This is a genomic window from Anabaena sp. UHCC 0451 (genome assembly GCF_034931405.1).
Lineage (GTDB): Bacteria > Cyanobacteriota > Cyanobacteriia > Cyanobacteriales > Nostocaceae > RDYJ01.
Map to the genome: position 1 here is coordinate 74,013 of NZ_JAYGHA010000007.1, position 57,671 is coordinate 131,683.

General features: G+C 37.6%; 44 protein-coding genes, 1 tRNA gene and 2 pseudogenes (1 of these 47 only partly in view). 21 read left to right on the plus strand and 26 right to left on the minus strand.

What is annotated here, in order from left to right:
- Positions 1 to 91: 91 nt before the first annotated feature.
- Together VB694_RS06770 and rnhA are read left to right on the plus strand one after the other, a co-directional pair.
- Entirely contained in the window at positions 92 to 1,075 is a 984-nt protein-coding gene (locus tag VB694_RS06770; RefSeq protein ID WP_323359547.1) for an alpha/beta hydrolase, read from the plus strand.
- Between the two features lie 92 nt (positions 1,076 to 1,167).
- Entirely contained in the window at positions 1,168 to 2,076 is a 909-nt protein-coding gene (rnhA, locus tag VB694_RS06775) for a ribonuclease HI (protein WP_323359548.1), read from the plus strand.
- 26 nt (positions 2,077 to 2,102) lie between these two features.
- Here rnhA and VB694_RS06780 read toward each other — a convergent pair whose 3' ends face one another.
- From VB694_RS06780 to VB694_RS06795, 4 genes are all read right to left on the minus strand, one after another.
- Positions 2,103 to 3,941 (minus strand): EAL domain-containing protein, encoded by a 1,839-nt coding sequence (locus VB694_RS06780; protein WP_323359549.1) that lies wholly within the window; start codon positions 3,939 to 3,941, stop codon positions 2,103 to 2,105.
- Positions 3,925 to 6,792 (minus strand): ATP-binding protein, encoded by a 2,868-nt coding sequence (locus tag VB694_RS06785; RefSeq protein ID WP_323359550.1) that lies wholly within the window; start codon positions 6,790 to 6,792, stop codon positions 3,925 to 3,927. The genes VB694_RS06780 and VB694_RS06785 overlap by 17 nt, the downstream gene beginning before the upstream one ends.
- 76 nt (positions 6,793 to 6,868) lie before the next feature.
- Positions 6,869 to 8,044: a 2'-O-glycosyltransferase CruG gene (cruG, locus tag VB694_RS06790; protein ID WP_323359551.1), complete on the minus strand. Its 1,176-nt coding sequence runs from the start codon at positions 8,042 to 8,044 to the stop codon at positions 6,869 to 6,871.
- Positions 8,045 to 8,126: 82 nt separating this feature from the next.
- A complete protein-coding gene (locus VB694_RS06795) occupies positions 8,127 to 8,873 on the minus strand; it encodes a creatininase family protein (RefSeq protein ID WP_323359552.1) in 747 nt (248 codons plus the stop codon).
- A gap of 211 nt (positions 8,874 to 9,084) precedes the next feature.
- Between VB694_RS06795 and VB694_RS06800 the strand changes: the two genes are divergently transcribed.
- Complete coding sequence (locus VB694_RS06800; protein WP_323359553.1) at positions 9,085 to 9,789, plus strand: hypothetical protein; 705 nt, start codon at positions 9,085 to 9,087, stop codon at positions 9,787 to 9,789.
- 206 nt (positions 9,790 to 9,995) lie between these two features.
- Here VB694_RS06800 and VB694_RS06805 read toward each other — a convergent pair whose 3' ends face one another.
- From VB694_RS06805 to VB694_RS06815, 3 genes are all read right to left on the minus strand, one after another.
- Complete coding sequence (locus VB694_RS06805; protein ID WP_323359554.1) at positions 9,996 to 10,268, minus strand: cupin domain-containing protein; 273 nt, start codon at positions 10,266 to 10,268, stop codon at positions 9,996 to 9,998.
- Between the two features lie 22 nt (positions 10,269 to 10,290).
- Complete coding sequence (locus VB694_RS06810; RefSeq protein ID WP_323359555.1) at positions 10,291 to 10,629, minus strand: Mo-dependent nitrogenase C-terminal domain-containing protein; 339 nt, start codon at positions 10,627 to 10,629, stop codon at positions 10,291 to 10,293.
- Between the two features lie 674 nt (positions 10,630 to 11,303).
- On the minus strand, positions 11,304 to 12,077 hold the full coding sequence (locus tag VB694_RS06815; protein ID WP_323359556.1) for an HAD family hydrolase: 774 nt from the start codon (positions 12,075 to 12,077) through the stop codon (positions 11,304 to 11,306).
- A 114-nt stretch (positions 12,078 to 12,191) separates the two neighbouring features.
- Between VB694_RS06815 and VB694_RS06820 the strand changes: the two genes are divergently transcribed.
- Entirely contained in the window at positions 12,192 to 13,001 is an 810-nt protein-coding gene (locus VB694_RS06820) for a hypothetical protein (protein ID WP_323359557.1), read from the plus strand.
- 309 nt (positions 13,002 to 13,310) lie between these two features.
- On the opposite strand, the gene VB694_RS06825 is transcribed toward VB694_RS06820, so the two are convergent.
- The 4 genes from VB694_RS06825 to VB694_RS06840 form a co-directional block, all read right to left on the minus strand.
- The gene (locus VB694_RS06825) at positions 13,311 to 14,051 is read right to left on the minus strand and encodes a DevA family ABC transporter ATP-binding protein (protein WP_323359558.1); all 741 of its coding nucleotides are present in this window, start codon (positions 14,049 to 14,051) and stop codon (positions 13,311 to 13,313) included.
- A gap of 33 nt (positions 14,052 to 14,084) precedes the next feature.
- Positions 14,085 to 15,239, minus strand: coding sequence for an ABC transporter permease DevC (gene devC / locus VB694_RS06830; protein WP_323359559.1), 1,155 nt, complete (start codon positions 15,237 to 15,239; stop codon positions 14,085 to 14,087).
- Between the two features lie 72 nt (positions 15,240 to 15,311).
- Positions 15,312 to 16,751, minus strand: a complete 1,440-nt coding sequence (locus tag VB694_RS06835; protein ID WP_323359560.1) for an HlyD family efflux transporter periplasmic adaptor subunit — start codon at positions 16,749 to 16,751, stop codon at positions 15,312 to 15,314.
- 705 nt (positions 16,752 to 17,456) lie between these two features.
- Complete coding sequence (locus tag VB694_RS06840; protein WP_323359561.1) at positions 17,457 to 18,194, minus strand: phycocyanobilin:ferredoxin oxidoreductase; 738 nt, start codon at positions 18,192 to 18,194, stop codon at positions 17,457 to 17,459.
- 93 nt (positions 18,195 to 18,287) lie between these two features.
- Here VB694_RS06840 and VB694_RS06845 point away from each other — a divergent pair, with 93 nt between their 5' ends.
- Positions 18,288 to 18,533, plus strand: coding sequence for a DUF4351 domain-containing protein (locus tag VB694_RS06845; RefSeq protein ID WP_323359562.1), 246 nt, complete (start codon positions 18,288 to 18,290; stop codon positions 18,531 to 18,533).
- A 71-nt stretch (positions 18,534 to 18,604) separates the two neighbouring features.
- Here VB694_RS06845 and VB694_RS06850 read toward each other — a convergent pair whose 3' ends face one another.
- From VB694_RS06850 to VB694_RS06860, 3 genes are all read right to left on the minus strand, one after another.
- Positions 18,605 to 19,198, minus strand: a complete 594-nt coding sequence (locus tag VB694_RS06850; RefSeq protein WP_323359563.1) for a nucleoside triphosphate pyrophosphatase — start codon at positions 19,196 to 19,198, stop codon at positions 18,605 to 18,607.
- A 154-nt stretch (positions 19,199 to 19,352) separates the two neighbouring features.
- Positions 19,353 to 19,898 carry a photosystem II reaction center PsbP gene (psbP, locus tag VB694_RS06855; protein WP_323359564.1) on the minus strand — a complete coding sequence of 182 codons (546 nt, stop codon included), beginning with the start codon at positions 19,896 to 19,898 and terminating at the stop codon, positions 19,353 to 19,355.
- 312 nt (positions 19,899 to 20,210) lie between these two features.
- Positions 20,211 to 21,449 (minus strand): VCBS repeat-containing protein, encoded by a 1,239-nt coding sequence (locus VB694_RS06860; RefSeq protein WP_323359565.1) that lies wholly within the window; start codon positions 21,447 to 21,449, stop codon positions 20,211 to 20,213.
- A 410-nt stretch (positions 21,450 to 21,859) separates the two neighbouring features.
- Between VB694_RS06860 and VB694_RS06865 the strand changes: the two genes are divergently transcribed.
- On the plus strand, positions 21,860 to 23,167 hold the full coding sequence (locus VB694_RS06865; protein WP_323359566.1) for an aminopeptidase P N-terminal domain-containing protein: 1,308 nt from the start codon (positions 21,860 to 21,862) through the stop codon (positions 23,165 to 23,167).
- Positions 23,168 to 23,323: 156 nt separating this feature from the next.
- Here the strand turns inward: VB694_RS06865 and VB694_RS06870 are convergent, their stop codons facing one another.
- The 3 genes from VB694_RS06870 to ftsH2 all read right to left on the minus strand — a co-directional run bounded on the left by VB694_RS06870 (position 23,324) and on the right by ftsH2 (position 29,241).
- Positions 23,324 to 26,563 carry a type ISP restriction/modification enzyme gene (locus tag VB694_RS06870; RefSeq protein ID WP_323359567.1) on the minus strand — a complete coding sequence of 1,080 codons (3,240 nt, stop codon included), beginning with the start codon at positions 26,561 to 26,563 and terminating at the stop codon, positions 23,324 to 23,326.
- 218 nt (positions 26,564 to 26,781) lie between these two features.
- Positions 26,782 to 27,147 (minus strand): hypothetical protein, encoded by a 366-nt coding sequence (locus tag VB694_RS06875; RefSeq protein WP_323359568.1) that lies wholly within the window; start codon positions 27,145 to 27,147, stop codon positions 26,782 to 26,784.
- Positions 27,148 to 27,354: 207 nt separating this feature from the next.
- Positions 27,355 to 29,241 carry an ATP-dependent zinc metalloprotease FtsH2 gene (ftsH2, locus tag VB694_RS06880; RefSeq protein WP_323359569.1) on the minus strand — a complete coding sequence of 629 codons (1,887 nt, stop codon included), beginning with the start codon at positions 29,239 to 29,241 and terminating at the stop codon, positions 27,355 to 27,357.
- Positions 29,242 to 29,757: 516 nt separating this feature from the next.
- On the opposite strand from ftsH2, the gene VB694_RS06885 reads away from it, so the two are divergent.
- From VB694_RS06885 to VB694_RS06900, 4 genes and pseudogenes are all read left to right on the plus strand, one after another.
- A complete protein-coding gene (locus VB694_RS06885) occupies positions 29,758 to 29,976 on the plus strand; it encodes a type II toxin-antitoxin system HicB family antitoxin (protein ID WP_323359570.1) in 219 nt (72 codons plus the stop codon).
- A complete protein-coding gene (locus VB694_RS06890) occupies positions 29,973 to 30,152 on the plus strand; it encodes a type II toxin-antitoxin system HicA family toxin (RefSeq protein ID WP_323359571.1) in 180 nt (59 codons plus the stop codon). Before VB694_RS06885 ends, VB694_RS06890 begins: the two co-directional genes overlap by 4 nt.
- Positions 30,153 to 30,218: 66 nt before the next feature.
- On the plus strand, positions 30,219 to 30,473 hold the full coding sequence (locus VB694_RS06895; protein ID WP_323359572.1) for a type II toxin-antitoxin system prevent-host-death family antitoxin: 255 nt from the start codon (positions 30,219 to 30,221) through the stop codon (positions 30,471 to 30,473).
- Positions 30,470 to 30,646: pseudogene (locus VB694_RS06900) on the plus strand (Txe/YoeB family addiction module toxin); the annotation flags it as partial. The gene VB694_RS06895 and the pseudogene VB694_RS06900, both read left to right, overlap by 4 nt.
- Before the next feature lie 125 nt (positions 30,647 to 30,771).
- On the opposite strand, the gene VB694_RS06905 reads toward VB694_RS06900, so the two are convergent.
- From VB694_RS06905 to glsA, 4 genes and pseudogenes are all read right to left on the minus strand, one after another.
- Positions 30,772 to 31,266: a hypothetical protein gene (locus VB694_RS06905; protein WP_323359574.1), complete on the minus strand. Its 495-nt coding sequence runs from the start codon at positions 31,264 to 31,266 to the stop codon at positions 30,772 to 30,774.
- A 206-nt stretch (positions 31,267 to 31,472) separates the two neighbouring features.
- Positions 31,473 to 32,906 (minus strand): glutamate--tRNA ligase, encoded by a 1,434-nt coding sequence (gene gltX, locus VB694_RS06910; protein ID WP_323359575.1) that lies wholly within the window; start codon positions 32,904 to 32,906, stop codon positions 31,473 to 31,475.
- Positions 32,907 to 33,050: 144 nt separating this feature from the next.
- Positions 33,051 to 33,124 (minus strand) — tRNA-Asp (locus VB694_RS06915).
- 211 nt (positions 33,125 to 33,335) lie between these two features.
- Positions 33,336 to 34,305: pseudogene (gene glsA / locus VB694_RS06920) on the minus strand (glutaminase A).
- Positions 34,306 to 35,083: 778 nt separating this feature from the next.
- On the opposite strand from glsA, the gene VB694_RS06925 reads away from it, so the two are divergent.
- The 7 genes from VB694_RS06925 to hpnH all read left to right on the plus strand — a co-directional run bounded on the left by VB694_RS06925 (position 35,084) and on the right by hpnH (position 49,002).
- Positions 35,084 to 36,187 (plus strand): septal ring lytic transglycosylase RlpA family protein, encoded by a 1,104-nt coding sequence (locus VB694_RS06925; RefSeq protein WP_323359576.1) that lies wholly within the window; start codon positions 35,084 to 35,086, stop codon positions 36,185 to 36,187.
- Between the two features lie 151 nt (positions 36,188 to 36,338).
- Complete coding sequence (locus VB694_RS06930) at positions 36,339 to 37,958, plus strand: bifunctional pantoate--beta-alanine ligase/(d)CMP kinase (RefSeq protein WP_323359577.1); 1,620 nt, start codon at positions 36,339 to 36,341, stop codon at positions 37,956 to 37,958.
- Positions 37,959 to 38,399: 441 nt separating this feature from the next.
- On the plus strand, positions 38,400 to 38,999 hold the full coding sequence (locus VB694_RS06935) for a superoxide dismutase (protein WP_323359578.1): 600 nt from the start codon (positions 38,400 to 38,402) through the stop codon (positions 38,997 to 38,999).
- Between the two features lie 725 nt (positions 39,000 to 39,724).
- On the plus strand, positions 39,725 to 42,424 hold the full coding sequence (locus VB694_RS06940) for an efflux RND transporter permease subunit (RefSeq protein WP_323359579.1): 2,700 nt from the start codon (positions 39,725 to 39,727) through the stop codon (positions 42,422 to 42,424).
- Positions 42,425 to 42,978: 554 nt separating this feature from the next.
- Complete coding sequence (locus tag VB694_RS06945; protein WP_323359580.1) at positions 42,979 to 46,470, plus strand: class I SAM-dependent DNA methyltransferase; 3,492 nt, start codon at positions 42,979 to 42,981, stop codon at positions 46,468 to 46,470.
- A 406-nt stretch (positions 46,471 to 46,876) separates the two neighbouring features.
- Entirely contained in the window at positions 46,877 to 47,863 is a 987-nt protein-coding gene (gene hpnA / locus VB694_RS06950; RefSeq protein ID WP_323359581.1) for a hopanoid-associated sugar epimerase, read from the plus strand.
- 119 nt (positions 47,864 to 47,982) lie between these two features.
- Positions 47,983 to 49,002, plus strand: coding sequence for an adenosyl-hopene transferase HpnH (hpnH, locus tag VB694_RS06955; RefSeq protein ID WP_323359582.1), 1,020 nt, complete (start codon positions 47,983 to 47,985; stop codon positions 49,000 to 49,002).
- Positions 49,003 to 49,148: 146 nt separating this feature from the next.
- Here hpnH and VB694_RS06960 read toward each other — a convergent pair whose 3' ends face one another.
- From VB694_RS06960 to VB694_RS06970, 3 genes are all read right to left on the minus strand, one after another.
- Entirely contained in the window at positions 49,149 to 50,174 is a 1,026-nt protein-coding gene (locus VB694_RS06960) for a hypothetical protein (RefSeq protein WP_323359583.1), read from the minus strand.
- A 4-nt stretch (positions 50,175 to 50,178) separates the two neighbouring features.
- A complete protein-coding gene (locus VB694_RS06965; RefSeq protein WP_323359584.1) occupies positions 50,179 to 51,270 on the minus strand; it encodes a hypothetical protein in 1,092 nt (363 codons plus the stop codon).
- 69 nt (positions 51,271 to 51,339) lie between these two features.
- On the minus strand, positions 51,340 to 51,831 hold the full coding sequence (locus VB694_RS06970) for a GNAT family N-acetyltransferase (protein WP_323359585.1): 492 nt from the start codon (positions 51,829 to 51,831) through the stop codon (positions 51,340 to 51,342).
- 97 nt (positions 51,832 to 51,928) lie between these two features.
- Between VB694_RS06970 and VB694_RS06975 the strand changes: the two genes are divergently transcribed.
- The 4 genes from VB694_RS06975 (at position 51,929) to VB694_RS06990 (ending at position 53,967) form a co-directional block, all read left to right on the plus strand.
- The gene (locus VB694_RS06975) at positions 51,929 to 52,183 is read left to right on the plus strand and encodes a YlcI/YnfO family protein (RefSeq protein WP_323359586.1); all 255 of its coding nucleotides are present in this window, start codon (positions 51,929 to 51,931) and stop codon (positions 52,181 to 52,183) included.
- Positions 52,176 to 52,610, plus strand: coding sequence for a type II toxin-antitoxin system VapC family toxin (locus tag VB694_RS06980; RefSeq protein ID WP_323359587.1), 435 nt, complete (start codon positions 52,176 to 52,178; stop codon positions 52,608 to 52,610). Before VB694_RS06975 ends, VB694_RS06980 begins: the two co-directional genes overlap by 8 nt.
- Positions 52,611 to 52,680: 70 nt before the next feature.
- Positions 52,681 to 53,052, plus strand: a complete 372-nt coding sequence (locus tag VB694_RS06985) for a DUF2237 domain-containing protein (RefSeq protein ID WP_323359588.1) — start codon at positions 52,681 to 52,683, stop codon at positions 53,050 to 53,052.
- 183 nt (positions 53,053 to 53,235) lie between these two features.
- Complete coding sequence (locus VB694_RS06990) at positions 53,236 to 53,967, plus strand: DUF1995 family protein (RefSeq protein ID WP_323359641.1); 732 nt, start codon at positions 53,236 to 53,238, stop codon at positions 53,965 to 53,967.
- Between the two features lie 167 nt (positions 53,968 to 54,134).
- Here VB694_RS06990 and lnt read toward each other — a convergent pair whose 3' ends face one another.
- Entirely contained in the window at positions 54,135 to 55,730 is a 1,596-nt protein-coding gene (lnt, locus tag VB694_RS06995) for an apolipoprotein N-acyltransferase (RefSeq protein ID WP_323359589.1), read from the minus strand.
- On the minus strand, positions 55,711 to 57,671 hold the 3' portion of the coding sequence (gyrA, locus tag VB694_RS07000) for a DNA gyrase subunit A (RefSeq protein ID WP_323359590.1). The gene runs 670 nt beyond the window's last position; 1,961 of the gene's 2,631 nt are visible here — the last part of the coding sequence; the start codon falls outside the window, past its right edge; it ends in the stop codon at positions 55,711 to 55,713. Before gyrA ends, lnt begins: the two co-directional genes overlap by 20 nt.

A 57,671-nucleotide genomic window follows, 5' to 3' on the forward strand; every position in this document is an offset into this window, starting at 1 on the left:
GGATATGAACGATCGCTATAGCTGAATACTTACCTTTATAGGAAATTTAAACTCAAATATCAATCATCAAAAAATCAGGAAAATTAAAACTTTGCTATCAAATTTATTCAACTGGCAATCATTGATTTTATTAGGGATTACTACATATCATCAAATTACCAGCTTTCAAGAAAATTCAAAAATACCACCCATAGGAAAATTGATTGATGTCGGTGGACATAAATTACATTTTTATGTTGCTGGTGAAGGAGAAATTACAATAATTGTAGATCATAGTTTGGGGGGAATAGATGGATATTTTTTAGTAGAAGAACTAGCGAAAATATCACGAGTTTGTATTTATGATCGTGCTGGTTATGGTTCGAGTCAATCAAGTAATAAACCGCGTACCAGTGAACAGATAGTTAAAGAATTACACATTTTGTTGCAGAAAGCAGAAATTGAACCGCCATACATCTTAGTTGGTGATTCTTTTGGTAGTTACAATATGCGTCTTTATGCTCATCTTTTCCCAGCAGAAGTTGTGGGGATGATTTTAACAGATGGTTTGCATGAAAAACAGATGTTGTCTATGTCATTTAGTCTGCAATTATTGAAGTTATTTTTTACAATTTCTTTTTTTATTGCTTCCTTGGGTGCAGCATTAGGAATTGTGAGGTTTTTAGGAATAATAGGTATATTTGAAATTCTTAAAAAAGAATTGCGTCAGTTTCCAAAAACTACATTAAAAATTGTGAAAAGCTCTTTTTATTCGTCACGACATTGGTTGACAATGTTTCGAGAAATGTGGAGTTTAAATACTAGTGGACATCAAGTTAAGAAAGCTAATGATTTTGGCAATTTACCAATTATTAATATCAAAGCTGCGAATTTTCTTAAACCTAGATGGGGAAGGTTTTATTTTTCAATTACACCAGCGGATAAATTGCGAGATGCTATCCAATCTAATTTGCTTTTACTTTCGACTAACTGTGAACAATTATTAGCTACAAAAAGTGGTCATTTTGTGTGGATAGATGAGCCGGAAGTTATTTTGGCAGCAGTGAGGAGAGTTTTAGAAAAAGTTGAAAATTAGTATTAATTAACTATAATATCCTGGATATTAGTGACAAAAATTTATCACTAATTTTTTTTGTTATTGTTCTCTGCGATTCCATGACTATTACCATGTCTACTCAACGCGTAATTGAAAGTATATATACTGATGGTGCTTGCACCGGCAACCCTGGACCTGGTGGTTGGGGTGTTGTTGTTTACTTCAATGATGGTTCAATTCACGAAATGGGGGACGCATCAAAGCATACCACCAATAATAAAATGGAAATGCAAGCGGCGATCGCAGCCCTAGAATTCTTGGACAAATCTGGACAAACTCAACCTATCACCCTCTACACCGATAGCGAATATCTAATTAACAGTGTTACCAAATGGATGCCAGGTTGGAAAAAGAAAGGCTGGAAAAAAGCAGATGGCAACCCAGTCCAAAACCAAGACCTGTTAGAAACCCTGGATAGACTGAACAGCAGACTTGTAAAATGGCAGCACGTGCGCGGCCATTCTGGTAACATAGGTAACGAACGTTGTGATGTGATTGCTCGCTCCTTTTCCAGCGGACAAATTCCATCTCTTCAACAAGAATCGTCTGTAAATCCTTGTCCAAACTTAACAAATCCTCACGAAATCAATGTAACAAAAGTATTGGATTCGCCAATACACTCTACAAAAATTAACGAAAACATCTCGGAAAGCAGTGCTTTTTCATCAGACATAACTAATATGGAAATATCTACAGCGTCAGCTGCGAACACAAACGACGAAAAACCTCCTGAGATGAGGATTTTGCAACTCCGCAACTTAGTTGAAACTTTGCGAGTTGCTGATGAAATTGCAGAAAAAGGCTATTTAATCACTAGTTCCGAACTAGCAGATTTAATGGATGTCCACGCTAGTGCTGTCACCAGTCGCGGAGATCAGTGGCGTTGGCGAAATTGGATAGTTTCACGGGTACGACGTGAAGGCAATCAAATTCTTTGGGAACTAGAAAGAGGTGATCAAATAGAAACTAATGCTGACTGACTCCTAACTCCTGGATTCTGCTGTAATTACCAATGAGGAGAAGACGCAAGTAAATCTACAATTGATTTGGCTGCTAAAGGTTTAGAAAATAGATAACCCTGACCAAAATCGCAGCCTAAATCCCTTAATTGAGCCAATTTTTCTGGTGTTTCTATACCTTCAGCGATCGCTTTCATATCACTTGTATGTGCAAGGTTAATGATAGTAGCAATTAAACCTGTATTTCTGGGATTTGATTCTAAAGTATTGATGAAACATTGATCAATTTTGAGGATATTTACTGGAAATCTCTGCAAGTAGCTTAAAGAAGAGTATCCCGTCCCAAAATCATCAATAGATAATTGAATTTGGCATTTTCTCAGTTGTTGTAGAATTACTGCTGCGGCTTCACCATTTTCCATAATCGCACTTTCAGTAATTTCTAGTTTTAGGTTTTGTGGATTTAATTGAATTTCTCGCCAAGCTTGATCAATTATTTCTAATAAATTCGGCTGAGAAAATAATCTAACTGAAAGATTAACGCTAATAGAAACATCTTCATCAACTAATTTTTGTTTTTGCCAGTTGCGTAGTTGAATACAAGCTGTTTTTAATACCCAGGTATCTATAGCTGCAATTAAACCAGTTTCTTCCGCAATGGGAATAAATTCTACCGGAGAAATCATTCCCTGTGTTGGATGTTGCCAGCGTACCAGGGCTTCAAACCCACTAATTCTACCTGTAGATAAGGAAACTATTGGCTGATAATAAACAATAAATTCTTGGCGTTCAATTGCCCTTTTTAAATCATTTTCTAATTGTAAAAGCTTGATGGCTTGTTGATACATATCATCAGTAAAAACACAATATCTAGACTTACCTTGTGTTTTAGCTCGATACATTGCTGTGTCCGCATCTCGCAGTAATTCTTGGGGATTATTGTAGTTTCTATTTCCTAAAACAATCCCAATACTAGCACTAATAAATACCTCTGCTCTAGATAATTTAAAAGGGGCAGAAAGCTCTTTTAAAATTGTGTCAGCAAAGATTTTTGCATAATTGATATCTGTGATTTTTTCTAAACAAATAGCAAATTCATCACCACCTAATCTAGCAAGAATGTCACTATCTCTCATTAAAATTTGCAATCTTTTACCAATAGCAATTAACAATTCATCTCCTACTAAATGTCCCAGAGAATCATTAATAACTTTAAAGCGATCGCAATCTAAAAATAAAACAGCAAACTGATAATCAGATTCGACTTGAGTTAGCTTAATTGCATCATCTAACCGTTCCATGAACAAAGTACGATTAGATAAATTAGTCAATGGATCATGGAAAGCTCTATATAACAGTTGACCTTGTAATTGTTGACGTTCGTATAACTCCCGTTTCAATTCTTGATTAGTTAATTCCAGTTGTAAAGTTCGCTCTTGAACTCTATTTTCCAATTCTATATTTAAATTTAAAATTTTCTGTTCTGCGGCTCGCAGTGATATGTGATTTTTCACGCGAATCAAAACTTCTTCCGCATGAAATGGTTTGGTAATGTAGTCAACACCACCAACTTCAAAAGCTTTGACTTTATCTAAAATATCATCTATCGCACTTAAAAATATGACGGGAATTTTTTGAGTTTGTTCATTAGCTTTTAAGAATTCACAAACTGCATATCCATCCATTTCTGGCATCAGGATATCCAATAAAATTAAATCTGGCAAGAGATTTTGACACGCTGTTATAGCCATTTGTCCATCTAAAGCTTTGCGAACAGAATAACCTTGTTGGTTTAAAATTGTGGCTAAAAACCGTAAATTATCTGGTGTATCATCAACTATGAGAATATCTTTTTTACCCATGTTAAAATTAGATGTTTTGCTCATTGTTATCCTGGGTCAACTGCATGATTTTTTTGAATTGAAAATTTTCTGTTAATTCCCTCAGTGTATTCGCTAAAATATGATTATCTGAAGTTATTTGTACAATTAATTCTAAAATAATTTCATCGCTACATTGAGCAGCAGCAGTATTTAACTGCTTTCGCCATTCAGATGACATTGTTAATAACAGCGAACCTAGTTCTGATTCGGAAATTTTTTGTTGATTTAGTTGAGGAGATTTTAGATGACTATCATTTTCATAGATATATTGTAATCCTAGATGTTGACTAATTTTTTCTAATAAAATTGCTTGTTGAAAAGGTTTAGAAATAAAATCATCACAACCAGAGGCTAAAATAGTTTGACGATCTTCATCGAAAGCACTAGCAGTTAAAGCCACAATTTTAGTAGCTTGACCTTGGGGTGTGGCTTTAATCTTTTGTGTAGCGATAAAACCATCCATCACAGGCATCCGCATATCCATAAAGATTAGGTGAGGATGCCAATTTTGCCAACATTTAACAGCTTCTTCTCCATTTGTAGATTCACGAATACTAAAACCAATCTCTGACAGCAATTTTACTAAAAAAAGACGACTATCTTTGGCATCATCAACAATTAAAATCCGATATTCTGGTTGATTAGGTACTAAAGCAATGACTGTACAATTTAAATATTGGATTGGAATTTCTTGAGCATTAGCTTCCTGAATGGGAATATTAAAAGTAAATAAACTACCATTACCTAGACGACTGCTAACTCTAATATCACCTCCCATTAGTTGTATATATTTGCGGCTAATAGCTAAACCCAAGCCTGTGCCTTGTTTATATTGACTAACCTTATTTGTTTGTTTGAAAGGTTCAAATATTAAGTTAATTTCTTTTTTATCAATGCCATAGCCAGTATCTTCGACTTCAAAAATAAGTTGGTAGTCATTACTGGTTAAGATTTTCGCCTTTTCTTCTTGAGTAAATTTAACAGCTTTTACTCTTAAATCTACACTACCTTTTTCTGTAAATTTAAGGGCATTTCCTAATAAATTTAGTAAAATTTGTCGTAACTTACCTTCATCAGAACGTATATATTGAGGCAAATATTTATCATAATCAAATATCAATTGCAAGCCTTTAGATTCGGCTCTTAATTGCAACATTTTATATAAAGAATCTAAAAAAACGATTAAATCAAAGCTGTTTTCATTAATTGTGGTTCTACCTGCCTCAATTTTAGACATTTCTAGAATGTCATTAATTAGTATTAGCAAATGTTCACCAGCACGATTAATAATTCCTATTCCCTCCTGGTGTTTTGTAGATAAGGATTGATCACGACTCATTATTTGTGTAAAACCCAGGATAGCATTGAGTGGTGTTCTCAATTCATGACTCATATTCGCCAAAAATTCTGATTTAGCACGGTTAGCTGCATCGGCGGCTAATAATGCTTGTTGTAGTTCTATTGATTGTTTTTGAGTCCGTTCCAGTAATTCAGCTTGTTGCAAAGCTACTCCCAACTGATTACCAATCTGCACAACTATTTTAATTTCAGCTTCCTTCCATTGTCGCGGTGCAGAATTTTGATAGATTGCCAACAATCCCCAAAGTTTATTGTTAGAAAAAATCGGCACAATAATATAGGATCTGGCCTGAAATTGCTGCAATAGTTGAGTATAACAATCGTCAAATCCAGCCTGATAAATATCTTCTACACTGCGGTAACTTGTACCTTGGTTGTAAAGGCCGCCTTCAGTTTGCTGGAGATAAGTATCTTCTAGTAATAACGGATTTTGACTAAAATTATCATTTTCATTTGTACTATCGAAATTTTTAACAGTGCATCGCTCATTTGATAATGCATTCTCCTGCAATTTGGAATTATTATTTTGTTCATCCCACAAAGATATCCAGCCGCTACCTACAGACTCGGCCACAAATTCTCCACTCCAGTCAGAATTGAAACTATAAACTACAACGCGATCGCAACGGATAACTTGTCTTAATTCTGAAGTAGTTGCTGCAAATATAGTTTTCATATCTAATGTTTGCCGCATTCGACGAATTGCTGTAGCCAATGCTTTTTCCCGTTCTGCACTCTCTCGCAATGCAGCTTGTGCTTCTTTCTCTAAAGTAATATTGGTAAAAGTGCAAACTAATCTTTCTAATTTTTGATCATTAGATAATTGCGGATCAATGTTTAATAATAGCCACAATCTATCTAGTGCATAATTGCGAAATAGACCAATTACATAGTTACGTACTGGCTGACTATTGGCGATCGCTTCTCTGATAGGTAAAGTTTTAGCAGTTAATGGTTTTCCCTCTTCATCTAACATCTGCCAATTGAGAGCAAAAACACTTTTATTGTGTAAATCTTCTTCTGTCAATAACAGCAGTTCCCTAGCAACGTGGTTACTCAAAATTATTTTGCCTTCAGCATTCAACAGCAAGACACCAACAGGCATTTCTCGAATTAAGAACCGAAAAAGTTTTTCACTTTCTTGTAATGCTTCTTGTCGAACTAATTGATCTGCATATCGCCGACCTAAAATTGATGTTACTAAGGTAACGACTAATATAAATACAGTCGCCATACTGATTTTAATTCCCAACCAAGAAGTTGGCGTAGTCGTCAATACAAAGAAGTGCATCGACCAAATTCCAGTACCCATGATTACAGAACCGCCTAATATCCACAGTAATTGGGCTGAGGACAAGGCCAAAGGTGAACTTAGGGATGATTTGGCTGTAACTCGCCCTGCCAAGTCTACCGCCATATAAGAGGCAATAACAGCGATAATAAATGATACAGCTACCAAAAGTGGTTCATAGCTGCCAGAAATTATGTCATACATAATAAAATCAAGCACTAACCAAGAAAGTGCAAATTATAAAAATAATAGAAATTATCTCAAGTATAGCTAATAGTTATTAATCAATATTATACTTCCTTCCTCGCCATTCTCGCGGGGTGCGGAGCGCAGATAAAAAGATTCTTAGTACCGCTAGAGGATCAGCTAAGGGAGAAAGCCAGAATAACCAACCACCCATGGCATTTTTACGGTCATAAGATGGTGCGATCGCTAACAATAAAGCAAAGCGAATGATCACTAAAAATATATTCAGTCCTAATACTAAAGAGATAGGAAGATAGGGCGACGGGGCTATGAAGAGATAAGCTAAAACAATTATCAGAGGTAAACCTTGTACAGATGAAAGTAACCATAAATCACCCCAAATTTGAGCGCGGTTAGACGCATCCTTTAAATCAAGACTTCGCCCCCACTCCTTCCACGTTTCCATTGCGCCCTCATACATCCGCACCTTCAGCACTTTTGCCCCATCCAAAAACCCCACCTTAAAACCAGCAGCGGCAATATTTCGTGCCAAAGTCACATCATCACAAAAAGAACTCTTCGCACTGCTATAACCATTGACAGCCGCTAAAACCGAGCGCCGACATAAAAAACACTGTCCATTAGCCATCACCCTTTCCGGTTGTTCAGTATCAATACCCGCAGGATCAAATCTATACAAAAGTGTCATCAACAAAGCCGGCTGTAACCAGCATTCTCCCGGATACTTAAGTATAAACTGAGGAGAAAGGGAAACCAAATCATAACCTTCAGCTTGGGCTGTTTTTACCAAACTAGCCACCAAACCAGGATGGGGTTGAATATCTGCATCCATACCCAAAAACCATTCACTTCCTTCGGAAGTAAACAAAAAGCCGTTATGTAACGCCCAAGGACGACCTACCCAATTATCAGGTAAAGGGTCATCTGTCATCACTCGAAACCTGGGGTCTTGTTGCTGTGCTGCTTTGACCAATTCGGGAGTACCATCTTGGGATCTGCTATCAACCACAATAACTTCTCTAACTTCGTAACTTTGCCGACTTAACCCAGCTAATAGCGGACTAATACGCAATGCTTCATTTAATGTCGGTACAATCACGCTGACACTACCTAAGATATCAGGTGTTGGTTGTTGTGGAGTCAGGGGTGGATGTCGTCTTGGACCCTTGAGTAACCGTGACAGTAAAATTGCGGTTGCTGGTACTTGGATAAGTAGGAGGAGGAGGGAAATAGTGCTTTCTATGATCAAGATATTTAGTAGATGCAATGGATACTATAGATGATATAAATTATTTGATTTTTTTACAATTGGTATTGTAAAAATTGTTACTTCATTCCTGACTAACAAACTCCAAATACCCCTTACTCAACTCCTCAACAGCCAAATCATAAAACTGCTTACCATGTTCAGGAGTTGCTAAATCTGGATTTGAACCCATGCGGCCATCTGGATAACGTTCTCGAAAATCAGCAGCACCATAAATTCTATGTCCAGAAGCAACTTCTGGAGACAAGTAGGCTTTTTTTATTGCTTCTGGATAAACGTATTGAGTCACAGCTACTTCACTAGGGGTAGCATGAGAACCTTCTTGATCACCATATGATTCTTTAGCTAATTTGTATACAGAACCGCACATAAACCAATTAGCAATTTGACATTGCACTTTTTGGTAATTAGCAATTTGTAAATCTTCTAGATGTGCGTAGGTTTCGGAAAAAGCAGCTTTCAGAGTAGCAATATTCCCACCATGTCCGTTAATAAAATAAAACTTCGTAAAACCAGCTTTGGTTAAACAAGTTAGATAATCTCGTACTACCAAAATTAAAGTGCTAGGACGCAAACTAATTGTACCGGGAAAGCCTGTATGATGTAATGCCATACCGACGTTAATTGTGGGTGCAACCATCGCTTGAGTTGCTTCCCCCACACCACGGGATATAGCTTCAGCACAAATCGCATCAGTTCCAATTAAACCCGTGGGTCCATGTTGTTCTGTAGAACCAATAGGAATGATCATTCCTTGAGATTGTTCTAAATAGGTTTCGACATCTGTCCAGGTACTGAGATGTAAGAGCATTTTAGTCTATGTAAATATATTCTTTCATATATTATGAATGATTTTTGATTTTCCGGTAAAAACACAGAAATAAAAGTTTTAATTTTTTAGATCAGTAAATACACAATAGTGAATTTACTTATATCAGTAAAATCCTCAGAAATCAAATAATATCTTGCATAAAAATGCAAATCTTGATATACTTAGTCATGTAACTTATGTATTAACTATCATGATTAAGAGTTTTTTATCACGCACTTCTTTTGTGTTGATTTCCGCTCTTACCTTGAGTTTCTCTATTGCTGCTCCTGATGACGTTCAAGCTCTTACCTTTGTTGACTCCTGGAACTTCAACAGCAGTAACTTCAATTCTAGTCAAAGTAATGGTATACTAACAAGTGATTTTTTACCTGCAAACATTGTCTATGGTACAGGTACAACAATCAATGCTGTAGGTAGTGATCCTGCCGGTCGAGCTCTTACTCTGCAAGGTGGTACATCCAATAGTAATAATGGTAAAAATATTACACTTCAGTTTAATCTCTCACAATATTCAGACCCGATTCTAACATTTGCAACCCTGAGATCAGTAACCGGGTTTAATAATAATCTGGTTGCATGGTCTACTGATGGAACTACATTCTCCTCCGCAGGAATTAGCGGTACAAATCCTTATAACCCAGCAACAGCTTTTGCCATACAAACTTTCGACTTTAGTAATGTCAATAACCTTGATAGTGCTACTACAGCCTTTTTTCGCATTACTTTTAATGGCGTTACTGTTGCCACTGGTAGTAATCGCATCGACAATATACAACTCAATGCTACTCTGAATCCCACTCCTGTTCCTTTTGAATTTAATTCCACTTCCAGTTTAGTGATTCTAGGAGGAATTTTTGGTTTACGTTACTGGCGTAAACGCCGCTATTTTATGTAAAAAAATTCTTTTTTCAAGGAAAGAATTGCAACAAGTTTTGAAAAAATGATCCCAAAAATTTACTGAATACTGCAATTTTATTTGTAGATACTCGTTGCGAATCTCCAGGGCAAGATTAACTTCAAGTGAATAATGAGATGTTTGTTTTCTGAATTGTCAACTATACCAGGAGAGAAAAATCATGAATTTTGACTTTTGGTACTTCATTAATCAAAGCAATAATGTTTTTTTACATCTTTGATAATTTCCCATGTACAAGACATTCCAGCAGGAAATATGACTAAATCTCCTTTACCCATTTGCACTGGTTGTCCGTCATCAGGAGTAACAACTACATCGCCTTCCAAAAAGTAACAAGTTTCTTGAGAATCGTAAGTCCAAGGAAATTTGGAACTTTCCTTTTGCCAAATTGCCCATTTGTATATACCTAACTGATTAAGGCTCTCTTGACTAGGTTGATGTTCGATCTTAATTTGCATACAGTATTTTATCAGGTTGTATTTAGCAGTAGGATTGGATATCCTCTCCACATTCATCTACTAAATAACACAATGCCCGAAAACGCAAGCCTACCAATTCGTCATAGAGTGGATTGAGTTTGCACATCGGCGGAATGTGAGCGATTTTACGACCGAAAAGCACTATATCACGTTCAAAAGGACATTGAGGCGGAATCAGTTTAGCAATAAATTTGGCCAGTTGAGTGTTATGAATTTCAATTTCATCTAACCATTGACGTATTGGTTGTAGTAAATTAGATTTATTGACGGTTTGATGAGTGTCTTCGATCTGGCTGATCAAAGTAGGGAGAATGATAGATTGAGTATTTGTGGTGATCATAGTTCTAAATCCTGTTGTCTTCAGATAGATCAAGTTTTGCTAATTTGGCTTATGTCCATTTTATTTGCAGATAATATCTGCGTTGTCTTAGTAATTTTTAGGTAAGATAATTGCCACGGGAGTATCTTACATGGAATAAGCAGAGAAATTCTTTAACTAATTGCCATTTAAACTCACGATGATTTGAATAACTGTCCCGCTAAATACAAAATAACAAAGAAATTGTAAAAATGGTATTTCTTTAACTTATTAATTACTAATGTCAAATATTGCGATCCCATATATCAATCCCAAATGCTTGGTAGGTAAACTGCACAGTGCTAAAAATTGTCACGGTACTAATCAAAATATGGGTGAGATTTGACTATATCTAGGGTTGGCTAATATTTAGCAATCACCTGACTCCATCCTCCAGCAGAGTATAGATATAAAAATGTTAGATCCATTACATAAGCCAACCTAAATATTATCTAATTACTAGGAAGAAATCCTTTGATAAGTACAAACTAATTGAGGTTTAAAAATGGTTTATAAAACACAAAATATGCTATAATAGATATACCTTAAAAATAAATAATAATAATTAAACCGAGGAAGTAAACTTAAGAAATGTAGCAATCCTCTCCGGTAAGGGCTTTAGAGGATGTTTGAAAACTTTTACACTCAGATGCTACTTAACTTTTTGGTTTTGACTGCAAAATATAATTAGACAACTCAAAAAATCCTTCCCCTTCAGCGGACGTAGTTACATAAGTAGGTAGATACTGTAACTCATTGGCATATTTCATCACATTAGCTACACCCACAGAAACAGGAAAATAACGACTATCAAATAGACTTTCATCATTGGGACTATCGCCTACGGTGACAACTTGATCTAGTGAATATTCTGGGAAGTATTTGTGCAATACTTGTAACAATCCCCCAGATTTATCTTGTCCTTGAGGTTTAATGTGACATTGAACATTGCTGTAAGTAAATCCCCAGCCCTCATTTTGACAAAGGCTACTGAGATATTGCAGTTCATCTAATGTCAAAGCAGCAACATCAAATGTCCAATCAGTGACGCGAAAACGATTATCATCAGATTCCTGGATTTGGGGAAATTGGCGTTGTAATTTGGCAAAAGTTGTAGCTAAGTGCCGACGATGGTTAGTTACATCAGGAATCGGTGTTAAAGCTACTGATTCTAAATTACCGGATGAATAAAACAAACCACCATTTTCTGCCAATGCACCGGCAACTGGCATCAAGCTGCTGATTCCACTCACCCAACCAGCGGAACGTCCGGTGACAATTAGTACCTTAATTCCCGCTGCGGCTAAATTCTCCAAAGCTGTTAACAGTGACGAAGTAAATTTTCCCTCCTGAGTTAAAGTACCATCCATATCTGTGGCTACAAGACCAATATTTTTCAAGTCATGAGAATTACTAATGTGTCTGGGCATATAAAAACCGGAATAGGGGAATATGATGTAAAAAAATATTAACAATACAGTAAAGTCATACCAAATATTTGGGCATCCTAAACATTACGAGTAAAATATTTTAATTTACTAATCATGCTTAATACAATATTTCTAGCCCAGTCTTCAAGTGCCAAGACTCAGAAAAAAATCTCACAAGTACCAGAGAGCGAGTTTCAGGCATCCTCCTTATTTATGTTTGCTAGTGGAGGGCTGCTAGTAGGACTAATCGCTGTCATTATTTATGGGAAAATTTTAGTCAATAAATATGAAAAAAAAGTTAAGTTTGAAAAATTCCGCACGCGAGAACTAGAAAAAAAGTTGAAGTTGGCGCTGGAAACCATTCGCAAAATGGAGACTAACCCCGATTTAGTCCACTCACGGGACTTTAACCTCGATTATTTGCGAATGAGGATGTCAGAGGAGGTATTTCGGTTTGGGATTGTTAATCAAATTAAACTCAAAATTAAAGATAAAATTTCTTTATCACTCCGCCCTGGCCAATCTCAACAGGGACAGGTTGGGGTTGCCAGCAGCACTGGTAGACAGGTAGATGAAATTTTTGATGTTGAGTATGAAACTGGTGTTGCGCCCAACATTGTCAAGCGAGTGCTATTTCGGATTCAAATTCGGTTGATGAAGTTACCTACACAAGCAACTTCTACAACTATTAGCCAGATTATGGACTGTATAGAAACTTACCTTAGCCCTAGAGAAGATGATGATTCATGGCAGCCGACAATTCAAGGTCGGATTGTCTATATGCATTGGGATCAAAAGGCTAAACCTACTCCCTTGCTCGTCTTGGAACAATCAAATGAAGGAGTAAATGTGACTTTCCGTACTACTCGCCAACCTGGTGTGGCTGCACCACCAAACACGCCAACTGGAAAAACTAAGGCTTAACTCAGGAGAAAGTTTAGTTAAATAGGTAGGCGTTAAAATTTATCGTTATGGCAAGGCAAAAGGTAAGAGGCAAGAGGCAAGAAACTTTCAGGGATTTTACATTTTGTTACAAAAGAAGGGAACAGGGAACAGGGAACCGGGAACAGGTAAAAAATAAAAAACTTTAGTTCTGAGTTTAAAGCTCAGTCAAAAAAAGGATGTTTTTACAAGATGCGTAGCACGAAAAAAACAGTGTCAAAATTTGCAATCTCATGTTTTTAAACATGAGTTTTTTCTGTTCCCTGTTGCCCGTTCCCTGTTCCCTCTGAATTAATGAGAATCGGAAACTTGCTGCCCTATCTTGTTGGTGATAGGTAGATTTTGAGCATCACGAGTTAATAGACCATCTTCCATTTCGACGATGCGATCTGCTATATCTAAAATACGGTTATCATGGGTGACTAATAAAATAGCAGTTCCTTGTTCTTTGGCTAAACGTTGCATGATTTCTACCACATCACGTCCTGATTGTTTATCTAATGCGGCGGTAGGTTCATCTGCTAGGACTAATGGCGGGTGATTGACTAGTGCGCGAGCGATCGCTATTCTTTGTTTTTGCCCACCAGATAAGTTGTCTGGATAGTAGTTTATGCGTTCTGTTAGTCCTACTGAACCCAGCATGGCTTCTGATTTTTTAATAGCTTCTGATTGAGAAATTCTTTGATTTAATTCCACTGCCATTTGCACATTCTGTCTAGCAGTTAAGAAACCTAATAAATTGTGAGCTTGAAAAATATAACCTATATTGCGTCGGCTTTGCACAAGTTGACTTTGACTAGCGCCAAAGAGTTCCTTACCTAAAAATTTCAAACTGCCTTCTTGTGCAGACCTTAACCCACCAATTAGACTAAGTAATGTAGTTTTTCCTGAACCTGATGGTCCAGTCATAATCACAATTTCTCCGGCATATATTTCTAGGCTGATATCAAATAAAATCTGTTTTCTCAGCGCACCTCTACCATAATAATGGTTAATATTTTTAATGGCAATTACAGGTTCTTTACTGTTCATAATTAAGATGATGGTGTGACGATTTTTGAATAATTAAAAAATATCAGCAGGGTCAGCTGAACGTAATTTTCTCATGGCGATCGCCCCAGATATGAAACACATTAATATAGTTAATATTAGCACCATGATAGCTCGATAAGAACTCATAAAAACGGGTAAAAGTGTAGCCTCTCTAGCAACTTGGTACATGAACAAAGCACAAGCGAATCCAGGAATATATCCTAAAACAGCTAACATAAAAGCTTCTTGAAGAATGACTGTTAATAAATAGTTTTGTGTATATCCTATGGCTTTGAGTGTAGCATATTCAGATAAATGATCTGTCACTTCTGTATACAAAATCTGATAAACAATTACAGTTCCGACAATAAAACCCATAATTGTCCCTAAAGTAAAAATAAACCCAATTGCCGTACTAGTTGCCCAATAATTTCTTTCAAAGGCTACAAATTCTTCTTTAGTTAAAATATTCACATCTGTAGGCAGATAAGTCCGTAAATATGTGGCAATTTGGTTGGCATCTACTCCTGGTTTTAATCTAATTAAACCAATATCAATTAATCCACTTTGGCGGTTAGCAAATATCCGCAAAAAGTTAACATCACTAGTAATTAAATTACCATCTGCTCCAAAGGATGCACCTAAAGTAAATAATCCTGCTACTTTAATGCGTCTTCTTCTTACTTCTGCTGTGACAATTTTTCCCTGATCAAAATCAGCAGCAATTGGACCATATTCTACTCTAGAAGAACGGTCAAATAATACTACATCAGGAAGTTTTAGTTTATCTAAATTTTCTTCAACACCGGGCAAATCAAATACATTAAATTCTGGATTAACTCCAAAAGTAAGAATACTGCGAGGACGGCCTGTAATCGGATTTTTCCAGCTTGTATAGTCTAAATAGATAGGATGAACTGACTCTACTTCTGGTAAATCCAAAGCTTTATATAATCGCCTCTGAGAAAAAGGTTTCATTGCTAATACAGCATTAGATTGATTGTTAATTAAAACAATGTCACCTTTTAAACTGCTGTGCATTCTGACGTTACTGTAATAGAGTGCATCTCGGAAACCAAGCTGCATAAACATCAAAATATCAGCGAAGGCAATACCTGATAAAGCCACAGCTAGGCGAGTTTTTTCTCTGGTCAGTTGTAACCAAGATAGGGGTATTCTCTGAGTCATTCGATTTTGGATTTTAAATTTTAGATTTTGGATTTATTAAATGAATAAATCTCAGGGATTGTTACCATGAAGTTACTTTTTCTGACTCATTTCATCCATGTTAATTTCTACCAGAACTTTGGCATTAGTTAAACCAGAAACTCGCTGACTATCTTGTGGAGAAAGAGCAATTTTCACTTCTACAACTCTGGCATCAATATCTGCGGCTGGATCTGTATTCAGCACATCTTTCTTACCTATTTTTCTGCCAATTTCCGTAATATTTCCTTTGAATTGTCCATTAAATGCACCATTATCACTGGTGATAGTCGCACTTTGACCAAGACGAACTTTACCAATACTATCTTCAGGAATTTCGGCAATCACAAACATTTGATCTGTTTGTCCAATTTCAGCAATACCATTTGCACTCATGACTTCCCCAGATTTGGTGTGAACTTTTAAAATTTCACCTGGGGTTGGTGCTTTGACATAACTTAATTGCAGTTCTGCTTGGGTTTTTCTGACAAAAGCGATCGCATTAGAAATCTGAGCTTGTGCTATTCGTACATCAGTAGGACGAACATCAATCAACCTGCTCAATCTAGCTCTTTCTTCATCTATCTGCCTTTGCAATATGGATACAGTTTTATCGCGGGTAGCGGTGGCTTCAATCAGTTGCTGCTGTAATGTAGCAATAGTTTTGATTTGAGTAGCTCTAGCTTCGGCAATTTGTTGTTGCAATGTTCCTAGTGCTTGTCTCAAATTCGCTTGAGTTTCGCGCACTTGTTGATTAGCAGTAGCCGCACGCAAACGCCTTTTATCTCTTTCTTGCTGAGAAATAGCACCTTCGCCGTATAAAAACTCATAGCGTCCAGCATCAACTTGAGCATCACGCTGTTCGGCTCGTATTCGGTCAATGGTAGCTCTTAAACTGTCTTTTTGCCCACTAAGTTCGGCTTCTAGGCGTTTAATTGTGGCTGTTTGGGCGATTTTTTCCCCACTTAACTCGGCCGCAATGCGGGCAATAGTCGCTTGTTGAGCTTCCCTTTCTCCGTTCAATTGTGCTTGTAAACGAGAAATGACGGCTGTTTGAGCTTGGATATCCCTGGGGGAAGCAGCTGTGACTTGGGCTAAACTAGCACGAGATTCTTGCAGTCTGGCTTTTGCTTCTTCAACTGCGGCCATGTTGCTATCGCGGCTATCTAAAATCGCTATGACTTGACCTTGCTGCACTCGTTGTCCTTCTTTTACCAACAGTTGCTGCACTCGTGAACCTGCTGATAGTCCTGAGTTGGGAGCAGCAATTCTAATCACTTCTCCTCTCGGTTCTAATCTTCCCACTGCACTAATACTTTTGGGGCTTGGTACTATGGATACAGAGGAAGTTAGTTTTTTGAGTTGTTCAATTTTGGCTGTAGCTAGGAAACCAGCTGCGATCGCCACTGGTAAGGCTATAGCAACTTTTAACCAAACTTTAGATTTTTCTAGTGCCTGTGCTGTTAACTTTGGCTTCTCACTCACCCTTGACATGGTATATTACCTATCTGATTTTTGCTGATGGAAGTAAAAAAGCAAATTAGCCTCGGTTGAAAAAAGTCAAATATTGCAAATAAGTTAAGGAAATTCAAACGTAAGTATTCAGTCATCAGCTATCAACATTCATCAAAATTGATGAACTTTCTCATTGCTGATGTCTCAACAGTATTGACTCGGTATAAATTTGGTAGATATAATAATGCAGAGATATGCTAGGCAGTAGGCTATCTATCTATTGCCAATATCAGTTATTAGTTTGAAAAGCGACTGGAAGTCGCGGCTTTTCAAACATCCTCTGAGCAGAATTAAATTGTTGACATCTAATACAATTTCTTGGTGAGGCTGCACCGAATTTTTTGATCTGCTATTTTTCTCTTTGCTTGTGTCTTTTGTGTTAGCCTGTGGTCTAAGTTGATCTTTCTTTAACTTTAGTCCTAAAATGGTTTGGCGCATCTATGGCTACGCCATACAAGCTATCATCCAAATTTGGTATCACAAGAGAACAAATATCTTTGATTATCTACTAAAAAAATGTGTTTTGCTACTTTTAAGAGTGACTGTTTTAAGACTCCATGAAACTTTGGTTAAATGAATTCTACATTTATCAGTTACAGGAAAACGTAACGTAACTTACAGATGGAGAGATGAAGAGGTAGGAAATGTGAGGAAATGAGAATAAACGAATAAATAAGCAGATCATTATTCTGGTAAATCAAATAATACAGTGGTCATATAATTTTCTGCCCAATCTGTACCAAAAGCTTTTTCCAGAACTCGACGGGTTTTATCATTTTGTTGCTGCTTGGTACAATAATTTTTTTGTCCGGCGATAATTTTCTCTACTTTTTCTGATGCTACGGGACTAGAAGAAGTTGCTTGATTACAATGAATCTCTAAAAATTCTTTGACACGCTGGAGAAACATTGATTCTTCTTCCACAGATGCAGGACGAATGAACAAACAAAAATCAGAAAAGATATTTCCCCATTCTGGTAATTCACGGACTTGGGAAAAGTTAATCTTTGTTAAATTACTCAATCGGGAATTGTAAGCATCTGGTAGACTTCTTTCTAAGTTGACAGGAGAAAGGTCAGCGATAGCTGCACTAATTTGACCTCTACCCCCAACTAAATCGCAACCAAACATGGGTATATCATATTCTGGACGGGGAAACATCACACAATGCAAAATATCTAACATATTTCCCACTCTCGCTAGTTCCAAGTGCATTTTACGGAACTGTGGACTTTGATAACAGCGATTTTCTATAATCAGTTTCTCGCCTTCTAGTCTACCTTCTACATATCCCAATTCTGCTGGTAAATGATAGGGTGATAAATCTAGATGTTGATGCCAAACTTCTTCGATTGTATCAGCTAGTTGACAAATCAAGGGATGTTGTTGTTGACGGAGGGAAGGATTAGACGGTGAGGACATATTTTTTATTTAAACGTTGTAATTTATAATCTAGTTTACAATTAGTCAGGTTATTTCTTTGTATTAAGAATTATAAACTTACAATTACACTCTATGTTAACTATGCAAGAATCTGTGGTGTATCAAAAAATCATTCGAGAAGGTTTAGAACAGGGAAGACGTTATGAAGTGAAGTTAATTGTGCGTCAACTTCAGCGTCATTTAGGAAAAGTAAGTACGGAAATTCAAAATCAAATTGTAGATTTATCTTTTACACAGTTGGAAGATTTGGGAGAAGCTTTATTAGATTTGAAAACTGAGGCTGATTTAAGGACTTGGTTGAGTGAAAATTGTGATTAAGATTAAGGGTTTAGCATTGCTAAACCCCTACAGTGATCAGAATGTGTAAATTAGGAAGAATAATTACTCAACTATTGCCAAAAATCTGTTACTTCATAACTTAATTCTGCTAACATCTGCCGCAATAAAGGTAAACTTAAGCCAATTACGTTACTGTGACAACCCTCAATTTTTTCGACAAATAAACTTCCAAATCCTTCTAAAGCAAAAGCGCCGGCACATTGAAGGGGTTCACCTGTAGCTACATAAGCTTTAATTGCCCGATCGCTCATTTTGCCAAAATAAACTCTAGTTATTTGACAATTGACAATGGTTCTATTTTGTGTGTTATCAATTAAAACATGACCAGTATACAAGTCACCAAAATTACCCTGCATTAAATTCCAACGAGCGATCGCCACTTCTGCATTTTCGGGTTTACCATATATCTCACCATCAATAGCCAAAACTGAATCACAACCCATCACTAAAGCCGATGAAAACTGAGGTGCGACAGTTTCTGCTTTACACTGAGCCAAAGTTTGTACTAATTGTCCTGGTTCACTGATTTGAATTTGCGACTCATCAAAATCACTCGCTCTAACTATAGGTTCTATTCCCACAGTTTGTAGCAAGCGACGACGCGCAGGAGAAGCAGAAGCAAGTATAAATTGAGGGATTGTCATAATCAATAATAAAAGTAATTGGTAATTGAGAAAAGGCAATAGGCAATAGGCAAAAAAAAGTCATATTTATCCTCCGCTCCTCCGCTCCTCCGCTCCCCTGCTCCCCTGCTCCCCTGCTCCTCTGCTCCCAGTCCCCAGTCCCCAATCACCTAAATTAATACACAGTAAAAGAATTTACCAGTTCATCAATAGTACGTTGCAGTTTTTTCCACCGCTTTTCTGGGACTGAAGCATTAAAGGTAAAAAGCTTACCACGACTCACTGCCACACTAGATATATTGTGTCGTTTTTGCTGATTAGGGAGTTTTACCTCATACTCTAGAAGATAGTATGTTTTACCGTCAACTTCTTTCTGAGCCACGTTGGTTAATTCAGCTGAACGTCCTGAGTCTACAGGAGCGAGAGCCGCTTTACCTAATTTATAGCCAACTTCTGTAGGTGTTCCCAGTTCTGTTAAAGTTTTTCCATTAGGAACGGGACTAATCACCACAGAGACGTTTTCTGATACTTCAATTAAATCATGAAACACCACATCAGGACCGTCGGCAACTTTCACTTGTAACCAACCATTGGGATATAAAAACTGATAACCGTCAGCACTATCTACAAAGCTTTTGAGTCCAGCCGCAGCAGCTACACTAGGGTTACTCAGGCTGATACTGAACACTAATAATAAAATTAACGCAATTCGTTTCCACATTGATCAAAATTCCTTTAGGCTGGCGGCAATACAAGGCAATATTTACTGCACGTCCCCATTTTCCCATACAAGGTTACGCTTTTGCCTACTGATTAGCAATTTCAATATTTAATTCTGTAACTTTAGCAAGTTTATGGAAAGATAGAAATTACAAATAAAAAGCGATCGCCCTCTATTAAATCACAAGAGCGATCGCTGAAAATAAGTTCAAAAAATATTGTGTTGGATTTGGTTCAATTGGTAAATAGATCATCAGTGATTTTTCCCAATCACCAATCACCAATTACCGATTACCAATTACCAATTACTAATTTAAGCTGTATACCATTCTGGAGTCAGCTTATCTGCATCAGCAACAAGAGTCTCAGTTGCCAAAGTTCCATTCATAGTCCAGATTTTATCTACACCTGTTTGTTGATCTCTCCAATAAATATCTGTTTTACCATCGCCATTGAAATCACCAAGAGATGCTGTCAAACCAGGGCTATTGCTAGGTAAGAAGGCTTCAGAACTAACCTTTGAACCATCCATTAACCAAGCACTAGTTTGGCCAGTTGCAGCATTTTGCCAGAAAATATCTGTCTTACCATCACCGTTAAAATCACCAATGCTTGCAGTCCAATCTAAGGGTACTGAGAAGAAGGCATCTTCAGTAACAAAAACGCCATTCATGGTCCAAATTTTGTTTTCACCAGTGGCATTATTACGCCATAAAACATCTGTTCTGAGATCACCGTTAAAGTCTGCCAAGGTAAAGCCCCAAGAAGCATCTTGTGATTGTAAATCATATTCAGTGGCGTTACTACCATCCATGAACCAAACGCTATTTTCGCCGGTTTGATTGTTACGCCAGAAAATATCACTTTTACCATTACCATCAAAATCAACAATGGTTGCATTCCAGGATAGATCTTTACTTTCTATTAAAGTTGCATTGGTTACGGTTGTACCGTCCATTTCCCAAATTGCATTTTGGCCTGTTTGATTATTGTGCCAGAAAATATCGGTTTTGCGATCGCCATTAAAATCAGCAATATTCGCAGTCCAACCTGCATCTACTCTATCTAAAGCTACAAAATTAGCAACTCTTGTCCCATCCATTAACACAACCAAATTCTCGCCTGTTTGTTGGTTGCGTAATAAGAAATCAGTCTTATTATCGCTGTTGAAATCAGCAGTTTCATAACTCCAGGTTGTTAAGTCATATTGACCTAAAGAAGCCTGTTCTATAACTCTTGTACCATCCATCAGGCGAACTAAAATTTCACCTGTTTGTACATTCACCCACATTTTATCTGTTTTGCCATCACCATTGAAATCGGGAACAAGGGCGGCGCTAGTTAAGTAAGGGTTAGGATTAGGGTTAACGCTACCTACTGGTGGTAATTGTAGTGGAATATCTGGAAATAGTGGATTTGGTGATGTTCCAGGTGCAGAACTGTTAGGAAGTGATATATCAAGAGGGTTATCCATCAAAGTATTTGATTTTTCGAGAGATATTAATCCTGCTGATTTCAGTTCTTGTTGATATAATCCTGATTGATTAGTCATGGTGTGTTTTTATGAGTAATTAATATAAAGTTTTAGTTTATCTAAAATCAAGATTCTGTAAATAACAAACATTTAGCAAATTTATTTTGTGGAATGTCAGTATTTAGAGATATTTAGATCATGTTTTTCAAGATATTTCTGATCTATTTAAAGTATTTTATAAATAAACAAAAAATAGTTCATATTTTGTTTATCAATGTCATTATTTAAGAATAAAATCCTGCTTTTATGACAAATTCACTGGGTTGTCAGTTATCAAACATATTAGATTCCCCACACCCCCTTAAACAGGAGTGCTAAGAGAAAAGATATAAGCATGATAAATTAGCTAGAATAACTGAGGTTAGTAACTACTAGTCCAAGTTACTTAAGTTAAAAACAATACTATAATTTTCAAGGTTAAATCAGCTATGCAATCAGAATATCGGCAGCGTCGTGAGCAGTTAATGGCGAAAATTGGCAGTGGGACAGGGATTTTTCGTAGCGCACCTTCAGCGGTGATGCACAACGATGTCGAGTATGTTTATCGTCAAGATAGTGATTTTTATTACTTAACAGGATTTAACGAAGCCCAAGCGGTAGCGGTGTTAGCACCCCATCACCAAGAACATCGGTTTATTTTGTTTGTGCAACCCAAAGATAGAGAAAAGGAAGTTTGGAGTGGTTATCGTTGTGGAATAGATGCAGCGAAGGAAATTTATGGTGCAGATGCAGCTTACCCCATCGCAGAGTTAGATGAGAAGTTACCGCAATATTTGGAAAAGAGCGATCGCATTTATTATCATATCGGACGCGATCGCAATTTTAATGATAGAATTCTCAAACATTATCAAAGTTTACTGCGTACCTATCCCAAACGGGGAACAGGACCAACAGCGATAGAAGATACCAGCACTATTTTACATAGCTTAAGATTACATAAAAGTAAAACCGAAATCGACTTAATGCGTCAAGCGGCGGATATTGCAGTAGAAGCACACAACCACGCTTTAAATATTACCGCACCGGGACGTTATGAATATGAAATTCAAGCAGAAATAGAACATCTTTTCCGTCTGCGGGGTGGAATGGGTCCAGCTTATCCTTCCATTGTTGCTGCGGGAAGAAATGCTTGCGTTCTGCATTATATAGAAAATAATTGTCAGATGCAAGAAAATGACTTGCTATTAATTGATGCTGGTTGTGCTTACGGTTATTACAATTCAGATATTACCAGAACATTTCCCGTAGGTGGGAAATTTACAGGGGAACAAAAAGCGTTATATGAAATAGTATTAGAAGCACAAAAACAAGCAATACAAGAAGTTAAACCTGGTAATGCTTTTGATGCACCCCATAAAAAAGCAGTGCGGATTTTAACAGAAGGTTTAGTAGAATTGGGTTTATTGAAAGGGGAAATTGACAAATTAATAGAAGAGGAAAAATATAAACCATTTTATATGCACCGCACCAGTCATTGGTTAGGTTTGGATGTTCATGATGTTGGTGTTTATCAACATGGAGAAAACCCGCAACTTTTACAACCAGGACAAGTTTTGACAATAGAACCGGGACTTTATATTGTACCTGATACCCAACCAGCAGAAGATCAACCAGAAATTGATCCGCGTTGGGTGGGTATTGGGATTAGAATTGAAGATGATGTTTTAGTTACCGCAGATGGAAATGAGGTTTTAACTGCGGGAGTTGCGAAGGAAATTAAGGATGTAGAAAGATGATCTAGATCCCCGACTTCTGATAACAATTTTCAAATTTATTGACAAGATGACAAAGAAGTCGGGGATCTGGTTTATAGATATATAGACAGATATATAGCCAGGGAATAAATTCCCTTATGTCAACCCAACCTACAATTTTGATATATGGTGAAATCTTTACTCTATCGGGAAACCAGGAATTAAACTATCAATTTCCTGCATTAACCGCAATGTTTCTGTTAAAGCAACCACAATTTTTTGATAATGAATAATTTCATTTTCAGATAATACACGATTAGCGTTTTTTCTATCTTTTAACCATTTATCTAATACTTGATATCCACCTATTTTAAATTCCCAGATGTGTTGAGGAATATCTGTAAAATAATTCTGTTTATTTATACAAACTCTTTGCAATTCTGAATTATAGGTAACTTCGCTAACTTGATTTTCTCCTATTTGCTGATATGTGGTAATTAAATTATCAAGTTTCTCAGATTTCATTAAATGTAAATTGACTAATTCTTCTCCTTTTATAGTTAAGGAATTAAATAGTTTTTGATTACTGGTTAAGGGAAGACGGGGAAAATCAATCTTTAGAAATTCAGCGTATCTAGTGCGATAGGTAGGACTATGAAAAATAGCATAAGCATAGTAAAATATTTGTTCTGGTGTTGGTATTTTACCAAGTTTGGTTTTTATAGTTTCTAAGAATTTCGGTGATAAATTAGGAGTTTTTTCTATAAAAAGATTGGTTTGTTGATTTTCTGTATCTGGATAGGTATAGAGAGGAAAGTAATAGTTATATTCCCTGGAATTAATTGAAATACTATTACCATCTCCTATATCATTAGTCACAAAACAATGTCGAAATCCTATCTCTTTTTGTTGACGACACAGAATCAAGCATAAATTTATTTTTGTTAAATGCTTCATTAAGTTCCAACGACCATCACCTCTTTCAATAATTAGTGGATTATAATATATCCATCTATAATCAAAAGGTCTATAAAAATAAGATTTTATAAAAGATTTAACTTCTGATTGTCTAATTTTTGCTTGAGCTTCTAATAAATTCCAATATTGAGTATCTTGAATATCATAAGTTTTTTTAAGCTGCTCAATATTATCATTTTTTGCAATATCTTGAAAGCGTTTATAAACTGTATTTTTGTCAAAATCTACACAAAGATTATCTCTTCTAGTTTTTATACCAGCAGCTTGCAACATAAATATATCAGTAATACTAAACTCTTTTATATACTCATTTTCATAGTCAAAGTTTTTCGGTGCAAAAAAGTAATTTGGTGCAGTTGGTTGTAACTCTATCCAGTCAATATTATTTAAACTTGCAGATTCCAAAAACTTATATTTTTCATCACGACTTCCCCACAGATCATAATATAATACTTTTGCCATTTCTTTAATGCCATCTCTGGATTTATAAGCAGTAGAAAAATAATCAGGTTCGCTTTTTTCCCGCACAGCGATTAAGATAGATACACCTTGTTGAATATCAAAAACATTTTGATCAACATTTCCATCTGGTGTAGTTTCTTTTAATAAAGAATTACCATGCAAATCCATAATATATAATGTATCAAAATACTTTAATAACTCCTCTCTCATTCCCCGATGAATTAACCCATTGAGATAGGAATGATTAGTAATAAAACCAATAATACCATAACCTTTAGGTGTTTTTTGAATCTGATATTGAGCAAAGCGAATAAATTTAATATAATCATCATCTAAAGGTTGAATATTTTTTTCCTTTTCTAACCTCACCCGACCTTTATATAATTCTAAAAGTTCCCCAATATGGGTTAACTCAGTAATAGTTTTACCTGCTTTTCCGGTTTTATAAATTCGATTCCAAGCTGAACCAGTATATTCAACATCAGCTAAATATCGTTCTTCTTGATTTAAGATTCGTTTGCGTTTACTCGCATTTTGGGAACTGACAGAATAAGGAGGATTTCCTAATACCACCATTACAGGAATTTCTGTTTTCACTTTTCCTGCTTGACTTGATTCCTCAGCAATAATTTGTGTAATTCCAGGAATCAAATCACCTTGTTTTATTCCTGCTTCCAACGCATTAGTTAAATAAACTTTTAATCTTTCCTCTGGTGCAAATTTATAACCCAAATCTCCTAATAATAAACCTAATTTTAAATGTGCGATAGTATAAGGAGTCATTAATAACTCAAACCCAAAAAGACGATTTACCAGTTTTGCATCTCTTAAAAAACTATTCCATTTATCAATTCCATATTTAGCGACATTATCCCGAATTTGTTTAATAACTGCATATAAAAAAGTTCCTGTTCCTGTTGCGGGGTCAAGAATAGTTACTCTACGATTTCCTAAACCATGTTGTAAATCAAAGATTTCTTCATTCACTAAAATATCATTAACAGCACGCACAATAAAATTAACTACAGGTTCAGGAGTGTAATAAACTCCGCGACTTTTCCTTAATGAAGATTGATAAGCAGCTAAAAATGTTTCATAAAAGTGAATAACCGGGTCTTCTGTGCGGGTTTCCCGTCCAAAGGTTTCTAAAATATTGGTCATGTCAACTGTATTTAGTAATTCTACTAAATTTTCAATTGACTTATGAATTTTACTGACGCTATCAGTAGCAATAACTATATCAAATAAACCTTTCAAAAAAGGGATTCTATCACTAATATAAATACTTGCGGTTGTGCGATTAAATTCAAATTGTCCAGGGTTTTGTGCATGACCAATTCTAGCAGTAAATAAACCATAAGCAATGGTTTGAGCATACATATCCGCAAAGCTTTGATTATCTATATCCAGAATCAATATTTGTTTAAATGTTTCTTTTAATTGATTTAATTGTTCGGTGTTTGTTTCTATATCTAAAGTTGAGAAAATCGCATTTCTAATAGTTTTGGTATAAGCTGCCATTTCTTTAGCCAAATCATAATAGTTATTAATATCTTTGGCTTTTTGATTCAGAAATAATTGCAGTAATTCTTGGATTGGTTGTAAATCATCAACCAGCGTAATTTCACCTTGTTCTAAATCAGCTAATTTCGCAGTTTTTTCACATTCTCCATCGACATACCAACGAAATTCTAGATAATTAGTTAAAATAAAATTGTAACCAATATTTGATTCTAAATAACGTTTAATCTGTTCTGTTTTTTCGGTTTTCTTTAAATCAACATTAATATCCTTAGCTTCTACATATCCTAAAACTCGATCATTTTTTCTGATAGTAAAATCAGGAATACCTTCTTGATTACCTTTTTCTTCAATTCTGGCATTAATTCCAATCATTAAACCTTCAATGAGACGTTGTAAACTAGGGTAATGACTACGTTCTCCACCGCGTTTAATGTTGGTTTGTATGTCTTGGATGTAGTTATTAAAATCAGTCATGAGTAGCAAAAAATTGATAGATAATTTTTGTTTGATGATAGCATAAGTAAGTATTCAGCTATAGCACTCCTTCATACCCAGATCCCCGACTTCTGACATCAATTTATAATTTGTGGACACAATAAATAAAAGAAGTCGGGGATCTTATCACCTTACCTGAATCCTTACTAGGATGAAAATAATTTACCAATCAAAAATATTAATATCTATAATAATGATCATTTTCCTCTCCGATAAGCTGCTATTTCTTCATCAATTTCTGCATCATTTAAAGGATTATCAGCGTGCAATTCCTGGGTTTCTTGACATAATTGACTAAATTCTTCAGCTAATTTTTGTCTGTGCGAATCTGGTTGATAATTCTTCTTTATTTCCTCCATCATTTTAATTTTTTCCTCTAGTAATTTTTGTGCTGGTTCTCCTGAAAGAATTGTAATTCTTTGACCTTCTTGATTGAGATGCTGCCTTTGGGCTAAAATTTTTAAAGCATGGGTAATCACTTCATTGGGTGTTCTATATTTACCAGTTTTTAACTGTTCCTGCAATAACTTTTCTTGTTCTGAATCCAGAATAATTTGTATCATATTTCTTGCCTTTTTACCAGTTTTCTATAATTATAACCATCAACATTGATTTATTTTGTTGAGTTGCGCTGTCGCTTAACCCAACCTACGGATATAAATTCTCTGCGTCCTCTGCGTCTCTGCGGTTCGTTACTCCATAAAAAATAGGGACAGTTTGCACCATCCCCATTAATTTCCTATTCTTGAAAACCCTTTTAAAACAAACCCTTACAGTTGAGGTACAAACTGTGACTTATCTGGTACAACAGTGTACTCAGCGACAATTTGCCGGAATTCTTCACCGTCAATGGTTTCTTTTTCAATCAACAAATCGACCAAACGGTCTGTAACACTGCGATGTTCACGGATAATATTCTTAGCATTATCGTAACACTCTTCTGCGATCGCTCTTACTTGAGCATCAATACGAGCAGCAATAGAATCAGAATACTCTGATCTGGTTGTCCAGTCACGACCCAGGAATACTTCACCCTGTTGGCTTTCCAGTGACAAAGGACCCAAGTCAGACATCCCAAACCGTGTTACCATTTGTCGTGCCATTCCTGATAACTGTTGCAAGTCTCCACCCGCACCAGTGGTAACTTCTGCTCGACCAAAGATGACTTCTTCAGCAGCACGACCACCCAAAGCACCAGTAATTCTGGCTTTGAGTTGAGAACGGGAAATTAAACCCTGTTCTTCATTAGGCATAAACCAGGTTAAACCCTGTGCTTGTCCTCTAGGAATCAAAGTTACTTTTTGTACTGGGTCATGGTCTTTTAATAAAGTACCCACCAAAGCGTGTCCGATTTCATGATAAGCAATTAACCGCTTACTCTTGCTGTCAACCAAAGGAGTACCTTCCATCCCCGCAACTACTCTGTCTACTGCATCATCAATTTCTAACAGAGTAATGCCTTCTTTGCGTCTTCTAGCGGTGAGGATAGCTGCTTCATTGAGGAGGTTAGCTAGGTCTGCACCTGTAAAACCAGGAGTACGACGAGCGATCGCATCTAAGGATACACTAGGATCTAATTTCTTGTTCCGCGCGTGAACTTGTAAAACTTCCAAGCGGCCTTTAATATCAGGTGCGTCAACAGTCACCTGTCTATCAAAACGACCGGGACGTAATAAAGCTGAGTCTAAAACATCAGGACGGTTGGTAGCAGCAATAATAATAATGCCTGTATTACCTTCAAAACCATCCATTTCGGTTAATAGTTGGTTTAAGGTTTGCTCACGTTCATCATTACCACCACCGATACCTGCACCCCGTTGACGACCTACAGCATCAATTTCATCAATAAAGATGATACAAGGAGCGTTATCTTTAGCTTTTTTGAACAAATCGCGGACACGGGAAGCACCCACACCCACAAACATTTCTACAAATTCTGAACCAGAGATAGAGAAGAAAGGAACACCTGCTTCACCAGCGATCGCTTTTGCTAGTAGAGTTTTACCAGTACCAGGAGGTCCAATTAACAATACACCTTTAGGAATTTTTGCACCCACAGCAGTAAATTTTTCTGGCTGTTTGAGGAAAGTGACAACTTCCTGTAATTCTTCCTTGGCTTCTTCAATTCCCGCCACATCATCAAATTTTACGCCGGTTTTCGCTTCCATTTGGAAACGAGCGCGAGATTTGCCGAAATTCATCGCTTGGCCAGGACCACCGGGAAGATTATTAGAACGACGGAACAAGAAGAATAAACCAGTAATCAACAATACTGGGAAGATCAGATTTCCCAACAAACCCCAGATAGCGCCATCATTGCGGATGGGATGAGCATCAAAACTGACATTATGTGCTTTGAGTTTATTAATTAACTCAGGAGCGTTATAAGGTAAATCTACCCGCCAGCGTTGAACACGGTTTTCAATATCTTGGTCATTCGCTTCAATAATTGCAGTTCTACCGCCATCATACAGGTCTACATTGGTAACGCGATCAGCGTCCAAGTATTCCAGAAAGCGGCCATAGGTCATGCGGGTATTAGCTGCATTTTTACTTGTGTCCGCAGGAGCGCCCGCAAAAGCGCCTTGCCAAAAGAAAAAGCCAATTACTAAAGCCAGCACTGACCAGAGTGCTACGACTCTCCAAGAGAATTTCATCTTTTAATTTGCCTCTAGATACTAATATGACTGCTTTTGTAACGGATGTTTATAAATCCATTTTGTAATTTGAGCCATAAAACGGTCGTTTGCTTATGGCAGATTCATGAAGTTTGTCCAGAATCTTAATTAAATTTAACCTAATTCTCATACTAATACCAATCAAAAATTAAAAATTAAAAGTTAAATCTTCCCAAAATCAGACACAGTAAGAGTTTGGGACTAATTTATATTTTGCTATCTCTAAGACTAATTTTATGCTGGACTGCACAGGATCACCAAATTCATTTATTTTTCTTTATCTGCGTTTATCTGTGTTCAAAATAGCACTAAAGGCTAATTATGCTTTAAAATTTAATACAATGCAAAAGTATGGAAATTAAACCACGAAGTAACGAAGAAGCGAAGGTAAGAGTTTTTAGAGATATTTTTCGTGATGGGTGATAGTGTCATCGCTGATCTGGTAAAGAATCATCGTTTAAAATAAAATATAGTGGACTTCTTGTGGAAATTGCTATGAAAGCAGAGTTAACAGCCATCATTGAGAGAGCAACGGAAGGAGGATACTGGGCAATTTGTCCAGAAATTTCTGGTGCTAATGGTCAAGGTGAAACCATTGAGGAAGCGAAAGAAAACTTGAAACTTGCTATTCAATTGATTATGGAAGATCGTATGGCAGATATCCGCAGAGGACTAACAGCAGATGCGATCGAAGAGACAATTTTAATTCCATGAAACGTAAAGAATTAGAAAAAAAGTTAAGACAAGCAGGTTGTTACCTTAAACGAGAAGGTGCTTCTCATTCTTTGTGGATTAATCCTCAAACCGGTGTCATTGAAGCTGTACCACGACATACAGAAATTAAAGAATTTTTAGCCCAGAAAATTCTTAAAAACTTAAATGCAGAATAGTGCTTCTTTACCAAAAAATTCTTATTAATATATGCTATCTTTAATATAAATCTAACAGGCTAAAAAATGAGAGCAATTACCACTAATCAAGCAAAAGAAAAATTAGATGAACTCATCAACCAAGTTATTCTGGATGTAGAACCAACAATTGTTTGTAATGATCAAGGACAACACGCTGTTTTAATGTCTTTAGATGAATTTAACTCTTGGCAAGAAACATTATATTTATTATCAAATCCAGCTAATGCTGAACATTTGATGGAATCTATTAAACAGGCAAAATCAGGCAAAAAATCAGTGAAAGAATTAATTGATCCATGAAGATTACTTTTACTGAAGCTTCTTGGTCAGATTATCTTTGGTTACAAGAAAATGATAAAAGACTCTTAAAAAGAGTTAATTTATTGATTAAAGATATTATTAGAAATCCATTTGAAGGTATTGGTAAACCAGAACCTCTCAAAGCAAACTTATCAGGATATTGGTCAAGACGCTAAAATCACTAAGAGTATTGATATACAAAGATTTTTGCCCAGGCAAAAGTCTAATAGTTACCCGTTTCCAGTATAAAACCATATTCTTCCCCCTGACGACCAATTACCAATTACCAGACATGATATTACTTAACTTCTGTGATGTTTAAAGAGTAGGGAAAATATTTACCTCGTTCGTAAGAACCTACCCAAATTTTGTAAACACCCTCTAACCATTCACCCACAATGCCGGGATTTTTCCCATTAAAATCATCATTGCACCAAGTACCACCAGGTCCTTTAATCATCATAGTGGTGTCGGCTTTACTTTCCACTTGTAGTTTTAGGTAGTCAAATTTACTTGTGAGTGTCAGGGTATGATCTGCCTCTTTATCTACAAACCCACTACATGGACCTGTAGGGGTTTCAGCGCCTCTGTTCACTTTTTTGGCAGGAATTGAACCACCACTCATCCCCCTAACAGTTAAAGGATCGGGCGAAAATTTGCGATTAATGGTAATATCCGCAAAAATAGCAGGTGTTTCTTGAGCATCAGCAAGACCATGAATTGCTGTTGTGATGCCAAAGTTAACTATGATCAAAGATAATTTTATTGCTATATTGAATGATTTGTTTGCCATTGTAATTATATTTACTTTTAAGTAATCTTAAAGACATGAATTTTACACTTTAAGTTCCCAATGTTTGAGAAGTAGGGGACTGGGGACTGGGGACTGGGGACTGGGGACTGGGGACTGGGGACTGGGGACTGGGAAGAAATTTATTCTCCTCTGCTCCCTATTCCCTATTCCCTATTCCCTATTCCCTATTCCCTATTCCCTATTCCCTAAATTATTGCTTTATTTAACCGAGATTTATCTAAACCAATTTGATTCAGTAATAGCCATGATTGGATCAAGTCAGGACCATGCACATCTCCGGTTAAAGCTGATCTGAGCGATCGCATGACTAAACCTTTTTTCACACCTTGCTCTTTCACCACTTGTTTAATGATGTTTTGAGCGGTATCTGCTGTTAGTGACTGACTTTCCAAAGCTGTCAAAATTGCTTGCAGTACAGGTTTTACCCCTTCTTGTTGCAGTTGTTGACTACCTTCTTCACTGAACTCTACCGCTTCAGTAAAAAACATTTTGCTCATAGCGACAGCATCCACCAACCGAGTTAAACTAGCAGCAATTAAACTCACTAACTGTTCTAACCAAGGACGCTCTCTACCACCAGTAAATTTATATCCTGCTTCTTCCCAAAAAGGAATAATTAAATCCGTCAGTTTATCAACTGGCATATTATGGATATATTGGCTATTAATCCAATCCAGTTTATCCCAGTCAAATTTAGCACCTGCTTTATTTACCCGTTCAAAGGTAAATTCTTTAGCAGCGTCATCTAAGGTGAATATCTCCTGCGTAGAATCTGGGGCAGACCATCCCAACAAGGTCATATAATTAACTAAACCTTCCGCAGTAAAACCCATTTTCTGAAAGTCAGAAATAGAAGTTACTCCATCTCGTTTAGATAATTTGCGCCCTTCTTGATTTAAAATCAATGGTGTATGGGAAAATTCGGGAATTTTTGCCCCTAAAGCTTCATACAACAGAATTTGTTTAGCTGTATTGGCAATATGGTCTTCACCACGAATGACATGACTAATTTGCATATCAATGTCATCAACCACGACCACAAAGTTATACAGTGGTTGTCCAATACCATCAGCAGCAGCACGAGCGATGACCATATCACCACCTAAGTCACTACCACGCCAGGACATTTTACCCCGTACTAAGTCATTCCAAACAATTTCTCTTCCATCATCAATTTTAAAGCGAATTACAGAAGAACGTCCTTCCGCTTCAAATGCTGCTTGTTGTTCTGGGGTAAGATTACGGTGACGGTTATCATAGCGGGGTGCTTCATTTCTAGCTTTTTGTGACTCCCGTAGCGCGTCTAATTCTTCAGAAGTTGTGTAGCAACGATAAGCTAACCCTTGCTCTAACAGTTTCTGTACTGCTTCTCTGTAGAGGTGCAAACGTTGAGATTGGAAAAATGGACCTTCATCCCAATTCAATCCTAACCAGCGTAGTCCACTCAGAATATTATCGGTGTATTCAGGGCGCGATCGCTCTAAATCGGTATCTTCAATGCGTAGAATAAAAGTCCCGCCGTGGTGACGGGCAAATAAATAATTGAATACAGCAGTTCTGGCTGTACCAATGTGTAAATTTCCAGTAGGACTAGGAGCAATACGAACTCTAACAGACACAGTTAATTCTCTCTCTCACAAAGCAAGATCACTATAACAAGTGCTGAGTGACTATACACTACCGATTTAGGAGATTTTCCCAGCTTGTAAAAACGATGAGGCTGAAAATTTCTTCTATCACTCATATTTTGCTATTTGTTAGAACGGGACTGACGGGGCTCGAACCCGCAACTTCCGCCGTGACAGGGCGGTGCTCTAACCAATTGAACTACAGTCCCTTGTTGTTTTCAACTTTATTATTATTGCCTATTTATTTTTAGTTGTCAACTAGCTGGGAGAAAAAAGTTGATATTTTTTCTATATTTGAGGTGGACAGGGAATTTGACCTCCCCGACCTTCAGATACAAAAATTTTTAACGTAGTCCAAAAACGGTATCTTCTCTAGAGTTTTCAGGCTATTTCTTTGATGATAATTTTCACACCCGAATTTTACTTTCCCGCACAATCAAATAAATGCAACCCCAAACGTTGCGACAGTTCCTCACACACCTTCACCCCCCGCACACTATTAGCCCGTGCATCTAGCAGTGGTGAAAACACACCTATTCCCATTTGACCGGGAACAACAGCGATAATGCCCCCACAAACGCCACTTTTAGCCGGAAGCCCCACTTTATAAGCCCATTCCCCCGCAAAGTTGTACATTCCACAGGTATACATCACACTTAATATATCTTTGATGTAACGACTGTCTACCGCTTGTTCTTTGGTAATTGGGTTCACGCCTTTATTCGCCAGAGTGGCTGCCATTACCGCTAAATCTCGACAATTTACCATCACAGAACATTGTTGAAAGTATAAATCTAGTGATTCTTCAATATGTTTGGTCAATCATGCCAAAATTGAGCATCAGATGGGCAGTAGCTCGGTTACGGTGTCCTGTGCTGCGTTCGGAAGTAAATACGGAAATATCTACAAACACATCCCGACCAATATATCGTCGATACATTTCTAATAAGCGATTAAGTCTTTCCGTTGCACCATTACCTTTAATTAAGCTGGTAATAGCTATAGCCCCAGCATTGACCATGGGATTATATGGGCGTTTGGATTGTTCATCAAGGATAATGGCGTTAAATGCCTCCCCTGTCGGTTCTACTCCTACCCTCGTTAACACATAATCTCGCCCATGATCTTCTAAGGCTTGTCCATAAACGAACACTTTGGAAATGGATTGGATGGTAAATAGCTGTTGATAATCACCGATTTCATAAATCTGACCATCGGTAGTGGCAATACAAATACTAAATAAGTTAGGGTTTACCTTTGCTAGTTCAGGAATGTAGTTTGCTACTGTACCCTCTTGTAGAGATTTGTACTGGGAATGCAAATCTTTGATAACTTCTAACAATGGTGATGGCACTATTTCTAAATCTTGTGAGTTTGCCATAAGGCTGATAACTTTCTCATAACTATTGTAGTTGATGGATTGGTTCGGTTCAGCAGTATTAATGTAATTTTAGCTACATCAAAAACTAAAATTTACAAGCTGACAACCATTTTTGATTCTCTCATTATTGCTTTTTTTTGCGGCATCAAATGCTTACTGGTTTTATTGGTAAAATAACAATAGTAAAATTACTTAAGCAAGTAATTTATAAATATATCAGTAACTTCTGTATTAAAAAACATTTATTTTATATAATTTAAACATTCTACTAAATATCTTATTTTTTCCTAAAAACATCTATTAATTATGATTTTTTTGGGTATTTTAATCAAATTAATAAAAAACTATTTTAAGTATTTATACATAGAATTTAATTCTATATTTATATTTGTTTACAAATAGTTGGCTTTATTAAATGTTAAATATATTACTTAACTCTAGATAATGACCGCCAAATCATCAGTGTATTTGCAGCATCATTTAATATCAGTCTAATATTTAGGTTTCATAAAAAATTATTCACATTCCGAAAAAAAATGTTACATAGCCACAAACCTGATTTGCAAAAGGTTTTGATGGAGAAAATCGCTAAATAAGAGGGGATCATAATCAAAACTTACGCTAAAACCCTGATCCCCAAGCCCAAAAGTTCATGTTACTCTGTTGCAGTTATAAACAAAAAGTGAAGACGGAACGAGTTCAAATTGTGCGGTATATCACTATTAGCAGGTGAAACCCCCACAAATTATCAAACTTAAGTTCTCATAGTCGCTTTAAAATCGGACGCATGAATCAAAGACATTTGTGGACAATTGCTGCCTTGTTTCTGTCTGTTTTGGGTTTACCCTCAGTGGGTCGTACTCAAACCATTGAGCGAAACACTTCAACTTCCCAAGCATCAGCTAAAGCAGATGTGATGAAAGTAGGAGAGTATCAATCCCCAGCACAGAAACCTACCTTAGATGCTGTGAACACGCAAATTCATCCTCATAGCATTGAAGGCCGTCAGGCTGCAACCCTTTACATCCGAAATATTCCCGTTCTTACATTTCTGAGTTCTGCCCCAGTTGCTAGTACAGAAACAAAACAGGGGACAATTGCCAATAGTCATGGTGTTAAATCCTCTGCCTCTGCAGCTAGTAACTCAGTCAAGGTAGCCAGCGTGGGTAATGTGATGGATGTGAGCAAATCCATCATTGCCGATGACCCAGTTCAGCGAGCCAGCTTATTAGCCTCGAAAATCAATCAGCTAATTCGGGACAATGCAGATGCCAGCCAAATTACCGTCAGCTGGAAAACAGGGGAAAAATCTCCAGCCAATTATCACAACAAAGCTCAAGATAAAAGTTCCTCCGTTGCACAGCAGCTAGATCGCTACACTATCAAAATCAACGGTAAAGAATTGGTGGAAATCAATCCAGCCACCCAACTAGCAGACAGCACCAATAACCTAGCACAAGATGCCTTACAAGCAACCAATCGTCTGCGGAGACTCATAGGTAACGCATCCCCCATCACGGAAATTGCTAACTTACCAGCACTCGCCACAACTTCCCTGCCAAATCAACCGCAACAGCTGGCTATTGGTGGGATCAAACTTAACTTCAAGGGCATAGCTTCTTGGTATGGGTATGATTGGGCTGGCAGGAAAACCGCTAATGGTGAAAGATTTAATCCCGAAGCAATGACAGCAGCCCATCGCAGTTTACCTATGGGTACAAAAGTTCGTGTCACTAACACCCGGAATGGCCGTTCTGTGGTTGTGCGAATTAATGACCGTGGTCCTTACATCGGTGGTCGCATTATTGACCTTTCTCTGGGTGCAGCCCGGATTTTAGGAATTATGAACAGTGGAGTTGGTCCAGTGCATATTGATGTGCTGGGAAGATAACATATTTCTTTAGACAAACTCCTTTTCGCTCTTCACTATTGTTTAATTCCCCTGGTTCACTCATCCCTTAACCCGATTATGCCTTGCGCCACGCTGCGCTATCAGATATACACTAACGGGGGAGAGGATAGAGAAGAACTAGGGGTATTTTGTGCGACTGCTGACAACCGTTGCAGCTTTACGCTGTTATTTAAATCAACGTCTCTGGAAAAGCAATTTCCAGCTTTCCGAGGAGCTATTGCTTGATGATCAGACTACTTGGTATCCCACAAAAATTGGTTTGGTGCCAACTATGGGCGGGCTGCATCCAGGTCATCTGAGCCTGATTGAAAATGCTAGGCAGGAAAATTCTACGGTGATTGTCAGTATTTTTGTCAATCCCCTACAATTTGGACCCCATGAGGATTATCAAAGTTATCCTCGTACTTTAGCCGCAGATCAACAATTTTGTGAACAAGCTGGAGTAGACGCGATTTTTGCCCCGACTCCGGAAGAAATGGGAATTCCGCAGAAGAATATACAAGAATCTCAAGTTACACAAGTAATCCCTCCATCTGATATGATTAAAGGCTTGTGTGGTAGATATCGGCCGGGTCATTTTCAAGGTGTGGCGACGATTGTCACCAAGCTTTTCAATTTGGTACAGCCTGACCGAGCCTACTTTGGTCAAAAAGATGGTCAGCAACTGGCAATTATTAAACGTCTGGTGGCTGATTTAAATTTGCCGGTGGAGATTGTTGCTTGTCCAACGGTACGGGAAGCGTCAGGCTTGGCTTTGAGTTCTCGTAATCAATATTTAACTGCAACGGAAAAAGAGCAAGCAACAGTGTTATATAAAGGCTTGCAGCAAGCTGAGGCGGCGTTTCGTGCTGGCGTTCGCAACAGTAGTCAGCTGATAGCATTGGTGTGGGCAGAAATAGCAAAAGTCAGCACTATCTATGTGGAATATATCGAATTGGTTGAACCGAATACATTGATGTTTTTACGCAAAGTTGAGGAGGAAGGAATGCTGGCGATCGCCGCCCGTCTTGGTTCTACACGGTTGATTGATAATACTATCTTGCGCGATGTCTACAACGGGCTACGCCAACCTATTATCGCCATTGATGGTCCGGCTGGTGCTGGTAAGTCTACTGTGGCTCGTCAAGTAGCAACACAGCTAGGTTTAGTGTATTTAGATACTGGTGCTATGTATCGGGCGATAACTTGGTTAGTGCTGCAAACAGGTATTGCTATTGATGATGAATGTGCGATCGCTGAATTAGCTAACCAGTCTAAAATTGAACTTACTCCCAGTCAAAATCTGCAATTTCCCGTGCAGGTGTGGATTAATGGTACAGATGTCACTCAAGAAATTCGCACCATTGAGGTAACATCACAAGTATCTGCAATCGCTGCTCAAAGTGCAGTTCGCAAAGCCCTAGTTACACAACAGCAACACTGGGGTCAACGGGGTGGTTTGGTAGCTGAAGGCCGAGACATCGGTACTCATGTTTTCCCTGATGCAGAAGTGAAAATCTTCTTAACCGCTTCTGTAGGTGAACGCGCCCGTCGTCGTCAGCAAGACTTTACTAAACAAGGTCAACCGGAAGTAAGTTTAGAACAACTAGAGCGGGATATAGCCGAACGCGACTATAAAGATAGCAATCGCAAAATTTCCCCCTTGCGAAAAGCCGCAGATGCAGTGGAAGTGCAAACGGATGGACTTACTCCGGCTGAAGTAGCAACGCAAATTGTTAATTATTATCAAGATCGTTTGTCTCATCGCTAAGAATTCAGGAGTTAGGAGTCAATTTCCCAAAACTCAACCTGAAATCAAATTTATTGCATAAAGTAGGGGTTTAGCATTGCTAAACCCTCCCCCAAATTCCGGGAAATTGTCAACTGAAAATATGGCTAAAATTGGGAAGACAAATTAAAAGAATGCAGAATTTAGAATTTAGAATTTAGAATTACGTTTTGCAACGGGGATTTTACCCCGACACAAAACCCGCTGCTTGTAGAAGCAGGAGACTTTAACCCCCAAAGGTAGGTTAATAGGACTTATTCCCAAAGTTCTGTGGTTTAACTTTCACTTTGGTAGTAAAATAACCATGTTAAGTTTTATGTCCCAAAATCAAGGATCTAAAACTGAATAAATACAAAACCTGTAGTTTTCTAAGTTTCGGCAATAGCTGGGAACTGGAAAACAGTAAAGAGAGGATTTTAAAACATGGCATTTTCACAGCTTCCCCTACCCTACGACTTTAATGCTCTAGAGCAATATGGCATGAAAGGTGAAACCTTTGAGTATCACTATGGTAAGCATCACAAAGCTTATGTAGATAACCTCAACAAGCTTACCGATGGTACAGAACTTGCTGATAAGTCCCTCGAAGAAGTAATCCAAATTGCCTTCAAAGACTCCTCCAAAGCTGGCATTTTTAACAACGCTGCTCAAGTTTGGAACCACACCTTCTTTTGGAACTCTTTGAAACCCGCTGGTGGTGGCGCACCCACAGGCGAACTAGCTGCTAGAATTGACAAAGATTTTGGTAGCTTTGACAAATTCAAAGAAGAATTTTCTACTGCGGCTGCAACCCAGTTTGGTAGCGGTTGGGCTTGGTTAATTGATGATGGTGGTACACTCAAAGTCATCAAGACACCAAACGCAGAAAACCCCCTAGCACATGGTAAAAAGGCACTTCTTACCTTAGACGTTTGGGAACACGCCTACTACATCGACTACAGAAATGCTCGTCCAGCATTCATCAAGAATTTCTTGGATCAATTGGTTAACTGGGAATTTGCGGCTGCAAATCTTGCTGCTTAATTAACCAGTAAAGCTTTTAGTAACAATCCCCATGCCCAAAAAAGCTGGGGATTTTTAATTTGATTGACCCTACTATCTCTGATTCTTAAAGGCTTGATTCCCAAACTTGTCCAAATTGAGTTTAATTCTGTTGATACCTTGATCTAGTACCGCTTCGCGAAAGTCAAAAGTCAAAAGTCAAAAGTCAAAACAAATACAGAGCAAGCTTTTCAGAGATTGGGAATGGTTGGTTTATTTCCGCCGTGCTGTACTAGTGTTCCTGATCTCTAACTATTGGTGCAAGCAGGACAAGGACAACCAGCAAAACCAGAAAGGCCACCGGGACAAGGAGAAACGAACCTAAGAGGATAAATAAATTCCTCTTTTGCTGCTGGCGCTGCTTTATCATCTCCAATTCCTCTTCCTAATCCTTTAAAGTGATTCTCTGGATGTTGCTAAGAAACTGGAAGTCGTGCTGAGAAAGTGTCCACATTGGTGATTGGGGACTGATGATTGGGGACTGGTGATTGGTGATTGGGGATTGGGGACTGGGGACTGGGGACTTATAACTACAACTTTAGAAATATTCAACTTATTGAACATCAGCTTTTTGATATAGGCGATCGCTCATTTGCCACCATCCAGAACACTAGGATGTAGCCATTTGCAAAACTGTCCAAAATGTAGGTGATTACTGTAGCATGACTAAATGATTGTGTCAGCCACGTGATGATTAAGTTTCCAAGATGGTACAGACTAATAACTCAAAATCCGCACGCGAAATCTTTAATATCTCTAGATGGGCAATTAAATTTTCGTGGTTGACGGTGTGTTTTTGGATAGCGGTGACAGTAGCGGGTATTCTCGCTTTCGGTTCTCTCAAATACGCTTTGTTCCCAGATATTACCTTTCCGGTGGTGGTGGTAAATGCTCAAGCACCCCTAACTTCTGCGTTAGAAACAGAAGCTAAGTTAACAAAACCACTGGAAGAAAGCCTCAAGTCCCTAGAAGGAATTGATAATATCCGTTCCTCCACTTATCCGGGGCAAAGTGCTGTTAGCCTGTTGTTTGCAGTTGGGACAAATTTAGAAACTTCTACTGAGAACACTAAAAGCGCCCTCAAGGAGTTAAAACTCCCTCAAGGAGCTAATTATAAGATTATTCCATTAAATCTGAATGAGTCATCAGTCATTAGTTATGCCATTGAGAGTCAGTCAGGAAATTTGGCTGATTTGCAGAAGTTAGCCAATGAGAAAATTTTACCAGCGATCGCTAAATTGCCAGGAGTTCTCAAAGTCTCACTATTAGGCGCTCCGCCAAAATCACCTCCTCTCAATCCTACCAATGCCACGGCGGCTTTACCTCAAGGGGGCGCAAATTTAGTCAGATTTAATGGTCAAGATGTACTAGCATTTCAAGTCATCAAACGTGGCGATGCTAACACTTTAGAAGTAGTCAGTCGAGTTGAACAGGAAGTAGAAAACCTGCGTTCTACGTTAAAAAATGTCAAATTTACCCTAGCCGCTACCCAAGCAGAATATATCCGCCAAGCTACCCAGTCAACCATAGATGCGTTGATGGAAGCGATCATTTTGGCAATTGTCGTCATTTTCCCATTTTTATGGAATTGGCGAGCTACTTTAATTTCTGCTTTGGCAATTCCCACATCTTTGTTAGCGACGTTTATTGTTATGGCCGTTTTCGGCTTTAACCTGGAAACAATTACGTTGTTAGCTTTGGCTTTGGTTATTGGTAGCGTCATTGATGATGCAATTATTGATGTAGAAAACATCACCAGACACATTGAAGACGGGCAAAGTCCCCGCGAAGCTGCACACTTAGCTACTGATGAAATAGGCTTAACAGTTGTTGCGACTACTGCCACATCTGTTGCGGTTTTCTTACCTATTGGTTTAATGGGTGGAGTAGTCGGGCAGTTTTTCGAGCCATTCGGAATTACGGTGTCTGCTGCTTATATTGCTTCTACATTGGTAGCGCGGACTTTATCTCCGGTGTTATCTATTTATTGGCTTAAACCAGTTAAGAAAAATTCCCAGAACAGAGAATCAAAAATTGGGATTTATTTTACCCAAGCTTATCGCAATTTACTTTCTTGGTCTTTGAACCACCGCACAATAGTTATTGCCTTAGCTGTACTCAGTTTTATTGCTGGAATTGCCCTAGTTCCTTTTATTCCTAAAGGATTTATCCCCAAATTAGATCGGGGTGAATTTAACATTACCTACACTGCTCCTTTGCCGAAAATACCTGATTTGGCAGCGTTACAACTAGGAGGTAGAAGGGAAATAACTTCCCAATCTCCAATCCCCAATCCCCAATCCCCAATCCCTATTCCTAACCCTCTCAATGATTCTTTAGAGGTGGCGAAAAAACTGGAAGCGGAGGTGAGAAAATACCCAGATGTGGAAACTGTGTTTACTACTGTCGGTTCTCGTGGAGGTGAACCAAATAAAGGTACTCTCTATGTGAAACTGAAAAAAGACCGCACAATTAAAACCGCAGAATTACAAGATCAATTACGGCAAACTTTGCCTAAACTTCCTGGTGTAAATACCAGTGTGGAAGATATTCAATTTGTGGATACTGGTGGAGAAAAACCTTTACAGATAGCACTTCGTGGTAATGATCTCAAAGCTTTGAATCAAGCAGCTACGACTATTAAAGACCGGATTACCAAAATTCCAGGTTTTGCAGATGTTACAGTTACAGGAGACACAAATAACGCAGATCAGGTTTTTCAAATTGAACGACTCAACCAACAACGGGTAGCATATATCAGTGCTAATTTGGGTCAGGGTTTAACTTTGGGTGATGCTACAGATAAAATTGTTGCAGAAGCAAAAGGAGTTTTACCTGCTGATATCACTTTAGGTTTAGGTGGAGATTCTGCCCGACAAAATGAGGTTTTTGGTAGTTTTATTTCCACTTTGATTTTATCGGCTTTGTGTATCATTGTTGTGTTGATTCTACTGTTTAAAAGCTGGGTAGATCCTTTAGTAATTGGTGTTTCTTTACCTTTAGCTGTGGTGGGAGCGATGTTAGCTTTACTCTTAACTAAGAGTGATTTTGGCATGATTTCGCTGATTGGTTTTGTGTTTTTATTAGGACTAGCAAATAAAAATGCTATTGTTTTGGTAGATTACATTAATCAGTTACGTCGATCAGGTTTAGAACGCACGGAAGCTATTCTCAAAGCAGGACCTGTCAGACTCAGACCGATTATGATGACTACTGTTTCTACGCTTTTAGGGATGTTACCGATCGCTTTGGGTTTTGGTGCAGGTTCTGAATTGCGATCGCCTATGGCCGTTGCTATTGCTGGTGGTTTGGTAAGTTCTACTATTCTCAGTTTAATTGTTGTCCCGGTTGTCTATGCAATTTTAGATGATTGGTTTCCCAGAAAGAAGTTTACAGGTGACAGGTGACAGTTTGAGATCCCCGACTTCTGTGATCAATCTTCTCATTTACCAAGATGAAAGTTATAGAAGTCGGGGATCTGATAGCGTCAGAATCAGGATTACAGGATGTTCATTTGTGTTATAATTTCTTTGTCTGATAGCGTAGCGTGGCGTTAGCCATATCAGGATGTCCAGGATTAAAAGATTTACAGGATTTTAGTCTCTGCAATTTCTCAGGACATCTAAAGATTAAAAAAAAATTAAAAAATTAAAAAAAAATTCGTTTTTTGGGGTCTAACCCCGTTGACTTTTTTCTCTAGAACTGATATTCTGATAATGGGAATGCGTGCCTCAATAAAAATTTTGCTTACACTCCATTATATTAATATGACTATATTACCACGGCAGCAGCGACCTGAACCCTAAAAAAACAAAATTTTTTTGAATTTTTTCTTATTAAAAATCAAAAATCAATAAATGAAACTTATGAATTGTGGAAGATATCAGTTTTTTGCTACATCCTGTAAATGCTGAAATCTTGTAAATCCTGATTTTGATAACAATTAATATTCGAGATTGCCATGAAAAGTGAAGATCGTCAACGGGTAGAAATATTGCTTAAAAAGTGGAAAGGTTCACAGGGTAACGAGAGAGCAAATTATCAGGGTTTCTTTTTAGAACTTTGTGATGCTTTGGCGGTAGAACGTCCAGCACCTAAAGGAAGTATACCAGGCGATCGCTATTGTTTTGACAAAGATATCAAGATTTTTAACAAAGATGGAGAAACTACCAACTTTGCAGACTTCTACAAAGAAGGACATTTTTTAATTGAAGCCAAACAAGGGGGAAATGCAAATAAACGCGGTACTGCTAAACGAGGAACAAAAACTTATGATATCGCAATGGAAAAGGCTTTTTATCAAGCTCAAAGTTATACACCTTTTCTACCAAGTAAACCTCCCTTTTTAATTACCTGTGATATTGGCTCTCATTTTGAATTTTGGATGAGTTTTAGTGGTAATTATGGCGGTTATGGTGCGCGGGAAAAAATTGATATTGATCAGCTTTTAGATAAAAAAATATTTAATCGGTTTGTTGCAATATTTAATGATCCTCAAAGTCTCAACCCGGAAAAATATCGAGCGCGGGTAACAAGAGAAGTTGCGGATACTTTAGCTAAATTAGCGCGGTGGTTAGAACAAGAAGGACACCAACCCCAAGAAGTCGCCAATTTTCTCATGCGCTGCATTTTTACGATGTTTGCAGAAGATGTGAAATTATTGAAAGGAGAAGTTTTTACTAAAGCATTAAAAGAACGTTGGTTAGTTGAACCCAAGACATTTAAAACCCAGATTGAAAAACTTTGGAAAGTCATGAATACTGGGGGAGAATTTAACTTTGATGAAATTCCCCAATTTAATGGTAGTTTTTTTGCTGATGCGACAGCTTTTGATTTACCTAAAGAACAGTTAGAGGTTTTATATGAAGCTGCAAATAAAGATTGGACTGAGGTAGAACCGGCGATTTTTGGGACTTTATTAGAAAGAGCTTTAGATAGTAAAGAACGTAAAAGTTTAGGAGCGCATTATACACCCAGATCCTATGTTGAACGGTTGGTGCGTCCGGTGGTGATAGAACCTTTAAGAGAAGAATGGTTATTAGTTGAATCTGAGGTTGATCGGTTTTTAACGCTGAAAGAAAAACAGCAAAAACCAACAAAAGCACAAATAGAAAAAGCGGAAAGTGAAATTAGGGAATTTTTAGATAAATTACAACAAATTCGTGTTCTTGATCCTGCTTGTGGTTCGGGTAACTTTTTGTATGTGACGTTAGATTTATTGAAAACATTGGAACAGGAAGTACAAATGCGCTTGCTGGATGTTTTGGGTAAGGTGACAACGAATTTATTAGAGGAATTTGATCCGCGTTTAGCTGGGAGAAAACAAATAAACCCGTCGCAATTTTTAGGGATTGAAATTAATCCTAGAGCGGCTGCGATCGCAGAGTTAGTAATTTGGATTGGTTATTTACAATGGCATTTTAAACGCTATGGAAGTACACCACCACCAGAACCTATTTTACAGGATTTTCATAATATTGAATTTCGGGATGCGGTGTTAGATTATGATGGTAAGGAGTTAGATATTGATACTAAAACGGGTAAGGTAAAAACTCGCTGGGGTGGAAAAATGATCAAGCATCCTGTGACGGGTGAAGATGTTCCAGATTCGAGTGATCAAATTCCTATTTATTGTTATCTTAATCCTCGTCCTGCTCAATGGCCAGATGCAGATTATATTGTTTCCAATCCTCCGTTTATTGGTAATGCACGAATGAGGGATAGATTAGGAGATGGATATACAGAAACATTACGTCAAGTTTATCCAGATGTACCTGATACTGTAGATTTTGTTATGTATTGGTGGCATAAAGCAGCACAGTTAGCACAAGATAATAAAGTTGAGAAGTTTGCTTTTATCTCAACTAACACAATTCAACAAGTTCGACAAAGAAAGATCATTGATTTTTATCTAAATCACAAAAATCCTATTCGGTTAATTCTGGCAATTCCTGATCATCCTTGGACGGATGGAGATGCAGGAGTTACTGCTGCTATGACTGGTGCTGAATCAATTAATTCTCAAAGACTTTTACATATTCCTAAGATTGGTACTTTAGTCTCAGATGGAGAAGGAATAACCCCGGAACATTCGGCAGATAAAATTAATATTCAGTGGAAAAATGTCGAGAAAATTTTCAGTAATCTCCAATCTGGAGCAGATGTCGCAGGTACTAACAAGCTAAAAGCAAATTCAAAGCTTGCTTGTAGAGGAATGGAAATGAGAGGAGCAGGTTTTCTTCTCACACAAGAACAAGCTCAATTATTAGGGTACAGACAAGACAATTATAATCAGTTACCAGTAATTAAGAGATTTATCAGTGGCAAAGATATTACTGATAAAAATAGAGGTCTATTTACAATCGATCTTTGGGGACTTTCTATTAAGCAAGTTCAAGATATTTATCCAATAATTTATCAATGGATTGATGAAAGAGTGAAACCAGAAAGAGATGTAAATAGACGAAAAGCATCTCGTGATAGCTGGTGGATTTATGGGGAAGCTAGAGCTACTTTTAGACCTGCACTTAATAATTTAAATAAATATATTGCAACTCCAAGAACAGCAAAGCATAGATTTTTCATTTTTCTTCCAGCAGATTTCATAACTGAAAGTGAAGTGATTATGATCGCAATTGACGATTCTTACTTTCTCGGTGTTTTGTCTAGTTATATTCATATTGTTTGGTCATTAGCAGCAGGTGGAGATTTAGGAGGAAATACACCCCGCTATAATAACTCTGTTTGCTTTGATCCTTTTCCTTTTCCAAATCCTACACCAGAACAAAAACAGAAAATCCGAGAATTAGGAGAAAGATTAGACTCCCACCGTAAACGAGTTCAAACACAACATCCCGAAATCACAATTACTGGAATGTATAACCTGCTAGAAAAACTCCGCAAAGGTGAAACATTTACCGACGCAGATAAAGCATATAACAATAAAGCCTTAGTTTCCACCCTCAAACAAATTCATGATGAACTAGATAACGCCGTTTTTGATGCTTATGGATGGCAAGATTTAAAAGATGATCAAAAAACAAAAGCCGAAATTGAAGAAATAATTTTAGAAAGGTTAGTTACTCTCAATGCTGAACGTGCAGAAGAAGAACGTAACGGAATAATTCGCTGGTTGCGTCCTGAATATCAAGCACCAAATGAAGTTACTCAACAAGTCCTAACGGAAGTAATGGAAACAGAAGCAACCGTCATTATTCCCACGGAACAAAAAACTTTTCCCAAAGAACCAAAAGACCAACTTGCAGCTATCCGCGACTTACTCCGCACCAATACCAGCGAGTGGACTGTGGATCAAATTGCGGCTCAATTTAAAAATGGTAATAGATATAAAACTGCTATTACTGATAATATAGAAAGATTAGAATGGTTTGGGATTTTAATCTGTAGAGAAACAGGAGCAACTAAACGCTGGCAATATGTGGAAATTGTCTGAATCAGGATGTCCAGTATTAAAGGATTTACAGGATTTTAGTTTCTTCAATTTCTCAGGACATCAGAAATTTAAAAAATTAAAAAATTAAAAAAAATTTCGTTTTTTGGGGTCTAACCCCGTTGACTTTTTTTTCTAGACCTGATATTCTGATAATGGGAATGTGTACCTCAATAAAAATTTACTTCCACTCCATCATATTGATATGACTATCATACCACGTCGGCAGCGACCTGAACCCTAAAAAAACAAAAATTTTTTTAAAAAAACTTATATTTTTTGGCATGACAATAATTTAAACTTATGAGTTGTGTAAAATTTCAATTTTTTGCTACATCCTGTAAATCCTGATATGGCCACGCCACGCTATCAGACAATAATGAAATATTGAGGAGTGAGAGGTTATTAAATGCGGGCTTTTGTAACTGGTGGTACAGGATTTGTAGGTTCTCATGTAGTGCGATCGCTGTTGCAAGAAGGATACAAAGTTACAGCTTTAGTGCGTGGAAGTAGTAACCTGGGAAATTTACGGAGTTTAGAGATAGATATTGTTAAAAGTGATTTAAATGATCCGCATATCTGGAAACAGATGCAGGGTTGTAATTACCTTTTTCATGTTGCTGCCCATTATTCTCTGTGGCAAAAAGACCGAGATTTATTGTATCATCATAATGTGGAAGGAACGCGGAATCTATTAGCAGCAGCCCAAAAAGCCGGAATTGAACGCACAGTTTATACCAGTTCTGTAGCAGCTATTGGCGTGGGAAAATCAGGAAAAGTTGTGGATGAAACTTATCAGAGTCCTGTAGAGAAGTTGGTAGGAGATTATAAAAAGTCTAAATTCCTAGCTGAACAAGAAGCGATCGCAGCAGCAAAACAAGGTCAAGATATTGTCATAGTTAATCCTAGCAGTCCGATAGGATCTATGGATATTAAACCCACACCAACCGGGGATATTATTCTGCGATTTCTGCGACGACAAATGCCGGCTTATGTGGATACCGGTTTAAACTTTATTGATGTGAGAGATGTAGCTAGGGGACATTTACTAGCTTTAGAAAAAGGAAAAGGGGGCGATCGCTATATTTTAGGTCATCAAAACCTCAGCCTCAAGCAACTACTAGAACAACTCTCCCACATCACCGGCTTGAAAGCACCGCAAATATCCGTTCCCAGCTTTTTACCATTGAGTGTTGCTTGGGTAGAAGAGAAAATTCTCGCACCTATGGGAAAAACACCCACAGTTCCCATAGATGGAGTCCGCATGGCACAGCAACCAATGTATTATGATGCTTCCAAGGCCGTCCGCGAACTTGGTCTACCTCAGTCACCTCTGAATGTAGCACTCAAGGATGCCGTAGATTGGTTTGTATCTAATGGTTATGTGAATAGGTGAAAAATGAAGTTTTACCCCCCTGATTTTGTAGGGGTTTAGCATTGCTAAACCCCTACCCAGTTGGAAATAATGATTGTTCAATTCAACCCGTGGTGTTATCAAGAGAGGAGAATAATTAAATGGCGGTTAATCTACAACAAGCAATAGATATCGGGAAGTATCTAGTTACTCAACGTCTATTAGGACGTAAACGCTTCCCTCTAGTATTAATGTTAGAACCTCTGTTTCGATGCAACTTAGCTTGTACTGGTTGTGGAAAAATCCAACATCCTACAGAAGTTCTCAAACAAAATCTTACTCCAGAACAGTGTTTTGCGGCTGTGGAAGAATGCGGCGCACCTGTGGTTTCTATTCCGGGAGGAGAACCGTTATTACATCCGCAAATTGATGAAATTGTTAAAGGTTTAGTAGAACGCAAGAAATATGTTTACTTGTGTACCAATGGTTTGTTATTAGAAAAAAGTCTCCATAAATTTCAACCTTCTCCTTATCTAAGTTTCAGTGTTCATTTAGATGGAATGCGGGAATGGCATGATAAATGTGTAGACAGAAAAGGCGTTTTTGATGTTGCTGTTCAAGCAATTCGCGCAGCTAAAGCTAAAGGTTTTCGTGTCACTACCAACTCGACTATTTTTGAAGGTTGCGATGTCAAAGAAATGCAGGAGTTTTTTGACTTTCTAGATACTTTAAAAGTTGATGGAATGATGATTTCTCCTGGTTACGGTTACGCATGGGCCCCAGATCAGGATCATTTTCTGCAAAGAGAACAAACCCGCGCTTTATTTAGAGAAATTCTCACACCTTACACATCTGGGAAAAAGAACTGGAATTTCAATCACAACCCGCTATTTTTAGATTTTCTCATTGGTGAGAAAGACTATGAATGTACACCTTGGGGTAGTCCTAGTTATAGTGTTTTGGGTTGGCAAAAACCTTGTTATTTGTTGAATGAAGGATACTATACAAGTTTCAAACAGTTGTTGGATGAGACTGATTGGAGTAAGTACGGACGCGCTAGTGGTAATCCTAAATGTGCTGATTGTATGGTTCATTGTGGTTATGAACCAACCGCAGCGATGGATGCAATGCAACCGCAAAATATAGGACGTTCTTTAGGAACTGTTTTTGGTAGGGGGTAATTTGAAAAGTGTCTGAATCAGGATTACCAGGATTAAAGGATGTACAGGATTAAGGAATTATTTATTAATACTCAATCTTGTTAATCTTCAAATCTTGTAAATCCTGATTTTGACAAGATAAATTTTATGAATGAAGATGAGCAGTATTAAGTTAATAAATTTTGATTAGTCTTATAAAGTTCTTGAACTATTGTGAGCATATCTAACATTAAAAAATTCCAATCAGCAATAGATTTGGGTATTAAATCATTAGTTTGCTTTGGACGCAAATGAACAATTTGATTTCTGAGCTTATACAAATACAAACTAGGACTATAATGTTGTTTATCGGCATATTTATAATTTATCTTGATTGATTCAAGTAATTTTTTCAAAGAATCTTCTAATTTAGGTTCTAATTTTGTAGTTTCATAAAAATCAATATAAAAATCTTGAACAGATTTATTGTTTAATGCCAATTTATCATAAAAATCTTTTAAAAAATATAGAGGCTGTAATCCTTCTATACACCTATACAAATCCAAATAAGCAAATTTAAAATCAGACGCTACATAACTTGCTAGGATATTTTCAAAAGGAATATATTGATTTCCAGTTTCAAATGTATCCGTAAACTCTTGCAAAACTTCTGCACTATATGGTAATAAACAATAACTTTCACTTTCGGTTAGCGCAATACCTGTAATTTGTTCTAGTTTTTCTTTTTGGGTAAATCTATCAATTATTTTATACAAAGAAATAGTCGGAAAACAATCTTTTAGGCTAAAATTACCTACTACTGTATCAAACTGGACTTGTTTAAATCCTTGTTGATTGATTTCCCAATCACTTTCCAAAATTTCTTGTAATATATCAGTATCTCCCGTAACAGGTAATTCTAATCCATCAACAATAGCTACCCAAGCACCTGAGTTAAGATTTTCTTCTTGCAAGAAACAGGGAATTTGATATTTAAATTTATGATTGACTAATACTAAATAATTATCATTTTCATAAGTAAGCCAATCACTATAAAAATTAGGAAATAAACGTAGTGTTTTATCAATATTTAGAGACTTTAACCAGTCTTTACAAGTTTCATCACCATCAATTGTGTATTTTTCTTGTGTATTAACAACAGCTTGTATTTTTTCTACAACTTTTTTGATTGAGCTTGTTATATTTCTTGCCATATTTTTAGTACATTTTATGCCAGCAAACTGCAAAAGAATTAATTTCAGGTTCAGAAAAAATTATTTTAAATCCATCTAAAAAAGCTTGTCTATGTTTTTCTTTGGGAATAGAACGTAAGTTTTCTTTTAAAATATCCAAGGCAAGAAAGTTATAGTTTTGTTCAAGACTCTGACAAACGATCTGAGATTTAAGTCTATGTAGTTTTAATCGTATATCGTGAAAATTACTCTCTATTTGTGAATAGTCTTTTTCAAGATTACTTCCTAATAAACCAAAGGTTTTTTCGGCACAAGCTACCATAAAACCAACTCTTGCAGTTTGATTATTAAAAACATAGCGGTCTTCAATTCCTTCAAGTAATTGGTCAATTTCAGTCATCAATATAAATATTTCTTCAAATTTACCAATAGTATGTGCTGATTTCTCCCTAATTAAACTCATAATATCTAAAGCTGCATGATATTCAGCTAATTGTTGTTTTTTGTCAATTCTGACTTTTCTAGAAGTAAATGCCAAAAATAACTCTACAATTTCTGACTGTTTATATAATTTTTGTCTGATTAAATTCTCTAAATAGGGAATACGATATTTTAAATTCTGCAAAATCGGTTTAAAAACAACTTCTAATTGTTTATCAAGTCCCCAGGGAATTTGACCAGAATTGAGTACCAACATTCTATATAATAAAGCATCTTCATCTGGAGCAAACCAAAACTCAACCCTCAGATTCTGAGCAATTTCTTTTTGAAGGATAGCATCTTTTAAGGCTTGTATTCTTTGCATCCCATCTAAAATACTAATTTTTTGTTTATTTTGAATTAAATTAAAAAAATTATGTTCATTTATATCTTCATAACAAATAATTCCTAATACTATAGGAGGTAATATTGCTCCATATTTCAAATCTTCTACCATTTGATTACGAATAATTTTTGCAGACCTGGTTTGCAAAACTTCTCTTTGATCATCAAGGTTGCCTTTTTGTTCGTGAATAGGTTGAATAAATTCTATAAAATCAGGGATGCTAACTACTGTAAGCACAGAGTAGCAATTAAGATTTGTATCTTCTTGAATATCAATTATTTTGAATTTCATAGATAGATCCATAGTGTGTGGTAATCAAATTATATCTCACCAGTGTCTTGATTGATTAAACCTCTATTCTCAGCCTTCATTTAAATTCATCATCATCTCGTAAGTTGCTACATTAAATCCATTAGCTTCAAATAACTGCTTTGCAAATTCATTTTGTGCTGCAACTTGAAGGACCAATATTTGTGAACCCAACTGTTTTGCTGCATTTATTGAAGCATTTAATAGTAATTTTCCTGCTCCCATTCCCCGCGCTGATTCATCAATGTATATATCATGAAGCCATATTGATTCAGGTGCAATATCAACAAAACTGCTTTCTTCTAACCGTATAAAGGAATAACCAACAATTTCCTTTTCTACTTCTACAACTAAAACAACTGCTTTTGGATTGACAATTTCTTCAGCAAAAAAATCAAAAAGCTGTTGTTCGTGATTTTCAAATTCAACAAACCTAAAAGGATTGAAATTTTGATGTTGATGAATAAGTTTGAGTGCATAATTAATCACAGACTGATGATCATCTATGGTTGCTTTTCTGATGGTAATATTTGGCTGTTTCATTTTTTCAATGTGATTGGATATTTAGGAAATTCAAATTTAAAACCTAGACTATGGTTACAATACATGATATCATAAAATAATTACATTAAGTGTAACTATGGAACGAGAAGCTGTAACTATCCGTATTCCGGCGGACTTGCTGCAACAAGCAAAGCAGTTACGAGAAAGCAGTGAGTCTTTTAATGAGATGGTTGTAGATGCGATCGCCCACGAGGTCAGAAGACGGCGAGCCTTAGCAGCTCATCAACGGATTGTGGCTCGTAGTGCCGAAGTAGAAGCTAAAACAGGTATGCAATCAAGTTCAGTAAACTTAATTCGTCAGTTACGAGCAGGTGAGGGAAGGCGTGACTAAGTGTATTGACACCAGTGTTTGGATTCCCTATCTGCTACCGGAAACATTGCAACCCCAAGCCAGAAATTTGATTCTTCCGTTATTAACATCAAATGTGCGTTTAGTTGCTCCGGCATTTGCCTGGGCTGAAGTTGGTTCAGTATTGCGAAAAAAAGTGAGATTGGGAGTAATTACCACTGCACAAGCAGAAGGTTTTTATGATGATTTCTGCCAAATGCCCATTGACTACCTCGATAACGATGCTATCCGCGCAAAGACCTATGCGATCGCTGAAAAATTCTCTCTAGCAACTCTCTATGATGCTGCTTTTTTGGCAATTGCTGAAATAGAATCTGCGGAATTTTGGACAGCAGATCAATCTTTACTCAACACCCTTACATCATTTCCAACATGGGTGAAAAAATTGGAAGAATCAATTGATAATTAACAATTGTCAATTGTTCATTGTCCATTATTGAAAAAACAGTCTATCTAAAAACCTACACAATCTCAAAAACATGACAGAAGCTAAGAACGTACTGGGTACAAAACTAGAACTTTGCTGCACATTTCCCATGACCGGATATTACCGCGATGGGTTTTGTAACACAGGTGGGCAAGATTTTGGGATGCACGTTGTTTGCGCTCAAGTCACAGCCGAATTTTTAGAATACACAAAATCCCAAGGAAATGATTTAAGCACACCAGTTCCTCAATTTAGCTTTCCTGGCTTAAAACCTGGGGATGGGTGGTGTCTATGTGCTGCAAGATGGCAAGAAGCTCTAGAAGCTGGTTTTGCACCTCCAGTTGTTTTAGAAGCTACTCATGCGAGAGCTTTAGAAGTTTGTAATTTAGCAGATTTACAAAAACATCGTGTAATTCGTAATTAATAAACCACATCGTGAATTGTACCTGCGATGTGGTAATTGTTTGAAAGCAAACTAAATAACTGTGAAATTGGAATTATTCAAGTAATAGCTTGTACTCCTGTGAGTGATACTAACAGTACGTTGGTATCCATCAAACTGCGAGAATTGAATATTGACCCAGACACTTTATCAAAACTCTCCATTATGGCTGAACTACCTAAAACCCTAGAAGATGCGATCGCTCAATCCCGTGAAGCGGTAAAATCGGCATTAGCTGATGGTATGACACGTATTCAAGTGGAGTTACTGTTCCCAGAACTCAAATTTATGCCCGTAGCAGCACAATTTCTCCCCCTGTTCGCTGAATATGAATCTCGTCTCAAAGTCTTCTTTGCTGATGCTGGTGCAGCCGCTTTAGCCCGTCGAGATTGGGCAGATTTACCATTTAAAATATTAGATATCGGTACTGGAAGAACAGCTTCCTTAGAAGCAAAAATTCAGCCAGAGGATGAAATTTTCTTGTTTATCGCTCCAACAAACGTAGAAGTACCCCAATTAGAAAAACTCTGTGAAATCATCGGTGAACGACCCTTGGTGATGTTAAACCCCCGTTTAGAAGATTCTGGGGTAGTGGGTATTGGTTACGCAGCGAGAGAAACCCGCAGACGTTTCATTAGTACCATTGAATCTTGTTATTATCTGCGTCCAGTCGATGAAGAAACCGCCCTCATTCGCTGCTATCCTGGAGAGTGGGAAGTGTGGTTAGAAACTGAAGGGGAATATCAAAAAATAGCTGAATTACCTAAAAAACCATCAGGTGATGAAATAGATGCAATTCTGATGCAAGGACAACCACAAACCAGCGAGGGAACACCCACTAAAAAACCCAGTGTGTTTAAGAGTTTGCAGCGGTTTATCAAAGCATTGAGTAGTTAAAAACTCTCATAATCATAACATCTTGTGGGGTGGGCATCTGCCTACCCTTGATTTTTGGGAAACGAATGAAGATGACGGTTTAGGCACAAGATCCCCGACTTCTCAACAAAATTTCTATTCAGAATTTATAGTTGAAAACAGAAGTCGGGGATCTAAATTGTTTCACATCACAGAAATACCCACCCCAAAAACCCCAAAATCAACAACAAAGGCATCAACCAATCACCCCAACGCACATATAAAGTCTGCGTTTGACGAGGATAAATAATTTCAGCGTGAGTTTCATAGGAATTATATCCTGATTTCCATAATGTTCTCCCATGGGGATCAACAAAAGCCGAATAACCGGTATTTGTTGCCCTCACAGCCCATCGATCAGTTTCAATTGCTCTCATGATATCCTGGGCATGATGTTGATCTGCCATAGCAGCAGTATAATGAGCATCGTTAGAAGAACTCAAAATAAATTGCCCACCATTAAAAGCTTGATATCTGAATATTTCCGAAAAAGCAGACTCATAACAAATACCCACAATTGCCCTACCTAAAGGAGTATCAAAAACTTGATTTTTTGCCCCATGTACTTGATGTTCGTCTAAGGGTGATAAACGTTGAATTAATTTCCCGATAATTTCTTCAAAAGGAACAAATTCCCCCAAAGGAACAAGTTTTGATTTATCATATCTGCTAGTAACTTCCCCTTTACTATTCACACCAAATAAACTGTTAGTATAGCTTTTTCCCCTTTCACCAAAACCACCGATCCAAGCAATTACCCCTTTTTCCTTCACCGCATCTAATAAAGGAGTCTTTTGAAAATTGCGTTCATATAAAGGTAAAGCACCTTCAGGAGTTAAAACCCCATCAGCACCTTGACTTGCTAATTTTAAATATCCATTAGTGTAACCTGTAATTGCTTGACGATATCCTTCAGGAAGCAACTTAATTTCATTAGGAACATTACCTTGAATAACGCCTATTTTCAAAGCAGAATTTTCATTATTATTCAAAGGTTGAGAATAAAGAATAAACCCTAAAATATGGGAGGTAATTAACAGTATTGTAGCTAAGATTGAGTATTTATTAACGAACCGCAGAGACGCAGAGAACGCAGAGGTTTTTGTTTCTTTCTTTTCTTCCTTTGCGTCCTTTGCTCCTTTGCGCCTTTGCGCGAAATAAGATATCCAAGCTTCACCAACCAACCCATTAACCGCCACAATAACCGCAGTTATAGTATTAGGACCTGAAAGTTGCCCCAAATGCAAAATTACCAAATTATGCGGAGATTGAGTGTAGGAAAGAGAACTCCACCATAAAGAACCAGAACTCCACAGACTTTCTAACCCACACCATAAAGCTGTACCAATTAAAACCCGTAACCAGGGCTTTCCTTTATCTAACCGCACCATCAAAAATGCCCACAGGGAGACTAATAAGCCTCCCCAGAGGCTAATAAATGACCAACAAAAGATGGTAATAAATAAACTTGGCCACCAGGGAACACCTAACCAGTTCATGGGGTGAATACCTGTGATCCAAGAAAGGGCAATACCATGATAGGCGATCGCCCAAATAAAGGCAGGTAGTTTTTTAGTATATTTAACAACTATTACCCAAAGGGGAGCAAGAGCTACCCAAGCCAAAAACCAAGCACCGACGGGGGCAACTGTCACCCCCATCAAGATTCCACTAGTTAATCCTACTAAGTAAGGGAGTAAGAAATTTAACTTCTCCCTTAGTTGTTTATTCAGCCTCTTCTGCATCACCTGCATCTGGGGGAACGATTGCTACTCCGGTGATCGCGTCATCTTCATCTAATTTCTGGACTCTGACACCTGTTGCTGTCCGTGATTGTACAGAAATTGCATTCACAGCTTGCCGGATGATAATACCGCGATTTGTGGCCATCATGATTTCTTCGTCGCTGTTGACAATTCGCAGGGTAGCTAGTTTGTCTTTGGTTTTGCGGTTTTTGAATTTGGTGGCGGTTAAACCTTGACCTGCTCGGTTTTGCAGCCGGAATTGTGCGACTGGTACACGTTTTCCATATCCTCCCATTGTAATTACTAACACCCAGGGTCCTGTGCTGTTTGGAGTTTCTGGAGTTTCTGGAGTTTCCAATGTTTCGGATATTTCAGATGCTTCTGCTGTTTCTTCGATGTCGATGGTTTCTTCGATGTCGATGATTTCTTCTTCAATTTCCGCTTCTGTCTCTGTATTTAAAGTTTCGAGAATTGCAGCGGGAAGAATATCCATCCCTACTAGTTCATCTCCTGCTTTGAGTTTCATGGATTTTACCCCACGAGTTGCCCTACCCAGGGGACGTAGTTGATCATGGGTACAACGGAAGTGAATGGCCATCCCATGACGTGAACCGATGATGATGCTATCTTCTACTTTGGCACGTCTGACCCAACGCAGTTGATCGCCTTCTTCTAAGGATATGGCAATTAATCCGTTAGCGCGAATGTTGCTAAATGCGGACAATGCGGTTTTTTTGATGTTACCGCCTTTGGTGAGCATGACCAAATATTCATCTTCTCTAAATTCGTCTACGGGGACGATGGAGGTGATTTTTTCTTCTTTGGGTATGGGCAACATCTGGACGATGGGTGTACCCCGACTGGTACGAGAACCCAGGGGTATTTGATAGGTTCTCATGGCGTAGACTACGCCGCGATCGCTAAAGAATAATACACTGTCATGATCACAGCAAGTTAAGAAATGCTCAATGGTATCATCATCTTTGACTTTAGCCCCGGCTTTACCTCTGGTAGCACGGCTTTGGGCTTCAAAGGTGCTAACGGGCATCCGTTTGATGTAACCTTGTTGTGTGACTAGAATGAGGACTTTTTCATTGGCGATCAAGTCAATATCATCTATTTCCCCTTCTGCATGGGTAATAACTGTGCGTCTGGGTGTGGCAAATTGGGTTTTGATTTGGGTAACTTCGTTTTCGATGATTTCCAGTACCCTTTCCCGTCTATCCAAAATATCCTGCAAGTCGGCGATTTGGATTTGTAATTCTTCGTGTTCGAGACGAATTTTATCTGCTTCTAAGGCTGTTAACCGTCGCAGTTGCATTTGCAAAATTGCATCGGCTTGAACTTCGGAAAGTCCGTAATTGTTGATTAATTCACCTTTGGCTGTGGGTGCATCTGGGGCGCTACGAATGAGATTGATAATTGCGTCTAAATGTGATAAGGCAATTAATAAACCTTGCAGAAGATGATCTCTTTCTTCGGCTTTTCGCAGTTGATAACGAGTCCGTCTGTTAATGGTTTCAATGCGGAAATCCAGAAAGACTTGGAGAAACTGTTTGAGGGTGAGTAATTGGGGTTCTGAGTTGACCAAGGCCAACATATTCGCGCCAAAGTTGGACTGGAGTGGGGTTTGTTTATAAAGGTTATTTAAAACTACGCGGGGATAGGCATCTCGTTTCAATTCGATGACGATTCGCATTCCGTCGCGATCGCTTTCATCCCGAATATCTGCAATGCCATCAATGCGTTTATCATTTACCAACTCGGCGATTTTTTCAATTAATGCGGCTTTGTTGGTTTGATAGGGCAATTCTGTGATAATAATTGCTTCCCGTTCTGGTCTATTGCGTTGTTCAATTGTTTCTAAACTGACAACACCACGCATGGTAATCGAACCGCGTCCAGTGGTATAAGCTTCTTTTATTGGTGCTGTTCCCAGAA

What these genes read in the sequence shown, in the direction of transcription:
- rnhA (WP_323359548.1), top strand. Translation starts at nt 1,168, where the DNA reads ATGTCTACTCAACGCGTAATTGAAAGTATATATACTGATGGTGCTTGC.
- VB694_RS06780 (WP_323359549.1), bottom strand. Translation starts at nt 3,941, where the DNA reads ATGAGCAAAACATCTAATTTTAACATGGGTAAAAAAGATATTCTCATA.
- VB694_RS06785 (WP_323359550.1), bottom strand. Translation starts at nt 6,792, where the DNA reads ATGTATGACATAATTTCTGGCAGCTATGAACCACTTTTGGTAGCTGTA.
- VB694_RS06795 (WP_323359552.1), bottom strand. Translation starts at nt 8,873, where the DNA reads ATGCTCTTACATCTCAGTACCTGGACAGATGTCGAAACCTATTTAGAA.
- VB694_RS06800 (WP_323359553.1), top strand. Translation starts at nt 9,085, where the DNA reads ATGATTAAGAGTTTTTTATCACGCACTTCTTTTGTGTTGATTTCCGCT.
- VB694_RS06805 (WP_323359554.1), bottom strand. Translation starts at nt 10,268, where the DNA reads ATGCAAATTAAGATCGAACATCAACCTAGTCAAGAGAGCCTTAATCAG.
- VB694_RS06810 (WP_323359555.1), bottom strand. Translation starts at nt 10,629, where the DNA reads ATGATCACCACAAATACTCAATCTATCATTCTCCCTACTTTGATCAGC.
- VB694_RS06815 (WP_323359556.1), bottom strand. Translation starts at nt 12,077, where the DNA reads ATGCCCAGACACATTAGTAATTCTCATGACTTGAAAAATATTGGTCTT.
- VB694_RS06820 (WP_323359557.1), top strand. Translation starts at nt 12,192, where the DNA reads ATGCTTAATACAATATTTCTAGCCCAGTCTTCAAGTGCCAAGACTCAG.
- VB694_RS06825 (WP_323359558.1), bottom strand. Translation starts at nt 14,051, where the DNA reads ATGAACAGTAAAGAACCTGTAATTGCCATTAAAAATATTAACCATTAT.
- devC (WP_323359559.1), bottom strand. Translation starts at nt 15,239, where the DNA reads ATGACTCAGAGAATACCCCTATCTTGGTTACAACTGACCAGAGAAAAA.
- VB694_RS06835 (WP_323359560.1), bottom strand. Translation starts at nt 16,751, where the DNA reads ATGTCAAGGGTGAGTGAGAAGCCAAAGTTAACAGCACAGGCACTAGAA.
- VB694_RS06840 (WP_323359561.1), bottom strand. Translation starts at nt 18,194, where the DNA reads ATGTCCTCACCGTCTAATCCTTCCCTCCGTCAACAACAACATCCCTTG.
- VB694_RS06845 (WP_323359562.1), top strand. Translation starts at nt 18,288, where the DNA reads ATGTTAACTATGCAAGAATCTGTGGTGTATCAAAAAATCATTCGAGAA.
- VB694_RS06850 (WP_323359563.1), bottom strand. Translation starts at nt 19,198, where the DNA reads ATGACAATCCCTCAATTTATACTTGCTTCTGCTTCTCCTGCGCGTCGT.
- psbP (WP_323359564.1), bottom strand. Translation starts at nt 19,898, where the DNA reads ATGTGGAAACGAATTGCGTTAATTTTATTATTAGTGTTCAGTATCAGC.
- VB694_RS06860 (WP_323359565.1), bottom strand. Translation starts at nt 21,449, where the DNA reads ATGACTAATCAATCAGGATTATATCAACAAGAACTGAAATCAGCAGGA.
- VB694_RS06865 (WP_323359566.1), top strand. Translation starts at nt 21,860, where the DNA reads ATGCAATCAGAATATCGGCAGCGTCGTGAGCAGTTAATGGCGAAAATT.
- VB694_RS06870 (WP_323359567.1), bottom strand. Translation starts at nt 26,563, where the DNA reads ATGACTGATTTTAATAACTACATCCAAGACATACAAACCAACATTAAA.
- VB694_RS06875 (WP_323359568.1), bottom strand. Translation starts at nt 27,147, where the DNA reads ATGATACAAATTATTCTGGATTCAGAACAAGAAAAGTTATTGCAGGAA.
- ftsH2 (WP_323359569.1), bottom strand. Translation starts at nt 29,241, where the DNA reads ATGAAATTCTCTTGGAGAGTCGTAGCACTCTGGTCAGTGCTGGCTTTA.
- VB694_RS06885 (WP_323359570.1), top strand. Translation starts at nt 29,758, where the DNA reads ATGAAAGCAGAGTTAACAGCCATCATTGAGAGAGCAACGGAAGGAGGA.
- VB694_RS06890 (WP_323359571.1), top strand. Translation starts at nt 29,973, where the DNA reads ATGAAACGTAAAGAATTAGAAAAAAAGTTAAGACAAGCAGGTTGTTAC.
- VB694_RS06895 (WP_323359572.1), top strand. Translation starts at nt 30,219, where the DNA reads ATGAGAGCAATTACCACTAATCAAGCAAAAGAAAAATTAGATGAACTC.
- VB694_RS06905 (WP_323359574.1), bottom strand. Translation starts at nt 31,266, where the DNA reads ATGGCAAACAAATCATTCAATATAGCAATAAAATTATCTTTGATCATA.
- VB694_RS06925 (WP_323359576.1), top strand. Translation starts at nt 35,084, where the DNA reads ATGAATCAAAGACATTTGTGGACAATTGCTGCCTTGTTTCTGTCTGTT.
- VB694_RS06935 (WP_323359578.1), top strand. Translation starts at nt 38,400, where the DNA reads ATGGCATTTTCACAGCTTCCCCTACCCTACGACTTTAATGCTCTAGAG.
- VB694_RS06940 (WP_323359579.1), top strand. Translation starts at nt 39,725, where the DNA reads ATGGTACAGACTAATAACTCAAAATCCGCACGCGAAATCTTTAATATC.
- VB694_RS06945 (WP_323359580.1), top strand. Translation starts at nt 42,979, where the DNA reads ATGAAAAGTGAAGATCGTCAACGGGTAGAAATATTGCTTAAAAAGTGG.
- hpnA (WP_323359581.1), top strand. Translation starts at nt 46,877, where the DNA reads ATGCGGGCTTTTGTAACTGGTGGTACAGGATTTGTAGGTTCTCATGTA.
- hpnH (WP_323359582.1), top strand. Translation starts at nt 47,983, where the DNA reads ATGGCGGTTAATCTACAACAAGCAATAGATATCGGGAAGTATCTAGTT.
- VB694_RS06960 (WP_323359583.1), bottom strand. Translation starts at nt 50,174, where the DNA reads ATGGCAAGAAATATAACAAGCTCAATCAAAAAAGTTGTAGAAAAAATA.
- VB694_RS06965 (WP_323359584.1), bottom strand. Translation starts at nt 51,270, where the DNA reads ATGAAATTCAAAATAATTGATATTCAAGAAGATACAAATCTTAATTGC.
- VB694_RS06970 (WP_323359585.1), bottom strand. Translation starts at nt 51,831, where the DNA reads ATGAAACAGCCAAATATTACCATCAGAAAAGCAACCATAGATGATCAT.
- VB694_RS06975 (WP_323359586.1), top strand. Translation starts at nt 51,929, where the DNA reads ATGGAACGAGAAGCTGTAACTATCCGTATTCCGGCGGACTTGCTGCAA.
- VB694_RS06985 (WP_323359588.1), top strand. Translation starts at nt 52,681, where the DNA reads ATGACAGAAGCTAAGAACGTACTGGGTACAAAACTAGAACTTTGCTGC.
- VB694_RS06990 (WP_323359641.1), top strand. Translation starts at nt 53,236, where the DNA reads ATGGCTGAACTACCTAAAACCCTAGAAGATGCGATCGCTCAATCCCGT.
- lnt (WP_323359589.1), bottom strand. Translation starts at nt 55,730, where the DNA reads ATGCAGAAGAGGCTGAATAAACAACTAAGGGAGAAGTTAAATTTCTTA.